Source organism: Burkholderia sp. D-99, assembly GCF_011605345.1.
In the GTDB taxonomy this organism is placed as follows: Bacteria; Pseudomonadota; Gammaproteobacteria; order Burkholderiales; family Burkholderiaceae; genus Burkholderia.
On record NZ_JAAOXM010000015.1, the window covers coordinates 112,578 to 169,112 of the forward strand.

Genomic DNA, 56,535 nt, shown 5'->3' on the forward strand with positions numbered 1-56,535 from the left:
CGCCAGCCAGCGCGACAGGATCGCCTTCTGCTGGTTGCCGCCCGACAGGAAGCGGATCTTCTGGCGCCGGTTCGGCGTCTTGATCTTCAGCCGCTGGATGAAGCGGTCGGCCGTTTCGCTTTCGGCCTTGCGGTTGATGAACAGCCCCGCGCGCAGCGAATGGCGGCGGCAGCTGATGTTGATGTTCTCCGCGACCGACGCGATCGCGATGATCCCTTCTTCCTTGCGATCCTCCGGGCACAGCACGATGCCGTGGCGGATCGCGTCGCCGGTGCGCTTCACGTCGATGCGCGCGCCGTCGAGCGTCAGTACGCCCGCGCGCCGGCGGTCGGCGCCGTACACGAGCCGCATCAGCTCGCTGCGGCCCGCGCCGACCAGCCCGAAGAAGCCGACGATCTCGCCCGCGCGCACCGAGAAGCTCGCCGGCTCGCGCAGGGCATGGCCGTCGACGCCTTCGGCGGAGAACCGCACGTCGCCGAGCGCACGCGGCGCGTAATGGTAGATGTCCGAAATCTCGCGCCCGACCATCTCGGCGACGAGCCGTTCGCGCGGCACGTCGGCGAGCGATTCGTGCGATGCGATCTTGCGCCCGTCGCGGAAGATCGTGCACGCATTGCAGAGCCGGTAGATCTCGTCCATCCGGTGCGAGATGTAGATCAGCGCGCGGCCTTGCGCGCGCAGGTCGTCGACGAGCTTGAACAGCACCTCGGTCTCGCGATGCGACAGCGAGCTCGTCGGTTCGTCGAGCGCGATCACGCGCGCATTGCGCATCAGCGCCTTGCAGATCTCGACCATCTGCCGCTGCGCGATCGACAGCCGCCCGAGCTTCGCGTCGGGATCGAGGTCGACGCCCATCGCGGCGAGCCGCTCGCGCACGTGGCGCTTCGCCTCGCGTTTCCTCACCCAGCCGAACGCGTTCGGCAGGCGGCCGAGCAGCAGGTTTTCCGCGACCGTCAAGTCGGGCACGTACTGCAGCTCCTGGTGAATCACCGCGATGCCGGCCGCGATCGACGCCGCAGCACTCGCGAACTGCACGGGCCGGCCGTCGACCAGCACGCTGCCCGCATCGGGCTGGTATTCGCCGCCGAGAATCTTCAGCAGCGTCGACTTGCCCGCGCCGTTCTCGCCCATCAGGCCATGCACCTCGCCCGCATGCACGTCGAACGAGATGCCGTCGAGTGCGCGCACGCCGGGAAAGACCTTGCCGATATTGTCAAAACGCAGTGCCGCTGACACGTCGCCTCTCCACTTCCGGAATCGATCGACCGCCGGCCGCCGCATCGCCGCGGCAGCCGGCGGGCCGCTTACTTCGACGCGAGGCCCATCTCGTCGCGCACCTTCGACACGTTGTCGCGCGTCGCGAGCATGCCCGTCGTCAGCGTCAGCGCCGGCGGTGCCTTGCCCTGCGTGATCCACGCGTACATCAGGTCCGAGGTTTCCTCGCCGTGGCGCTTCGGGCTGATGATCACGGTGCCGTAGAAGCCTGTCGGCTGCGGCTTCTTGAACTCGTTGAGCGCCGAATCGGAGCCGCCGATGCCGATGCCGATCATGTTGTCCGCCTTGAAGCCACGCCCTTCGGCCGCGCGCACCGCGCCGAGCACGGCTTCGTCGTTCAGGCCGTAGGCGACCCAGTGCTTGAACTGCGGGTTCTTCGTGAGCGCGATGTTCGCCGCGTTGAATGCGTTTTCCGTGTCGGTCTTCGCCTGCGGCGCCGCGATCACGTTCGCCTTCGGGAAGCCGGCGGCCACCAGCGCGTCGGTCGCGCCGCTCGTGCGGTCATGCGCGGTCGGCAGCTGCTCGTAGGTGATGTCGATCGCGCCGACATCCTTCATGTCCCAGCCGCGCTTCTTGATCTCGGCCGCGATGCCGTCGCCGACCTGCTTGCCGATGTTGTACGCGGAGATCCCCATGTGCGGCACCGACTCGATCGGCTTGCCGGCGCCGTCGACGAGGCGATCGTCGACCGTCATCATCTTCAGGTTGTGCGACTTCGCCTTCGCGACGATGCCCGGCCCGAGTTTCACGTCGGGCGTGCAGATGATGAAGCCCTGCGCCTTCTGCGCGGACAGGTTGTCGATCGCGCTCATCACCTTTTCACCGGACGGGGCGCCGATCTTCACGAGCGTGAAGCCTTTTTCTTTCGCCGCCATCTCGGCGAACTTCCACTCGTCCTGGAACCACGGCTCTTCCGGCTGCTTCACCAGGAAGCCGATCTTGACCGGGTCGGCCGCGTGCACGACCGGGCTCCCGATCACCACCGCGGCCGCGGCCGCCAGCGTTACGAACGTTCTGCGTTTCATCTCCAGTGTCTCCTTGTCTTCATCGAACAGGATGCAGCCGCTTGTTGGTTTCGACGCAGCGTGCGCGCGGCCGTCGCACGTGCGGTCTTTCGAATCGTTGCGTCAGTCGTGGTACAGCGCCGCACGCCCGCCGTCGACGGTGATGCACGCGGCATTGATGAACGGCGCCTCGTCGGACGCCAGGAACACGGCCGTCATCGCGACCTCCTCCGGCCGGCCGATCCGCTTCATCGGCTGCAACGCGAGCGTCTCGGCGCGCGCGGCAGCCGGATCGGGCTGCGCGTCCCACCAGTCGCGCGTGAGCTGCGTCTCGATGTAGCCCGGCGCGATCGCGTTCACGCGCACGTTGCGCGCCGCATATTCGATGCCGAGGGCGCGCGTGAGACCGAGCACGCCGTGCTTCGCGACCGGGTACGGAAAGCAGCCCGGGATGATCCTGAATGCATGCGTCGACGCGATGTTCACGATGCTGCCGCGACCGCGCTCGACCATCCCTTCCAGCGCCGCGCGGCACCCGTGCCACACGCCGTCGAGGTCGACCGCGAAGCAGCGGCGCCAGTCGTCGTCGGTCATCGTCAGCGGATCGGCGAACACGTTGATGCCTGCGTTGTTCACGAGCACGTCGAGCGGGCCGAATGCCGCCTCGGTCCGCGCCAGTGCATCGCGCACCGCATCCTGGCGCGCAACATCCGCCTGCAGCGGCAATACGCGCGCGCCGGTGATCTCGTGCGCAATCCCGGCGGCCGTGCGCTGCGCCTGCGGGAAGTCGAGATCGACGAGCGCGACGGCCGCGCCCTCGCGAACAAATGCGCGGGCGATCGCGGCGCCGATGCCCCGGCCCGCGCCCGTCACCATCGCGACCTTGTCCGCGAGGCGGCCCATCATGCGGCTCCGCCGCGCGCCGCGCGCAAGCCGGCCTGGAACGCGCGGGCGTTCGCCGCGGTCGCATCGGCCGGCTGGCCGGGCCGGTACAGCGCCGAGCCGAGCCCGAAGCCGTTCGCGCCGGCGGTGAGGAACGGCTGCATGTTGTCGGGCGAAATGCCGCCGACCGGAATCAGCGGCACCGCACGGTCGATCACCGCGCGCCACGCCTTTACGACGACCACGCCCAGTTGCTCGGCCGGGAACATCTTCAGCACGTCCGCGCCGTTCGCGAGCGCCGCGAACGCTTCGGTCGGCGTCGCGACGCCCGGTGCGCTCGCGAGGCCGCGCTCGCGTGCGCGCCGGATCACGGCCGCGTCGCTGTGCGGCATCACGATCAGTGAGCCGCCCGCGTCCTGCACGCGATCGACATACTCGGCGCGCAGCACGGTGCCCGCGCCGACGATCGCGTCGTCCGGCAGCGCGCGCCGCAGCGCCGCGATGCTGCCGAACGGATCCGGCGAATTGAGCGGCACCTCGACGATCCGGAAGCCGGCTTCGTAAAGCGCATGGCCGTGGTCGGCCGCTTCGGCGGGTGTGATCCCGCGCATGATCGCGATCAGCGGGCACGCGTCGAACGCGCGCATCAGCGCGGCGTGGGGCACGTATGGCGCGGGCAATGTCAGGTCGGACGGCATCGAAGATTCCTCTGCAAACAGTTCATTGGTCGGCGCAGGCGGGCTCGCCATCCGCGCGCACGAGCCCGGCGCGCGATGCGATCCGCCACAGGCCGCGCTCGGTCGCATGCGCGACGATTCGTGCGTTCGGGTGGCCGAATTCCTGGAGCGCGTCGGCGTAGCGCGCACACAGGCCGTCGTCGCCGATCAGCAGCAGCGGCTGGTCCGCGAGCGCGATGCCGCGCTCCGCGAGCATCGCGTCGAGCGCGTTGAGCTCGTGTCCGATCAGCAGGCCGGACAGGTAGTCGCCCTGCGCATCGGGCGCGAGCCGGTCGGTCAGGCCGAGCGTGCGCGTGCTGAAGATCGTCGCGAGCAGCCCCGTGTGCTGCGCGCCGCGCGCGACCGATACGCCGCGCACGAACGCCGCGCGATCGGGCGACGCGCCGGCGCGCATCGTGCGGCCGAGGATCGTGTGGTCGCGCAGCACCGCGAACAGCTCGCCGGTCATGAAGGTCTGGAAGCGCTCGATCAGCCCGTCCCTCACCCACGCCCATTTCGCATGCGTGCCCGGCAAGCCGATCAGTACCCCTGAACGATCGGTGCCAAGCATGGGATCGCTCGCGAGTGCACCGACTATCTGCGTTTCTTCACCGCGCATCACGTCGGGCAATTCGCCCGTGGCGATGACGCCCGGCACGATCGAGATCGTCGCACCACGCGAGGTCGTCACCGTGATGAGGCCCGCGACGAGCGCGTCGGCGCCGGCCGGCACCGCGACGTACGGCGCCTCGCGCCAGCCCTGCGCGCTGCCGACCATCCCGGCGGCGAGCACCGGCAGGCCGGGCGTGCGGTCGAGCCAGTCGCCGCAGGCTTCCTCGAACACCGCGTCGAACGCACGCGCGCCGCCGCCCGGCACATGCATGACGCCCGCCGGGCGACTGCGCGTGTCGATGAGCGCGCCGTGCGCGTCGTACAGATAGGCGCGCAGCGACGTCGTGCCCCAGTCGAGCGCGATCAGCGACGGGGTGGAGGAGCTGGCATCCGGAACGGGCCGGGTCGAAATCGTCATCGTTTGATCCTGCGGGTACCCTGCGGCGGGCTCCAGCCCAGTTCCGCGGAAATGGCTCGCGCTTCGCGCTGCACGAGCGGAATCAGTTCGTCCATCCGGTCGTGCGGCATGTACGGAATCGTGCTCGCCACCGACACCGCCGCGACGACCGCGCCCGATGCGTCACGGATCGGCGCGGCCACGCAGCGGATCGACGCCTCGTTCTCCTCGAGGTCGAACGTATAGCCGCCGGCCGCGTAATGGGCCATGCGCTGCAGGAACGCGCTCGTCTCGGGCCGGTTGTCGGGCTTGAAATTGACGCCGGCCAGCGCGCGCCGGGCGGCCTCGAACAGCGAGCGCCACAGGTCGGGATCGAGGTCGAGCATCATCGCCTTGCCGATGCCGGTCGACGCGAGCGGCATCCGGTGGCCGACACGCGAGCGCATCTCGAGGCCGCGCGTACCGGGAATCTTGTCGATGTACAGCACGTCGTCGCCGTCGCGCACGCCGAGGTGGATCGTGTCGAGCGTCGCTTCCGCGAGCGCTTCGAGGTGCGGGCGCGCCACCGCGGTGAGCGGCATCTGCTCGAGCGCGATCGTGCCGAGTTCGATCAGTTTCGGGCCGAGCAGGTAGCCGCCCTGCACCTGGCGCAGGTAGCGCGCCTGCACGAGGCTGCTGACGAGGCGGTGCGTCGTGCTGCGCGTCGTGCCGAGCGCGGCGCCGATCGCGCGCATGTCGCGCGCGCCGTTCGCGATCGCCTCGAGGATCGCGAGACCGCGCAGCAGCGTCTGCGTACCGGCCTGCTGGGCCGCGAGATCGAGCGGCGTGCTGGTCGCGCCGATGCTGTCGGTCAGCGACGCATCGTCCGGCGTCGCGCGCCGGACGTCGAGGGCTAGGGATTCGGGCATCTTGGTCATGGGGCGGGCTTCTTCAACGGAACCGGTGAAGCCGTTCGCACGACACCGGAACTGGGTCTGGCATCGCGGCGAGGCGGCGGTCGATGCACCGAATAAAGCGCCCGGCGAACTTCATGGAAGGTGTCTCCGTGTGCGTCGGGCGCCGCGCGATGCGTGGGTCCGAAGCTGTCGATGTGCTTCGGATTGTAGGAGCGCACGCACTCGTCTCCAATATTTGAATGCGTTGCCCAGATAATGAGAATTCAGGCAAAATCGGCCGCCAGCACAACGAAACGGGCGCGCCATGCGCAAGGGGGCGGAACCCGCCGCTCAGCAGGTTCCGCCCCCGTTTGTTCATGCGCGCCGCGCTTACTGCTGACTGGTGCTTCGCGCCTGCATGTAGCGCTGGACGTCGCCGAACGACACGCGCCCGTTGCCGGTCGAGTCGATCTGCCGGAAGTTGTTCGCGACGTAGCCGAGACCGGCCGCGCGTGCCTGCGCTTCGGTGATCGAACCCGTGTTCTGCGTATCGGCCGCGCCGAACTGCCGCGCGAGCTTGCGCACCACCTGCGCGTGCAGCGCGGCGCCTGTGGTCTGCGTGCCGGCGGTCGGCTTGCGTGCGGCCGGCGGCACGTATGGATCGCCGAGCTGCGCCTGGCGCGCGCGCGCCGGTGCGACGGCGGCGTCGCTCGCTTGCGCGTATGCGGATACGGATGCTGCGGCGCCGACGCATGCGAGCGCCGCGGCAACGACGATGAAACGATTCTTCATATCGGGCTCCAGTCTGGAATGAGGTCGTCGACGGCCGGCGAGGCGGCGCCCAGGGCGCGCGTCGCCGGCCTCGCTCATGTCGTCAATGCGCGACCGCGTTGTAGAAGGTCACGAGGTCGGCTTTCTCCTGCGGACGCGACGTATCGTCGAGATAGACCATGTGCCCGCCCTGGTAGTCCTTGATCGTCAGGTTCGGTTGCGTCCCGAGCCGCGCGAGATCGAGCTCCGTCTGGTAGAACGGCGTCGCGATGTCGTGATACCCGTTCAGCGACAGCACCTTCAGCTGCGGATTGAGCGTCAGCGCCGCGGACAGATCGGGGATCGTGTCCGGCATCGCGAGGCCGTCGTGCGTCCAGTCCCACGTGTTGATCGCATTGCTGCTCAGCGAATACGCCGACTGCGCGGTGTACTTCAGCTCGTTCGGCAGGTACTTGCCGATCGTGTCGGTGAACGGCTGCGTGATGTACGTGCTCGACGGGTCGCCGCCGGATGCAAGCGGGCTCGACACCGGCACGTTCACGCGCGCGTCGTAGCGGCCGATCAGCGTGCCCGGGATCAGCGACAGCTGGTAGCTGTTGTCGAAGAAGGTCGGGATCACGTTGAAGTTCGCATTCCACAGCGACTGCTTCACGCCGGTCGAATTCACCATCGTCGTGACGAGGGTCGGCGGCGGCGGCGTGTGGCTCGCGAGGTACGCGTTCACGGCAGGCGCATAGCTGCCGGCCGTCAGCAGGCGCATCTGGTCCGCATACTGTGGCAGGCTCGACGGGTTCGGGTTGTCGAGCTGGTAGTACGCGCCGACGGTACCATAGGACGGCACGAAACCCGCGCAACTCACCGGGCTGGACCCGTTGTTCGAGTTGCCGATGTAGTCGCTCGCCATGTCGCAGTTCGTGTTGTAGTTCAGGATCGACGACTGCAGCACGATGCCGTCGAGCTTCACGCCGGCTGTTTCGAGCAGGTTCGCGAGCACGTCGGTGCGCGGTGTGCCGTACGATTCGCCGAACAGGTATTTCGGCGAAGCACTGCGCTGGTTCACGGCCAGGTAGCGCGTCACGAAATCGCGGAACGCGCCGCCGTCCTGATCGACGCCCCAGAACGTCTGGTTCGTGTTCGGTGCGATCGCTTCGGAGAAGCCTGTGCCGATCGCATCGACGAACACGAGGTCGGTCGTGTCGAGCAGGCTTTCCTGATTGTCGACGAACGGGAACGTCGACGTGTTCGCGTTCGGGTCGCCCGTCTGGATCCGGCGCGGGCCGAACGAGCCGAGATGCAGCCACACCGACGCCGAGCCGGGGCCGCCGTTGTACAGGAACGTGACGGGCCGCTTCGCTGCGGGCTGGTTGTCGGCCGTATAGGCGACATAGAAGAACGATGCTTCGGGCGCGCCGGTCTGCGGATTGCGCGCGACCAGGTGGCCGGCCGTGGCCGTGTAGCGGATCGTCTTGCCGTTCAGCGTGATCTGGTGGTGCGTGACGGCGGCCTTTTCAACCGCGGCGGATGCGTCGAGCGAGGCGTTCGCGCTCGACGAATAACTGTTCGGATCGTTGTACGCCCTGTCCACCTGACTGGCGGGATCGGCTGAGCTGTCGGCGCTGCTGGCAGTGGACGATGTCACGTCGTCGTTGCAGGCCGTCAGAATCAGCGAAGAAAACACCACTCCCAACAACAGCTTCGCTTTGCTCGCTGGCATCGTTGCTTTCCTTCTCTCGGATGTTTTTTGTATCGAGCAGCCGGATAAGCCGCCCCCCGCCTCGATCGCGGCCGATAAGCCGAGGCGCTGGCCAATATACGCGAGCCCGTCAGCTTTGAAAAATTTTGAAATATTTGGCCGACGGCCGGTGCGGCGCACACCTTTCAGGAATGCTTCGATTCGTGAAACGTTGCATTTCACGTGCCTTTCATGATCTTTCGCGTTTACACGGGAATACTAAAAATCCCGGGATTTTCGTGCCATATCAGCTAACAAAATCGCGTGATCGCTAGCATTGCTCAGCAAAGCGAAATAGACGAATTCGTCTAATGGATGTGACCCGAAATGCGCGCGACACGAATGCGCTGCAGCGCACAAACGACTCGCGGGCGGCACACCAGTGGCGATACGGTCAATGCGACGGCGCGCTCGCGCCGGTCACTCCGATTGCGGCAGCGCGGCCGCACCCATCCGGCGGGCAATGACCGCCGCGCGCTGCGCCTGGTAGGCCGAGCCGCGGTGCGCGTCGAACCAGCGCGGCTTCGGCAGCATCACCGCGAGCCGCGCCGACTGCCACGCGCCGAGCCGGCTCGCGGGAATCCTGTAGTAATAGCGTGCGGCCGCCTCGGCACCGTACACGCCGCGTCCCCACTCGACGGAATTCAGGTAGATCTCGAAGATCCGCTCCTTGTCGAGCACGGTTTCGAGCATCCACGTGATGATGAGCTCCTGCCCCTTGCGGATGTAGCTCTTCTCGCGCGACAGGAACAGGTTGCGCGCGAGTTGCTGCGTGATCGTCGAGCCGCCCGCGACGATCTTGCCGCGCGCCTTGTTCTTCTCCCACGCCTGCAGGATCGCGTCGACGTCGTAGCCGTTGTTGGTTGCGAAGGTCGAGTCTTCCGACGCGATCAGTGCGCGCTTCAGGTTGCGCGAGATCTGGTCGTACGGCACCCACTGGTGCTGGATCTGCGCGGGCGGCTTGTCGCGCGACAGCCACCACGCATCCGTGCGCATGAACGCGGTCGAGCCCGGGTTCACGAACGACCACAGCGCGATCTGCGCGAGATAGAACAGTTGCGTCGCGAGCCACGCACCCGCGAACACCGATCCCGCATAGACGATCCAGCGCGTCGGGCTCACCGTCCGCGTGTGCTGCGTGCCGCTCACCGCCGCCACGTGCCGCGCTCCGTTCAGCTCGCCGCGAGCGCCTGGCGCAGCGCGGCCAGCACCGGTGCGCCATCCGGCCGCACGCCGCGCCAGATGAAGAATGATTCGGCCGCCTGCTCGACGAGCATCCCGAGACCGTCGGCGGTGCGCGCGCCGAGCGACGCCGCATGCTGCATGAACACCGTCGGCTGCGCGCCGTACATCATGTCGTACGCGAGCGTGCCCGCGCCGAATGCGGCCGCGTCGCACTCCGGCAACGCCGCATCGAGGCTGCCGGCTGTCGCGTTGATCACTACGTCGTACGGCTCCGCGCGCACGACCTCCGGGCCGCCGCCCGCGAGCGTGCAGCCCGCATCGTGTGCGGCCTGCATGAACTGGCCGACGAGTGCCTCGGCCTTGCTCGCGGTGCGATTCACGATCGTGATCGACAGCGGCGCGCGGTCGAGCAGCGGCAGCACGACACCGCGCGCCGCCCCACCCGCGCCGAGCAGCAGGATGCGCGCGCCCGCGAGCGACACGCCGAGATTCGCTTCGATGTCGCGCACGAGGCCGACACCGTCGGTGTTGTCGCCGTGGATCCGGCCGTCGGCGTCGATGCGCAGCGTATTCACCGCGCCCGCCGCCGCCGCGCGCGGCGACAGCGTGTCGGCGAGCGCATGCGCTTCGAGCTTGAACGGCACCGTCACGTTCGCGCCGCGACCGCCTTCGGCGACGAATGCCCGCACGGCCGCGTCGAAACCGTCGACCGGCGCGAGCCGGTGCGTGTATTCGACCGGCTCGCCGGTCTGCGCGGCGAACTGCGCATGGATGAACGGCGACTTGCTGTGCGCCACCGGGTTGCCGAACACGACATAGCGGTCGGCGCCGCTCGTCGACGCAGCCGTGGTCATGATGTGCGCCCCTCTTCTTCGACGTTGCCGCTCGCGGCTTCGCCGCCTTCACCGGCCGCTGCGCCGTCCGCTTCCGCCAGCGCTTCCGCCTCGGTTTCGGCCGTCGCGTCTTCGGCGTCGATCAGCGTGTCGTCGCCGCCTTCGGCGTCATCCTCTTCCTCGGCCGCGTCGCCGCTCGTCACGGTCGGCGCGTCGAGCACGTTCAGCAGCCGCACCGACGCTTCGATCGTCAGCTCGTCGAGCGCCATCACGTCGAGCAGCACGCGCGTGCCGCGCGCATGCACGCCGAGGCCCGGCACGTGCAGCAGCAGCGGAATTTCCTCGAGGCGCACGAGATCGCCCTTCACGACGCTCGCGACGACGTGCTTCTTCTGCTCCTGCGCGAGCCAGCGCAGGCACCAGAAGTACTCCATCCGGCGCTGGTAGTCGGCATAGGCCGTGTAGGTGTCGTCGAAGCCCTGCACGACCGCGTACAGATCGGCGTCCTTCGGCTTGAACGGTGCGGCGAGCTTCGCGGTGACGCCATGCTGCACGCACGCGAGCAACTGCCACTGGTTCACGAGGTCGACGTAGCGGCGCAGCGGCGATGTGCTCCACGCGTACTGCGCGACGCCGAGGCCTTCGTGCGGCGCGGCCGAAGTCTGCATCCGCGTGCGCTTCGGGCCCGGCGCGCCGAAGCCGCGCTGCGAACGGTAGATGCCCGGCACCGTGTGGTCGTGCAGGAACGCGCCCCAGGTCGAGTTCGCGAGGATCGCGAGCTCCGACACGATCAGGTCGAGCGGCGACCCGCGGCGGCGCGGCGTGATCGACACGTGCTCGCCGTCGACGTAGAAGTTGTAGTCGGTGTTGCGCTGCACCTCGCGCTTCAGGCCGTAGCCCGCGCGCGCGACCTGGCGCTTCTCGAACAGCGCCTGCGCGAGCGGCCACAGCACGCCGATGTCGTCCTTGTGCGGATAGTCGCCGGTGCCGGCCGCGAGCGTCTCTTCGTTGACGAGCTCGTCGAGGTGGTTGTGTCGCAGGTTGCTCTTCACGAACACGAGCTCGGCGCGCGTCTCGTTCGCGACGATCTCCTGCGTTTCGCGGTTGACGATGATGTACAGCGACAGCGCCGGGCGGTAATCGCCCTCTTTCAGCGTGAACACGTCGACGACGTCGTCGGGCAGCATCGTGATCTTGTCGCCCGGCATGTAGACGGTCGACAGGCGCGTACGCGCGATCGCGTCGACCGCGTCGCCGCGCACGATGCCGAGCGCCGGTGCCGCGATGTGCACGCCGATGCGCACACGGCCGTCGGACAGGTGCTCGACCGAGAACGCGTCGTCGATTTCGGTCGTCGTGATGTCGTCGATCGAGAACGCCTCGACGTCCGCGCGCGGCAGGTCGTCCGGCAGCGCGCCGACCGTGACGGCCGGAAAGCCCGTGCCGTGCGGGAAGAACTCCGCGAGAAAGCGCGCCTCGTGCAGCGCACGCGGCGACGCGATGCCGCCGCAGTCAAGCATCAGCCGCGCCGGCGACACGCCGCGCGCACCGGCCGCCGCTTCCATCGCCTTGTATTCGATCGCGTTCTTGTCCGGCCTCGTCAGCAGCCCGAGCACCTTGCCCGCGAACGCTTCCGGCAGCTTGCCCGCCTTCAGCTCCTCTTCATACTGCGCCTGGACGAGCGCCTGCTGGCGCTTGCGCTCGAGCGACGCGAGCGCCATCTTGAGCTGCTCTTCCGGCGCGCGCTGGTACTGGCCGCGCCCCTTGCGGCGGAAGTAGACGGGCGATCCGTGCAGCCGCAACACCAGCGCCGCACGCTCCACCGGGCCGTACGTCGCGCCGAAGTATTCCGCGGCCAGCGCGGTATACGCGAACTCGTCGGCCGGCGCGCATTCCCACAGGAAATCCAGGTCGATCTGCTGCGCGGCCGTGTCGGCTTCCTGCATCAGCTCGCCCGCGGCCGGCTTGTCGAATTCGATCAGTACGTCTTTCGCGCGCACCTTGGCACGCCGCCCGCCGGGCAACTCGACCTGAAATGCGTCGCCCTGGCGCGACAGCACGCTGCCCGCCTTGAAACTGCCCGATTCCTCGAAGAAAACGTTCACTCAGTACTCTCGTTCAGACTGCCGGGCGCCGCATCGGCGGCGCCGCATGATGATGGGAATTCGATCGGCACAGGGCCGGTTTAAGACGTCTTTCCGTCGCAAAAGGCGAGAACGTCGTCGACATAGTCGGCAAATTCGCTGATCCCGTGATCGCTGCCTTCGATCACGCGCGTCTTCGCGCCCGGGTAATGCGCGAGCATCTCGCGGTAATCGAGCACTTCGTCACCGGTCGCCGCGAACAGATAGTAGCGTTCGGCACGCGTGATCGCCGGCACGCGCAGCGCATCGAGCTCATGCAGGTGACGGCGTTCGACGACGATCGTGCCGCCGCCGTGGTACAGCGGCTGTTCGCCCAGATGCTGCTCGAGATCGCGCTGCGGCACGATGGCCGGATTCAGCAGCACGGCCTTCCAGCCGTGCTTCTCGGCCAGCCAGGTGGCGTAATAGCCGCCGAGCGAGCTGCCGATGACGGTCACGTCGCGCGCGCCGGCCACCTCGGCTTCGGCAACCGCGATCGCTTCGAGCGGCGACACCGATAGCGACGGGCACCGCCACTCGTCGGTACGGCCGAGCTCGGCCATGCGCGCCGCGAGCTGGCGCGACTTCTGCGATTCCGGCGACGACCGGAAGCCGTGCAGATACAGGATCACGTGCGGCTCCCGAGCGCGTCGAGCAGCTTCTGGTGCACGCCGCCGAAGCCGCCGTTGCTCATCACGAGCACGTGGTCGCCCGGGCGGGCCGCCGCAACGACGGACTTCACCAGCAGGTGCAGATCGTCGAACGCGTGCGCGGTGTCGCCGAGCGGCGCCAGCGCCTCGGCCAGATTCCAGCCGAGCGCGTCGCGCCCGGTCGGCGCGCCGTAGCCGAACACGAGATCGGCTTCGGCCAGGCTCGCCGGCAATTGCGACTTCATCACGCCGAGCTTCATCGTGTTCGAGCGCGGCTCGAGCACGGCGAGGATACGGGCATTCTGGCGGCCGATGCGCGCACGAAGGCCGGCGATCGTGGTTTCGATCGCGGTCGGATGGTGCGCGAAGTCGTCGTAGACGGTCACGCCGTCCACGCTGCCGCGCACTTCCATGCGGCGCTTGACGTTGCGGAACGACGCGAGGGAGGCGGCGGCCTGCGCGGGCGGCACGCCGACGTGGCGCGCGGCCGCGATCGCCGCGAGCGCATTCATCCGGTTGTGATCGCCCTGCACCTGCCATGCAACTTCGCCGACGCGTTCCGCGTGCGAGTACACCGCGAAGCGCTCGTCGACCGGCACGCCGTCCTCGGCCGGCAGCGCCTGCCAGCCGCCGTCGACGCCGAACCGCTCGACCTCGCTCCAGCAACCGCGCGACAGCACGCGCTCGAGCGCGTCCGAGCGGCCGTTCGTGACGACCCTGCCGACACCGGGCACGGTACGCACGAGATGGTGGAATTGCGTTTCGATCGCGGCGAGATCCGGGAAGATGTCGGCGTGATCGAATTCGAGGTTATTCAGCACCGCGGTACGCGGCCGGTAGTGGACGAACTTCGAGCGCTTGTCGAAGAACGCGGTGTCGTACTCGTCGGCCTCGATCACGAAGAAGCTCGAATCGGTGAGCCGCGCCGACACGCCGAAGTTCAGCGGCACGCCGCCGATCAGGAAGCCCGGGTTCAGCCCCGACTCTTCCAGCAGCCACGCGAGCATCGACGACGTGGTCGTCTTGCCGTGCGTGCCCGCGACCGCGAGCACCCATTTGCCCGCCAGCACGTGCTCGCCGAGCCATTGCGGGCCCGACACGTACGGCAGGCCGCGATCGAGGATCGCCTCCATCAGCGGATTGCCGCGCGTGACGACGTTGCCGATCACGAACAGGTCCGGCTTCAGGTCGATCTGCTCGGCGCCGTAGCCCTCGGTCAGCGTGATGCCCTGCGCCTCGAGCTGCGTGCTCATCGGCGGATAGACGCCCGCGTCGCAACCCGTCACCGTGTGGCCCGCCTCGCGCGCGAGTACGGCGAGACCGCCCATGAAGGTGCCGCAGATGCCAAGAATGTGGATGTGCATAGATGAATGCTTTCGCGCCGCCGGGCGCCGTCGATTCGGAAAGGATGCGTGTGCGGCGCGGCGGACGGGCCGTGCGGCCGGCGCCCGGCCAACGGCTTTTGCCGCGACACAAAGGACACTATTGTAACTGACGGCCTGCCGTGCCCGGCGGCCCGAACGATGTGCGCGAACGCCGCCGGCACGCGGCGCGGCAGGCCACCGCACCCGCGCTCGGGCGCTGCGGCGATCGAGTATGATTGCCGGATCATGTCTCGCAAACCTCTTGTCGACCCGCGGCGCGTCCGCGAGGAAATTGCCCAGTCCGCCGCCCGCCTGATCGCGGAGGACGGCCTGGACTATGCCGGCGCGAAACGCAAGGCCGCGCGCCAGTTGTTGGGCGACTCGCGCGTTGCCGGCGAATGGCTGCCCGATAACGACCAGATCGAGGAAGAACTGCGCGAGTACCTCGCGCTGTTCCAGAGCGACACGCAGCCGGACGAACTGCGCCGCCTGCGTGAAATCGCGCTCGACTGGATGCACCGGCTCGCCGAGTTCCATCCTTATGTGACGGGTGCCGTGCTGAACGGCACCGCGAACGCACATTCGGATATCCATTTGCAGGCATTCACCGACAACCCGAAGGACGTCGCGATCTACCTGCTGAACCAGAACGTCCAGTACGACGTATCAGAGACACGGCACTTCGCGGGCCGCGCCGACGTCGAGACGCTCAGTTTCCTGTGGCGCCCGCGGCGCGACGTGGACGCGATCGGCATCCACCTCGCGCTCTATGCGAGCGACGACCTGCGCGGCGCGGTCAAGGCCGACGCGCGCGGCCGGGTCGCCCGTGCGGATGCCGCCGCGCTACGCGCGCTCGTCGAAGCAGGCAAGGCCCCTTCCGAACCGGAATGATTCAACGATGATGATGAAACGCATGTTGCCGCTCGCGGTCGTCGCGGCCGCCGCCGTTGCCGGCGGGCTCGCCGCCGGCCATTGGTTCCGCGGCACCGCCGATGACGGCGTCGCCGTCGCCGCGCCCGCCGCCCAGGGCAGCCCGGTCGAACAATTGTGGGCGGCATCGCTGACGGGCGTCGACGGCAAGCCGGCCACGTTATCCGCCTTCAAGGGCCAGAAGGTCGTCGTCAATTTCTGGGCGTCATGGTGCGGCCCGTGCGTCGAGGAGATGCCGGAGCTCGTTGCGCTGTCGCACCAATACAAACAGAAGGGCATCCGTTTCGTCGGGATCGGCGTCGATTCCGAACAGAACGTGAAGAACTTCCTGCAGAAGGTGAAGGTCGACTATCCGGTCTTCGTCAGCGGATATGCGGGCGCCGATCTGGCCCGCAATTTCGGGAATACCGCCGGCGCGTTGCCGTTTACGGTCGTCATCGACGAAACCGGCAAGATTCGCGAGACAAAATTGGGACAAATCCAACCGGCCGAGCTGAAAAAGACCCTCGACGCGCTGTAACCTGCCGGAACGGCGGCCCGCACGTTGGCGGCGATTTGCCTGTCGATCGCCGCAATTTCGCGTGAATTCGCCGATACTTTGCATGCACGCCGGTAATTCTTGCAGATCGGGCGCACTCGGCCGTTCGGCAAAACTAGACAAATTTCTCTAAATAGCGCTAAAGTTCGCGCAATTCCGCAGAAATAGAAGCGACCATGACACGATTGCTGGTGCTGCACGGCCCCAACCTGAACCTTCTCGGCACCCGGGAACCGGAGGTGTACGGCCACGTCACGCTGGCGCAGATCGATCAGGCGCTTGCCGCGCGCGCCCGGGAAGCCGGCGCCGAACTGTCGTCGTTCCAGAGCAACCATGAAGGCGCGCTGGTCGACCGCATCCAGGCCGCGCGGGAGGAACAGACCGATTTCATCCTGATCAATCCGGCCGCGTACACGCACACGAGCGTCGCGATCCGGGACGCGATCGCCGGCGTTGGCATCCCGTTCGTCGAGGTTCACTTGTCGAACGTGCATCGCCGCGAAGCGTTCAGGCACCACTCCTACTTTTCCGACCAGGCCGAAGGCGTGATCTGCGGGCTCGGCTGGAAAGGTTATCTGTACGCGCTCGAGTACGCGCTCGACAAGCTGCAAGGCACGTCGCGCGGCTGATTTCGCGATCTAGATTCAGCGCCGGCTCCTAACCGGCGCTTTCACGTATTGAAAGGGGAATTCCCGATGGATCTTCGTAAGCTGAAAACTCTGATCGACCTCGTTTCCGAATCCGGCATCTCCGAGCTGGAAGTGACGGAAGGCGAAGGCAAGGTGCGCATCGTCAAGAACGCACCGCCGGTCTACGTACAGCCGACGGCTGGGTATGCCCCGCAATTCAGCGCGCCCGCTCCGTCGGCCGCGCTGCCGACCGAAGGTGCTGCCGCGCCGGCCGCAGGCGGCGCAGCCGCACCGGCTGTCCCGCAGGGCCACGTCGTGACGTCGCCGATGGTCGGCACGTTCTACCGCGCACCGTCGCCGGGCTCGGATCCGTTCGTCCAGGTGGGCGACACGGTCAAGGAAGGCCAGACGATCTGCATCATCGAAGCGATGAAGCTGCTCAACGAGATCGAGTCGGACAAGGCCGGCGTGATCAAGGAAATCCTCGTCGAGAACGGCCAGGCCGTCGAATACGGCCAGCCGCTTTTCGTGATCGGCTAAGTCCGCCGCGCGGCCTGCGGGCCGCGCGCCGCCGATGCCCGCCAGGCGCCGTTCGCGCGCCCCTCGAAGAGACGAATACTCGCTATGTTTGAAAAAATCCTCATTGCCAACCGCGGTGAAATCGCGCTGCGCATCCAGCGTGCGTGCCGCGAGCTCGGCGTCAAGACGGTGGTCGTCTACTCGGAAGCCGACAAGGAAGCCAAGTACGTGCGCCTCGCGGACGAAGCCGTCTGTATCGGCCCGGCCCCGTCGAACCTGAGCTACCTGAACATGCCGGCGCTGATCAGCGCCGCGGAAGTCACCGACGCCGAGGCGATCCACCCCGGCTACGGCTTCCTGTCGGAGAACGCCGATTTCGCGGAACGCGTCGAGCAGTCGGGCTTCACGTTCATCGGCCCGCGCCCGGAAACGATCCGCATGATGGGTGACAAGGTCACCGCCAAGCAGACGATGATCAAGACCGGCGTGCCGTGCGTGCCGGGCTCGGAAGGCGCGTTGCCGGACGATCCGAAGGAGATCGTCAAGATTGCGCGCACGATCGGCTATCCGGTCATCATCAAGGCAGCCGGCGGCGGTGGCGGGCGCGGAATGCGCGTCGTGCACACCGAGGCCGCGCTCGTCAACGCGGTCAACATGACCCGCGAGGAAGCCGGCCGTGCGTTCGGCAACCCGCAGGTGTACATGGAGAAGTTCCTCGAGAACCCGCGCCACATCGAAATCCAGGTGCTGTCCGACGCGTACAAGAACGCGATCTGGCTCGGCGAGCGCGATTGCTCGATGCAGCGCCGCCACCAGAAGGTGATCGAGGAAGCACCGGCGCCCGGTATTCCGCGTCGCCTGATCGACCGCATCGGCGACCGCTGCGCGGACGCCTGCAAGAAGATGGGCTATCTCGGCGCGGGCACGTTCGAATTCCTGTACGAAAACGGCGAGTTCTACTTCATCGAGATGAACACGCGCGTGCAGGTGGAGCACCCGGTATCGGAGCTGATCACGGGCGTCGACATCGTGCAGGAACAGATCCGCATCGCGGCCGGCGAGAAGCTCGCGCTGCGCCAGCGCGACATCCAGTTCCGCGGACATGCGATCGAATGCCGGATCAACGCCGAAGATCCGTTCAAGTTCACGCCGTCGCCGGGCCGGATCACGTCGTGGCATACGCCGGGCGGCCCTGGCGTGCGCGTCGATTCGCATGCCTACAATGGCTATTTCGTGCCGCCGAACTATGATTCGATGATCGGCAAGCTGATCACCTACGGCGCAACGCGCGAGCAGGCGATCAGCCGGATGCGCATCGCGCTGTCCGAAATGGTGGTCGAAGGCATCCAGACCAACATCCCGCTGCACCGCGAGCTGATGATCGATTCGAAGTTCGTCGAAGGCGGCACCAGCATCCATTACCTCGAAAACCGGCTCGCCCAGAAGCAGCAGGTCGCACCGGAAGAAGCGTAAGCATGAGCTATCGCGAACTCGTCGTCGAACTGGCCCGTGAGCATGCGGAGGCGCTGTCCGACGCGCTGCTCGAACTCGGTGCGCTGTCGGTGTCCGTGGAAGACGCCGACGCCGACACGCCCGACGAACAGCCGCTCTTCGGCGAGCCGGGCCTCGTGCCCGATCGCACTGCGTGGCAGCACTCGCGCGTGGTCGCGCTGCTCGCGGCCGATCACGAGCCGGCCGTGCTGCTCGCGGCGGCCGCGAACGAGATCGGCGTCGCCGAGACGCCGGCCTTCACCGTCCGCGAAGTCGAGGAACAGGACTGGGTGCGGCTCACGCAATCGCAGTTCGAGCCGATCCCGATCGGCGAGCGGATCTGGGTCGTGCCGTCGTGGCACGATGCGCCCGATCCCGATGCGCTCGTCCTCGAACTCGATCCGGGCCTCGCGTTCGGCACCGGCAGCCACCCGACCACGCGCCTGTGCATGGAATGGCTCGAGCAATCGGTGAAGCCCGGCCAATCGGTGCTCGACTACGGCTGCGGCTCGGGCATTCTCGCGATCCTCGCGAAGAAATGCGGGGCGAACCCCGTCATCGGCATCGACATCGATCCGCAGGCAGTTGAATCGGCGCGCCAGAACAGCGAACGCAACCGTGCGGAAGTCACGTACGGGCTGCCCGATGCGTGCCCGGACGGCGAATTCGACATCGTCGTCGCGAACATCCTGTCGAATCCGCTGAAGCTGATGGCGTCGATGCTCGCATCGAAGGTCAAGCCGGGCGGGCGCATCGCGCTGTCGGGCGTGCTCGCGCGCCAGGCGGACGAAGTCGCGGCCGTCTACGCACGCTATGTCGACATCTCGGTCTGGCGCGAACACGAAGGTTGGGTATGCCTCGCCGGAACCCGGCGCGAAAGCCATTAGAATAGCGCTGTCCTTCACTCTGGCCAGCAGGCCGCCCGGCTCGACATGCTTCTTGCGACGCGCTGCCCTCATTGCGAAACCGTCTTCCGGCTGCAGCAGGAACAGCTCTCGCTGCATCAAGGGCTCGTGCGCTGCGGGCACTGCCACGAAGTCTTCAACGCATCCGAGTCGCTCGTCCCCGAGCACGCGCAGCAGCCCGAGCCGGTCCTGACCGAACCGGCTGCCGCGCCGGACGACGGCAACGCGCACCATCAGGCCCCGCTTGCCCGGCTGTTCACTGCCGAAGCGCCGGCCGGGTCACCTTCCGACACCGATTACAAGCCTGAAGGTTGGGACATGTGGGCGCCGTGGCTCGATGCCGGCGTCGACCCGTCGCTGCAACACAGCGTGCAGACCGTGCGCACCGAGCCGCTGATACCGCTCGCACTTCCGTCCACCGAAGCCGGCGTCGTTCACCTGTCGGGTACGCCCGCACCGTTCGCGCCCTCCCCGGCCGAGCTGGACACCTCCGCCGCCGTCGCGCAACCAGCCGAATCGCTGCAGACGCAGACGCCGCAGGATACCGAACCGTCGGCCGCGCCCGTCGAGCACGACCCGCGTGAGCCCCGCTTCGTCGCCCACCTTCCGTCGGACGCAGATACCGCTCGCGATGCCGCCGAACCCATCGGCACCGCGCACTTCGCCGTGCCGGACGATGAACGTGCGCCGCGCGAACCGCGTTTTGCGTTCGCACCGGCGCCGGCCATCGCAGCAGCAACCGCAGCCGGGCACGACACCGACACCGACACGGGCACCACACCGCACGACGAGACGCCAGGCGCGGCCACCAGCACGCCGGCCGCACCGTTCCCCGCTGCGCTGACCGACGACGATCGCCCGCACTTCGCCGTCACGCGCGAGACACGCGCGCCGCAGCGGCGCGGAATGCTTGGCGGTTTTTTCGGCGGCCTCGTCGCTGCCGTGCTGGCCGTGCTCCTCGTCGCGCAACTCGCGTGGTGGCAACGCGAAACGCTGATGATCTACTGGCCCGTCACGCAGGGCTGGTTCCGGCAGGCCTGCGCGCCGCTCGGCTGCAAGGTCGCGCCGCCGCGCGCGATCGACGGCCTGCGGCTCGACGCGACCGACCTGCGCCAGCTCGACGGCCCGCGCGAGCTCGAGTTGAAGGTGCCGCTGACGAACCGCTACCGTGTCGCGCTCGCTTACCCGTCGCTCGAGCTGACGCTGCTCGACGACACCAATCACGTGACCGTGCGCCGCGTGCTCGCGCCGCGTGACTATGTGCGCCCAGGCACGCCGATCGACGCCGGGTTGCCGCCCGGCACGACGCAGACGATGGTCGTCCGCGTCGAAACGAACGGCACGCCTGCCTCGAATTTCCGCGTCCAGATCTTCTATCCGTGACGCGCCGCGGCGCGCGCATGCGCGCCCGTCTCAACCCGCGCGCCCGAGCGGCGCGCTATTTCGGAGCACGAACATGAGCAAAGTTACGCTGGGTGGCAACCCGATCGATCTCGCTGGCACGTTCCCGGCCGTCGGCGCGCAAGGCGCCGATTTCAAGCTGGTCGGCAAGGATCTCGCCGACCTGTCGCTCGCCAGCTTCGCCGGCAAGCGCAAGGTGCTGAACATCGTACCGAGCCTCGACACGCCGACCTGCGCGACGTCGACCCGCAAGTTCAACGAAGCCGCATCGTCGCTCGACAACACGGTGGTCGTTGTCGTGTCCGCCGACCTGCCGTTCGCCGCTACGCGCTTCTGCACGACCGAAGGCCTCGAGAATGTCGTGACGGCTTCGACGTTCCGCACCGGCCGCGCGTTCGCGAACGCGTACGGTGTCGACGTGACGAGCGGCCCGCTGAACGGCCTGACCGCACGTGCGGTTGTCGTGCTCGACGCGCAGGACAAGGTGATCCACGCGGAACTCGTCGGCGAAATCAAGGACGAGCCGAACTACGATGCAGCGCTCGCCTCACTGAAGTAAGCTTTCTTTCGCACTCCCCTGCCGCGCCGCGCCTTTCGCGCGGCGTTGTCGCGCAGGGTCCCTCATTTCTACAGGAACGCACACCTTGGCTACGTTGATTTGCGGCTCGATCGCCTACGACTCCATCATGACTTTCGAAGGGCGGTTCCGCGAGCACATCCTGCCCGACCAGGTGCACCTCATCAACCTGAGCTTCCTCGTGCCGACGATGCGCCGCGAATTCGGCGGCTGCGCGGGCAACATCGCGTACGCGCTGCACCTGCTCGGCGGCGATGCACGCATGATGGGAACGATGGGCGCGCTCGACGCGCAGCCGTATCTCGACCGGCTCGACCAGCTCGGCCTGCGTCGCGACCACGTTCTCGTGCTGCCCGACACGTATACGGCGCAGGCGATGATCACGACCGATCTCGACAACAACCAGATCGCGGCGTTCCACCCGGGCGCGATGATGCAATCGCACCTGAACCATGCGGGCGACGCGCCGGACATCAAGCTCGCGATCGTCGGCCCTGACGGCTTCGACGGGATGGTGCAGCACGTGGAAGAGCTCGCCAGGGCCGGTGTGCCGTTCGTGTTCGATCCGGGCCAGGGCCTGCCGCTGTTCGACGGTGCGACGCTGCGCCGCAGCATTGAACTTGCGACCTATGTGGCGGTCAACGACTACGAGGCCAAGCTGGTGAGCGACAAGACGGGATGGTCCGAAGATGAAATCGCCAGCCGGGTCGACGCCCTCGTCATTACACGTGGCGAGCACGGCGCGACCATCCGCCACAAGCAGGGCACGGAGCAGATTCCTGTCGTACCGGCCGAGCGCATCGCCGATCCGACCGGCTGCGGCGACGCCTTCCGGGGCGGCCTGCTGTATGGCATCGAGCATGGCCTCGACTGGGCAACCACGGGCCGCCTCGCGAGCCTGATGGGCTCGCTCAAGATCGCCCATCAGGGGCCCCAGACTTACGTACTGACGCGCGCCGAGATCGACGCGCGCTTCGAGACTGCATTCGGTTACAGTCTCAAATGAATATTGTGGGAGAGCAAAGATGTTGACGAAAAAGACCCTCACGCTAGCAGCCATGCTGACGGCCTCGCTGACGCTCACCGGTTGCTTCACCGCACCTGGCTCGGCGGATGTCTATAGTGTCGGCCAGGCGCAGCGCGAACAGACGGTCCGCATGGGCACGGTCGAAAGCGTCCGTGCAGTGCGCATCCAGTCCGACGGTGCCGGCAGTGCGATCGGCACGCTCGGCGGCGGCGCACTCGGTGCGGTGGCAGGCAGCGCGATCGGCGGCGGCAAGGGGTCGATCCTGACCGCGATCGCCGGCGGTCTCGTCGGCGCGGTCGCGGGCAATGCGGTCGGCGAAAACCTCAGCACGGCGAACGGTGTCGAAATCACCGTGCGCCTCGACAACGGCGATCTGCGCTCGATCACGCAGGCAGCAAGCGGCGAAGCGTTCCGCGCCGGCGAGCGCGTGCGACTGCTGTCGAGCGGCGGCGTCACGCGCGTCACGCACTAACAGGTACCTCAGCTCGCGGCGCAAGCCGCGGTCGAACGCATGTGCGAAGCTGCACATGCGTTTTTTTTCGTCCGTACTCGCCGCATCCGGGCATCCGGGCATCCGGGCATCCGGCACACCGACAACGACGGACGAAAAAAATCCCGCCACCTGAGCCAGATGGCGGGACTGATTGAGTAGCGCTACTCAACCCACGGACACCACGTGAGTGTCCGGGTGGTGCAGGTCAGCCTCGATTACGGACGGCTGCCGGTCGGGAACGGCCATGCCGCTGCCGGGTTGAGCGCGGTCTTCACGCCCGATGCCGGCGCAACCGATGCGGTCGACGCGGTCGTTGCCGGTGCAGCCTTCTTCACGACGGCCTTCTTCGGAGCAGCAGCCTTCTTCGGAGCCGCAGCCTTCTTGGCCGGAGCGGCAGCCTTCGTCGCAGCAGGCGCGGCGGCCTTCTTCGCAGGGGCAGCCTTCTTCGCAGCAGGCGCAGCCTTCTTCGCGGCAGCCTTCTTGGCAGGCGCAGCCTTCTTAGCAGCAGCCTTCTTCGCCGGCGCAGCCTTCTTGGCAGCAGCCTTCTTCGCCGGTGCGGCCTTCTTGGCAGCAGCCTTCTTCGCCGGTGCGGCCTTCTTCGCAGCAACCTTCTTCACTGCGACTTTCTTGACTGCAACCTTCTTCGCTGCGGCCTTCTTCGCCGGTGCTGCCTTCTTCGCAGCAACCTTCTTCACTGCGACCTTCTTGGCTGCAACCTTCTTCGCTGCGGCCTTCTTCGCCGGCGCTGCCTTCTTCGCGGCAACCTTCTTCACCGCGACCTTCTTGGCAGCAACCTTCTTCACTGCAGCGGCCTTCTTCGCCGGAGCAGCAGCCTTCTTCGCAACGGTCTTCTTGGCAGCAACCTTCTTAGCAGCCGGTTTCTTCTTGGCGGTAGCCATGTTGTTCTCCTTCAGGTTCAGATGAGAGTCAGTTCAAACTACACCCTTCGTCAAAACCCGCTTCCCGCGGACGCTGTTCAGGACGTGCGCTTCGAAGCGGGCTATTCATCGGCGTACGCGGATACCACGCGCTTACGCTAATGAATACGGTATGGCGCGCGTGACCACCCGGCCTCGCGCGCCAAATCAAGTCGGTAGCCGGCGCACCTCGCGCCGCTACCCCTAATCGCTTGATCAAGCGGACCGCCACACGGCCGTCCGCTTTATCCGGAGGGAAGTTTGCCCATCCCACTGAAGGGTTCGCAAAGTGCCTGTCGTATCGTTGGGCCGTTAAGGCACCGGGCATGCTTTGCATCAGGCGTTCTTGCTCCTAAACCTTGGACCGGGGCCGAGAGGCCGCCGGCTGCTCACATCATGTGACGGGTTCGCTGCTGCGGGTTATTCCCAGGACAGCGCGCCCCCCGTCTGATACTCGATCACACGCGTCTCGAAGAAGTTGCGTTCCTTCTTCAGGTCGATCATCTCGCTCATCCACGGGAACGGGTTTTCCTCGTTCGGGTACAGCGGATCGAGGCCGATCTGCTGGCAACGGCGGTTGCTGATGAAGCGCAGATAGCTCTTGAACATCGACGCGTTCAAACCCAGCACGCCGCGCGGCATCGTGTCTTCGGCGTAGCGGTATTCGAGTTCGACAGCCTGCTTGAACAGCTCACGGATCTCGGCACGGAATTCCGCGGTCCAGAGATGCGGATTCTCGAGCTTGATCTGGTTGATCAGGTCGATGCCGAAGTTGCAGTGCATCGACTCGTCGCGCAGGATGTACTGATATTGCTCTGCAGCACCCGTCATCTTGTTCTGGCGGCCGAGCGCGAGGATCTGCGTGAACCCGACATAGAAGAACAGGCCTTCCATGATGCAGGCGAACACGATCAGCGACTTCAGCAGCTTCTGATCCGCTTCGAGCGTGCCGGTCTTGAAGGCCGGATCCGTCAGCGTATGGATGAACGGGATCAGGAATTCGTCCTTCGCGCGGATCGACGAGACCTCGTGGTACGCGTTGAAGATCTCGCCTTCGTCGAGACCGAGCGATTCGACAATGTATTGGTACGCGTGCGTGTGGATCGCTTCCTCGAACGCCTGGCGCAGCAGGAACTGCCGGCACTCGGGCGCCGTGATGTGGCGGTACGTGCCGAGCACGATGTTGTTCGCCGCGAGCGAATCGGCCGTCACGAAGAAGCCGAGGTTGCGCTTCACGATGCGGCGCTCGTCCTCGGTCAGACCGTTCGGGTCCTTCCACAGTGCGATGTCGCGGGACATGTTGATTTCCTGCGGCATCCAGTGGTTCGCGCAACCGGCCAGATACTTTTCCCACGCCCACTTGTACTTGAACGGCACCAGCTGATTCACGTCAGTCTGGCCGTTGATGATGCGCTTGTCGGCGACATTGACCCGCGCTTCCGAACCGCCGGCGGGAACAGCCGATGCTTGCGGCGGCACCGCAAGATCGCCTTCGAAAATGTCACGGACCTGATGGGCGGCAGGCGTTGCAGCCTGCATTCCGACAGCCATCCCGGCGGAGGTGCGCATCGCGTTTTGCTGCGCTCCGCTCGCGGGGGTTACGGCAGTCTTCTCGTCATCCCAGTTGAGCATAAATTCTCACCATCAATTTAGAACGGTTTGTACCATCTTTTCCTGAGCGATAAAAGGGTTCGCTCACGAAAAATCCTTTTTTCGATTCGCGTTGCGACCTCGATACAACACTTTGAGCAACGCATCGTCGTTCATGCAGCGCGCGATGCGAGTCGCGCGTGTATCGCGAGGTGCGCTCGACGCATCGAACGCTGATCGAAACACGACGTCGTCGGGGATGTTTCGATCGCTTGTCACTGCCTGCAACGCAGGTGCTGCGTTACAGATTCCTTATCATTTTTTTTAGTTGAGAGCGGCCCACACTTCAACCTCGATCGGTCGTCGTGTGCGCCGCCCTTGCCTGCTTCTCAGGTCAGGCGCACTGCGTTACTGGCACGCTTCGCACTCGTCGAAGCCAGGATCGCCCGGACGCATCGTGCACACCGGACCATCTGCCTCGACCGGCGCGAGTGCCGGCGCTGCGTCGACTGCGCCCGACGACGATGCTGCGCCGCCTGCCGCACCGAAGCCGCCTGCTGCGCCTTGCGCGCCGCCGCTGCTCGAACCGCCGCCCGTCGGCACTGCGTTCAGTGCACCGTGTGCGACCGTCGATTTCTCGACGTGCGTCGCCGCCATCGTGCGGAGGTAGTAGGTCGTCTTCAGGCCGCGCAGCCATGCGAGCTTGTAGACCTCGTCGAGCTTCTTGCCCGACGCGCCGCCCATGTAGATGTTCAGCGACTGCGCCTGGTCGATCCACTTCTGGCGACGCGATGCCGCTTCGACCAGCCACGTCGGGTCCACTTCGAACGCGGTCGCGTAGATCGCGCGCAGGTCGGCCGGGATGCGGTCGATGCGCGACAGCATGCCGTCGAAGTACTTCAGGTCGGCGACCATCACTTCGTCCCACAGGCCGCGTTCCTTCAGATCGCGCACCAGGTACTCGTTCACCACCGTGAATTCGCCCGACAGGTTCGACTTCACGTACAGGTTCTGGAACGTCGGCTCGATACAGGCCGACACGCCGATGATGTTCGAGATCGTCGCCGTCGGTGCGATCGCGACGCAGTTCGAGTTGCGCATGCCGTGCGTGGCGATCCGCGAACGCAGCGTCGTCCAGTCGAGCGACTCCGACGTGTCGACCTCGACGTAGCCGCCGCGCGCTTCGGCCAGCAGCTTCAGCGTGTCCTGCGGGAGGATGCCGCGATCCCACAGCGAGCCGCGGTAGCTCGAGTAGCGGCCGCGCTCCTCGGCCAGCTCGGTCGACGCGTGGTACGCGTAGTAGCAGACCGCTTCCATCGAACGATCGGCGAACTCGACCGCTTCGGTCGACGCGTACGGCGTGCGCAGCAGGTGCAGGCAGTCCTGGAAGCCCATGATGCCCATGCCGACCGGGCGGTGCTTCAGGTTCGAGTTACGCGCCTTCGGCACCGCGTAGTAGTTGATGTCGATCACGTTGTCGAGCATGCGCATCGCGACGCTGATCGTGCGCTTCAGCTTGTCGTGATCGAGCGCGTAGCTGCCGTCGGCCTGCTTCACCAGGTGGGCGACGAGGTTTACCGAGCCGAGGTTGCACACCGCGATTTCGGTGTCGCTCGTGTTCAGCGTGATTTCCGTGCACAGGTTCGACGAGTGGACGACGCCGACGTGCTGCTGCGGCGAACGCACGTTGCACGGATCCTTGAACGTGATCCACGGGTGGCCCGTCTCGAACAGCATGCCGAGCATCTTGCGCCAGAGCTGCGCCGCCGGGATCTTCTTGAACAGCTTGATCTCGCCGCGCGCGACCTTCTCTTCGTAAGCCGTGTAAGCCTTCTCGAAATCGGCGCCGAACTTGTCGTGCAGGTCCGGGCAGGTCGACGGCGAGAACAGCGTCCAGTCGGCGCCTTCCATCACGCGCTTCATGAACAGGTCGGGAATCCAGTTCGCCGTGTTCATGTCGTGCGTGCGGCGGCGGTCGTCGCCGGTGTTCTTGCGCAGCTCCAGGAACTCCTCGATGTCGAGGTGCCACGATTCGAGGTACGCGCAGACCGCGCCCTTGCGCTTGCCGCCCTGGTTCACCGCGACGGCCGTGTCGTTCACGACCTTCAGGAACGGGACCACGCCTTGCGACTTGCCGTTCGTGCCCTTGATATGCGAGCCGAGTGCGCGCACACGCGTCCAGTCGTTGCCGAGACCGCCGGCGAACTTCGACAGCAGCGCGTTTTCCTTCAGCGCTTCATAGATGCCGTCGAGATCGTCCGCGACCGTCGTCAGGTAGCACGACGACAGCTGCGAGCGGTGCGTGCCCGAGTTGAACAGCGTCGGCGTCGAGCTCATGAAGTCGAAGCTGGACAGCACGTTGTAGAACTCGATCGCGCGCGTTTCGCGATCGATCTCGTTCAGCGACAGGCCCATCGCGACGCGCATGAAGAATGCCTGCGGCATTTCGATGCGGCTGCCTTCGACGTGCAGGAAGTAGCGGTCGTACAGCGTCTGCAGGCCGAGGTAGCCGAACTGCAGGTCGCGGTTCGCGTCGAGCGCTTCGCCGAGACGCTTCAGGTCGAACTGCAGCAGCTTGTCGTCGAGCAGGCCGGCGTCGACGCCACGCTTCAGGAACTGCGGGAAGTATTCCGCGTAGCGGGCCGACATCTCGGACTGCACCACTTCCTCGCCGAGGATCTCGCGACGGATCGTGTGCAGCAGGATGCGGGCCGTGACCTGGCTGTATGCCGGATCCTTCTCGATCATCGTGCGCGCTGCGAGGATCGCCGAGTCGTAGACCTGGCTCATCGGCACGCCGTCGTACAGGTTCTTCACCGTTTCGGCGACGATCGGGTCAGGGTTAACCGCAGCGCCGAGGCCGTCGCACGACGACACGATCAGCGCGCGCAGTGCGTTCAGGTCGAGCGGGCGCGTGACGCCGTTGTCGACGACGTTGATGCCGGTGCTCGACTCGCCGCCCGCTGCCGCTGCTTCCTCGCCCGCATGCTGGCGCTCGAGGTGACGCTTCTCGCGATACAGCACGTACGCACGCGCGACGTTGTGCTCGCCGCCGCGCATCAGCGCAAGTTCGACCTGGTCCTGGATGTCTTCGATATGGAACGTACCGCCGTTCGGGCGGCTGCGCACGAGCGCGCGCACGACGTTGTGCGTCAGTTGCTCGACCTGCTCGCGCACGCGCGCCGATGCCGCGCCCTGCCCGCCGTTGACGGCCAGGAAAGCCTTGGTCACCGCGATCGCGATCTTCGAAGGTTCGAACGACACTACGCTGCCGTTGCGGCGGATCACCTTGTAGTCGGCGAACGTGGCCTGCGGCGCGAGCGCCTTCGCGCCCTGTTCGGTCCCGCCGAGCGGACGGCTCGAGGCGCTCTCGTACTGGGACGTCGCGTTGTCGGTGGTTTGCATGTGCAAAGCTCCTGGTGTTGGATGGTGCGGAGAGAACCGCGGATTAAAACGAACGCTGCGCAACGCGGTGCGCGAGCGGTAAGAGGCGAGCGATGCGCCGGGGAGGCCGGTTCGGTCGATGCGCGACAACCGATCCGGTCGTGTGCTTCGTCATGTGTACCCTGCCCCGCCGAAGTTCGCTGCGCTGATCGCGCCGTCCGGACCGCCCGGCCTGACGCGCCGCCCTGAGAACCCTGTCCGCCGGCGTTGCCCGCCGGCCGGTGCCGCTCGGGTTTCCCCTGCGACACACACTATATCTAGTGCAGAACTACTCAACTGGCACCAAGTATAGTGGACATTCGGACGAGGTCAAAACGGATAATTTGCGCTGAAGGTATTGACATCACCCCCGCCTCCCGGAGGGGCAGACGTGACAAGGCATTGGTCGGAAAAAAAAATTTCGCCGGTTCAAAAACCCTGCGCTCAGTGCTGACGGAAAGGAAAGTATTCGGCGGAAAAGCCGGCATCGCCTGCGAAGCGTTGCCAATCGAAGTGCGGCCCCGGGTCCGTCTTGCGGCCCGGCGCGACGTCCGAGTGCCCCGCGAATGCGTCGACCGGATAGTGCTCGGCGAGCACGCGGGAGAGCGCGGCCAGGACCGCGTATTGCGCATCGTCGAACGGCACGTCGTCCGCGCCTTCGAGCTCGATGCCAATCGAGAAGTCGTTGCAGCGCACCCGGCCGAAGAACTCGGACGAGCCCGCGTGCCACGCGCGCTCGTCGCACGACACGAACTGCACCAGTTCGCCGCCGCGGCGGATCAGGAAGTGCGCGGACACGCGCACGCCGCGCAGGTGGCTCTGGTAATAGGGGTGCGCATCGCAGTCGAGGCGATTCAGGAACAGCGACTCGATCGCATCGCCGCCGAACTCGCCAGGCGGCAGGCTGATGTTGTGGACGATCACGAGCGTCGGCACCGCGCCCGCGGGCCGCGCCTCGAAGTTCGGCGACGGCGCATGGCGCGCTTCGCGCACCCAGCCGTTCGCGTCGACCGACAACAACAGTGCGTCGCTCATCGCGCGTCGTGACCGCTTGCACGCGCGGCGTGGCGCTGCGCGTGCTCGGCACTGCAGAAGTAGTCGCCACCCGCGGCGACCGCGTCGCCCTTCGGCGCATGCACGCCGCATTCGGCGCAGCGCACCATCGGCTCGGGCAGCGACCGCGCGTCGCCGTTCGGGCGCGCAGCGCCGGCACCGGACGCGCCGTCGTAACCCGCGCCGCGGCCGGTGCGGGCCTGCGCTTGCTCCTGGGCCTGGCGCAGCTTGCGCGCAAGCCACGAACCCGCGAAGAAGAGAAGAATCAGGAGAAGAATCTGTCGCATCGGAAACCTGCGGTCAAACCACGGAACGGTGCAGCAGCACCTCGAAAACGAACCGGCTGCCGACATACGCGAGCAGCAGCGCGGCGAACGACACGAGCACCCAGCGCGCAGCACCACGGCCACGCCAGCCCGACGTCTTGCGGGCGACCAGCAGGCCGCCGAACATCAGCCACGACAGGATCGCGAATACGGTCTTGTGGTCGAGCCGCAGCGCGCGCGCGTCGACCTGCTCGCTGAACAGGATGCCCGACGCGAGCGTCAGCGTGAGCAGCACGAAGCCGGCGCCGATCAGGCGGAACAGCAGCTTCTCGAGCGTGAGCAGCGGCGGCAGCGTTTCGAGCCAGCTCGCGATCCAGCCCGTCGAGCCGTCGCGCCCGCCGCTTCTCAGCGACTGCAGTCGCCGCTCGACCATCAGCATCAGGATCGCGTGCAGCGCGGCGATCGCGAACAGCCCGTACGCGATGTTCGCGATCAGGAAATGCAGCTTGAACAGCGGCGCTGCGGCATAAGGAAGCACCCGCACGCCGCCGAACACGAGCGGCAGCAGCGATGCGCCGCACGCGAGCGGGAGCACGAGCAGCCGCAGGCTGTCGAGCGGGAAGAAGAAGCTCTCGATCCAGTAGATGCCGGCGCCGAGCCAGAACATCGCGGACAGCGCGAACGCGAAGCCGAACACCATCGCGTCGTTCGGGAAGATGGTCGTATGGAGCAGCACGCCGTGCGCGACGAGCGCGGCAAACAGCAGCGCGCGGCCGGCCCCGCTCATCCCGGACGCGGCAGACGCGGGAACCGGCACGGCCGGCACGCTCGCGACGAGCGGCGTCGCGCCCTGCCGGTGCGTGCGCCAGCCTGCGACGGCGAGGCCGCCGTACAGGAATGCGGTGAGGGCATACAGTACAATATCCATGTTCGAAGTTTACACTAGGCCCCCTTCCCGCGACGGCTCCCTTTGTTCGGTTCCGCCGCGCCTTCGGGCCCCACTGTCCATCGCTCCCCATGCTCGACAATCTCACTCAACGGATGGCGCGCGTCGTCAAGACGCTGCGCGGCGAGGCCCGGCTTACCGAGGCGAACACCCAGGAGATGCTCCGCGAGGTGCGTCTCGCGCTGCTGGAGGCCGACGTCTCGCTGCCCGTCGTCCGCGAATTCATCGCCAAGGTCAAGGAAAAGGCGCTCGGCGAAGAAGTGATCAGCAGCCTGTCGCCGGGCCAGGCGCTCGTCGGCGTGGTCCAGAAGGAACTGACCGCCGTGATCGGCGGCGACTACGAAGGCAAGGCCGCCGAGCTGAACCTCGCGGTCACGCCGCCCGCGGTGATCCTGATGGCCGGCCTGCAGGGCGCGGGCAAGACCACGACCGTCGGCAAGCTCGCTAAGCTGCTGCGCGAGAAGTACAAGAAGAAAGTGCTGACCGTGTCGTGCGACGTCTATCGCCCGGCCGCAATCATGCAGCTGAAAACGGTGAGCGAACAGGTCGGCGCCGACTTCTTCCCGTCCACGCCGGACCAGAAGCCCGTCGACATCGCGATCGCGGCCGTCGACTGGGCGAAGCGCCACTATCATGACGTGCTGATCGTCGATACGGCCGGCCGCCTCGGCATCGACGAGGCGATGATGCAGGAAATCGCCGCGCTGCACGATACGCTGAAACCGGCCGAAACGCTGTTCGTTGTCGACGCGATGCTCGGTCAGGACGCGGTCAACACCGCGAAGGCGTTCAACGACACGCTGCCGCTCACCGGCGTCGTGCTGACCAAGCTCGACGGCGATTCGCGCGGCGGCGCCGCGCTGTCGGTGCGTCACGTCACGGGCAAGCCCATCAAGTTTGTCGGCGTGGCCGAGAAACTCGACGGTCTCGAGGTGTTCCACCCCGACCGGATGGCGAACCGGATCCTCGGCATGGGCGACATCCTCGCGCTCGTCGAGGAGGCGCAGCGCGGCGTCGACGTGCAGGCCGCGCAGAAGCTCGCCGACAAGGTCAAGAAAGGCGGCGACTTCGACCTGAACGATTTCCGCGCGCAGATCTCGCAGATGAAGAACATGGGCGGCCTGTCGTCGCTGATGGATAAACTCCCCGCGCAGTTCCAGCAGGCGGCCGCAGGCGCCGACATGGGCCAGGCCGAGAAGTCGATCCGCCGGATGGAAGGCATCATCAGCTCGATGACGCCCGCGGAGCGCGCGAAACCCGAGATCATCAAGGCGACGCGCAAGCGCCGCATTGCAGCCGGCGCGGGCGTGCCGGTGCAGGAAGTCAACCGGATGCTGAACCAGTACGACCAGATGCGTACGATGATGAAGAAGCTGAAGGGCGGCAACATGCAGAAGATGATGCGCGGCCTGAAGGGCATGATGCCCGGCATGCGCTGATTCCGCCCGTCGGCCGGCGCGCGGGTTTTTGCTGTAGCGCGCGCCCGCCGTTCTGCTTCATTCTTATTTGTATACCGACTGCCCGCCAGAACACATGAACCGCGAAGAAGCCCTCCACATTTTCAACCACTCCGAAGAGATCGTCTCGGCCGATGCCGTCAATGCGTCGATCTCCAAGATGGCCGACGCGATCCGCGCCGAGATCGGCGACGCGTTCCCGCTCGTTCTCTCGGTGATGGGCGGCGCCGCGGTGTTTACCGGGATGCTGCTGCCGCATCTCGATTTCCCGCTCGAATTCGACTACATCCACCTGACTCGCTACCGCAACACGACGCAGGGCAGCCCGGAAATGCACTGGCGCGTCGCGCCGCGCGAATCGGTGAAGGACCGGATCGTTCTCGTGCTCGACGACATCCTCGACGAAGGCGAGACGATGGCCGCGATCCGCGACCGCATCCTCGACATGGGCGCGCAACGTTTCATGTCAGCCGTGCTGTGCGAGAAGACGCTCGCGAAGGCGAAGCCGCTGCACCCCGACTTCTGCGGCTTTGCGGTGCCGGATCGCTACGTGTTCGGCTGCGGGATGGACGCCAAGGGCTACTGGCGCAACCTGCCGACGATCCGCGCACTGACCACGAACGTCTGAACGCCCCGCTGCGCACTATATAAATGGAAAGCGGCGCTCCGGTCTCCCGGAGCGCCGCTTTTTTGTGGGCGCGCGCCGCTCCGCCCTACAGCTGGTGCACGAACGCGCGGATGCCGCCCAGCATCATCTCGACCGAAATCGCGACGAGCACGAGGCCCATCAGCCGCTCGAACGCCGCGACGGTCCGTTCGCCGATCCATTGCTGGATCCGCTCGGCCAGCACCAGCGTCACCGCGCAGACGATCATCGTGACCGTCAGCGCGCCGACCCACTCGAGCATCTTGCCGGGCCCCTGCGACGTCAGCAGCATCACCGTCGCAAGCGCGGACGGCCCGGCGAGCGCCGGAATTGCGAGCGGCACGATGAACGGCTCGCCGCCCGCGCGCGGATCGCTGCCGAGTGCGCCGTCCGGATGCGGGAAGATCATCCGCAGCGCGATCAGGAACAGCACGATCCCGCCGCCGAGCCGCAGCGACAGGTCGGTGAGGCTCATCATCCGCAGGAAGCGGTCGCCGACCAGCATGAAGAACAGCAGGATCACGAACGCAATCCCTACTTCACGCAGGATCAGCTTCACGCGCCGCTCACGCGGCACATCCCGCATGGCCGAAATGAACAGCGGGATGTTGCCGAGCGGATCGGTGATCAGCACCAGGAGCACGGTGGCCGACAGGAAGGTGTATTCCACCGCGTTCCCCGGTCGGTGCGCTTAGCGCGCGAGCGCGGCGCGGATCTTCTCCGCGACCGTCGCCGCAGCCGCGTCGGCCGGCAGCAGCGTCGCCTCGGCGTCGCGGCGGCCCTGATACTCGATCTTGCCTTCCTTCAGGCCGCGCTCGCCGATCACGAGACGATGCGGCACGCCGATCAGCTCCCAGTCGGCGAACATCACGCCCGGGCGCTCGCCACGGTCGTCGAGGATCACGTCGATGCCGGCCGCGGCGAGTTCCGCGTACAGCTTGTCGGCGGTCTCGCGCACCATGTCGCTGCGGTCATAGCCCATCGGGCACAGCACGACTTCGAACGGCGCGATCGACTCGGGCCAGATGATGCCGCGCTCGTCGAAGTTCTGTTCGATCGCCGCGCCGAGAATGCGCGTGACGCCGACGCCGTAACAGCCCATCAGCATCGGCTGCGGCTTGCCCGACTCGTCGAGGAACGTCGCGCCCATCGCTTCCGAGTACTTGGTGCCGAGCTGGAACACGTGGCCGACTTCGATGCCGCGGCAGATGTCGATCACACCCTTGCCGTCCGGCGACGCGTCGCCCTTCTTCACGTTGCGCACGTCGGCGACGTCCGGTTCCGGCAGGTCGCGGCCCCAGTTCACGCCAGCGATGTGATAGTCGACCTCGTTCGCGCCGACGACGAAATCGCTCATGTTCGCGACCGTGCGGTCCGCGATGACCTTCACCGGCTTCTTCGTGCCGACCGGGCCGAGGTAGCCCGGCGGCGTGCCGAACCACTCGACGATTTCCTGCTCGGTCGCAAAGCGGTGGTTCTTCAGGCCCGGCAGCTTCGACACCTTGATCTCGTTCAGGTCGTGGTCGCCGCGCAGCATCACCAGCCAGATGGTCGGCTCGGCGCCTTCGTTGTCGGTCGCGAGCACGATCGACTTGATCGTGCGCTCGAGCGGGATCGCCAGCAATTCGGCGACCGCTTCGCACTTCGCCTTGCCCGGCGTCGCGACCTTCGCCATCGCCTCGGCCGGCGCCGCGCGTTCGGCGATCAGCGGCAGCGCTTCGGCCGCCTCGATGTTCGCCGCGAACTCGGACGTCGGGCAGTACGCGATCGCGTCCTCACCGGTGTCGGCAATCACGTGGAATTCGTGCGAGAAGTTGCCGCCGATCGAGCCGCTGTCGGCCGCGACCGCCCGGAACTCGAGGCCGAGGCGCGTGAAAATGCGCACGTACGCGTCGTACATCTTGCGATACGACTCGTTCAGGCCGGCCGCATCCTTGTCGAACGAGTACGCGTCCTTCATGATGAATTCGCGGCCGCGCATCACGCCGAAGCGCGGACGGATCTCGTCGCGGAACTTCGTCTGGATCTGGTAGAAGTTCACCGGCATCTGCCGGTAGCTCTTGATCTGGTTGCGCGCGATGTCGGTGATGACTTCCTCGTGCGTCGGCCCGATCACGAAGTCGTTGTCCTTGCGATCCTTGAAGCGCAGCAGCTCGGGGCCGTACTGTTCCCAGCGGCCCGATTCCTGCCACAGTTCGGCTGGTTGCACGGCCGGCATCAGCAGCTCGATGGCGCCCGCCCGGTTCATTTCCTCGCGCACGATCGCCTCGACCTTGCGAATCGAACGCAGGCCGACCGGCAGGTAGTTATAGATGCCGCCGGCGACGCGACGGATCATGCCGGCGCGCACCATCAGCTTGTGGCTGACGATCTCTGCGTCGGCGGGTGCTTCTTTCAGGGTGCCGATAAAGAAACGGGAAGCTTTCATGCGGACGGTTCCAAAAACGGCGCCCCCAGGCGAGGCGCCCGAAAAAGTTTCAAGGTGAAAAAGCTGCGCGCGGCGAACAACAATGGACGACGATGGCGCAGACGACGTAGCAGACTAATCAGGGACAATTCAGCCGGTATACCCCGCGCGGATTCGCTCCGTCACGGTGCGCAGCGCCCGTTATCTGTTTATAATCAAAGCAATTTTAAAGGATTCGAAGGTGGTTGTATGCTGGATCGTGAAGGCTTTCGCCCGAACGTCGGCATCATCCTCTTGAACGCGCGCAACGAGGTGTTTTGGGGCAAGCGGCTCCGCGAGCATTCCTGGCAGTTTCCTCAAGGTGGGATCAAGTACGGCGAGACCCCCATGCAGGCAATGTACCGGGAGCTGCACGAGGAAACGGGCCTGCATCCGGAACACGTCAAGATAATCGGCCGCACTCGCGACTGGTTGCGTTACGAGGTGCCTGACAAGTTCATCAAACGCGAAGTACGCGGTCATTACCGCGGCCAGAAGCAGATCTGGTTCCTGCTGCGGATGGTTGGACGCGATTGCGACATTTGCTTGCGCGCGACCGACCACCCGGAGTTCGATGCGTGGCGCTGGAACGAGTACTGGGTGCCGCTCGATGCGGTGATCGAGTTCAAGCGGGATGTCTATCAGTTGGCGCTGACGGAACTGTCGCGCTTCCTGCGCCGCCCGGCGCAGCGAGCCGAGAAGCCGCGTGAGCCGCGTCTGTCGCGCTATCCGCGCGTCATTGGCGTACAGGCCCAGCAGACGCTGACGATTGTCGACACATCGGTAGTCTGTTCGGAGATCGAAGTGGAAGCGAGCATGCTCGACGAAATGCCGCCCCACGTGATCGTCGGCAAATGACGAATCGAACTGCATGACCGGGCGCGACCTAGGTGTCGCGCCCTTTTTTTACGAGGAATGCATATTGAAAGCGATTGCTCTCGCGCTCGCATCGATTGCCGCGGCGGCCACGCTGGCAGGTTGCGCGAATTCGAAGACGCCGACCAACAAGGATGACAGCGAGTTCGTGTATCTGCTGGACCGCCAGGGCACCTGGAAGGAAAATGCGGTCGACTCGTTGCCGCCGCTGCCGCAGACGGGCGACCTGCTACCGTTCAACGTATCGCAGAACACGCCGCTCAAGTTCTTCGTCGATGCGAAGTCGCTCGCGGTCGGCACCGACGGCGTCGTGCGCTACGCAGTCGTCGTCACGAGCCCGGCCGGCGCGCGCAACGTGAACTATGAAGGCATCCGCTGCGACACCTACGAATGGCGCCAGTATGCCGGCCTGAATTCGGATCACGACGGCTGGGATCGCACGGTCGAGAACGATTGGCAGCGCATCGAGAATGGCGAGCTGAATGCCTACCACTCGGCGCTCTATCAGGACTACTTCTGCGCGAACAAGATGCCGCAGGGCTCGACCAAGCAGATCCTGGAGAACATCCGGTTTCACCGCACCGCGATGAGCCAGTTGCGCTGACGGCGCGCGGCACTTGCCGCCGCCCCGGTCCGCCGCATAAAAAAGCCCGCATCACGCGGGCTTTTTCATTTGATGGCCGGGCCGGCAACGCGAATGGTCACACCAGCACCAGGTTGTCGCGATGGATCAGCTCGGGCTCCAGCATATAGCCGAGCACCGATTCGATCTCGCCGCTCGGCTTGCGGTGAATCAGTTTCGTCTCCGCACTGCTGTAGTTCGTGAGCCCACGCGCTATTTCGCGCCCGTCGGGGCCAACACACGCGATGACTTCGCCACGCGCGAACGCGCCCTGCACGTCGATCACGCCGATCGGCAGCAGGCTCTTGCCGCCGGCCGTCAGTTTCTCGACCGCGCCCGCATCGATCACGACATGGCCGCGCACCTGCAGATGGTCGGCCATCCACTGCTTGCGCGCCGCCATCCGCGCGGTACGGGCGATCAGTTGCGTGCCGATCGCCTCGCCGGCCGCCAGACGCACGAGCACGTCGGACTCCCGGCCGCTCGCGATCACCGTATTCGCGCCGCTGTGCGCCGCGCGCTTCGCCGCGAGGATCTTCGTCAGCATCCCGCCGCGGCCGAGGCTCGAGCCCGCACCGCCCGCCATCGCCTCGAGTTCCGGCGCGCCCGCATTGGCTTCCGCAACGAGCGTCGCGTTCGGGTCCTTGCGCGGATCGGCCGTGAACAGGCCCGACTGGTCGGTCAGGATGATCAGCGCATCGCCTTCGATCAGGTTTGCAACGAGCGCGCCGAGCGTGTCGTTGTCGCCGAACTTGATTTCGTCGGTAACGACCGTGTCGTTCTCGTTGATGATCGGCACGACGCCAAGCCGCAACAGCGTCAGAAGCGTCGATCGCGCATTCAGGTAGCGCTCACGGTCCGCCAGGTCGGCATGCGTCAGCAGGATCTGCGCAGTGCGGATATCGTGCTCGGTGAAGCGGCTCTCGTAGACCTGCGCGAGCCCCATCTGGCCGACAGCGGCAGCGGCCTGCAGCTCGTCGATTTCGCGCGGCCGCTTGCTCCAGCCGAGCCGCTGCATCCCTTCGGCAATCGCGCCCGAGCTGACGAGCACGACTTCCTTGCCCTGGGCGCGCAGCGCGGCGATCTGGGCCGCCCAGCGGCCGATTGCAGCATGATCGAGCCCCTTGCCGTCGTTGGTCACGAGGCTGGAGCCCACCTTCACCACCAATCGCTTCGAATCCGCGATGATCGAACGCATCCTGCCTTGTCTCCTGTATCTGATACGCGATTGAACGCCGACGCCGGGCGGCACGCCCGGCGCGTTCAGGAACCGCTCAGGCGTCGTCGCCCGGCGCCGCCCCGCCGTTCGCAGGCGGCGCGTCGCGGAATCGCACGTCCGCCGCGAGATCTTCCGCCTCCGCCGCACGATGCGCATCCGAATGTTCGGAGAGGTAGTCGTAGATCGCGTAGCACAGCGCTTCACAGCCCTGGCCCGTCAGTGCCGAAATCTCGAACACCGGGCCGTCCCACTCGAAGCGCTCGATGAAATCCGCGACGCGCGCCTTGCGCTCGTCCTCCGGCACCATGTCGAGTTTGTTGAGCACGAGCCAGCGCGGCTTCTCGTAGAGTGCCTCGTCGTACTTGCGCAGCTCGCCGACGATCGCCGTCGCTTCCGCAACCGGATCGACGCTTTCGTCGAACGGCGCGAGATCGACGAGATGCAGCAGCACACCGGTGCGCTGCAGGTGGCGCAGGAACTGATGGCCGAGGCCCGCGCCTTCGGCGGCGCCCTCGATCAGCCCGGGGATGTCGGCGATCACGAAGCTCTTGCTCGGGCCGACGCGCACCACGCCGAGATTCGGCGCAAGCGTCGTGAACGGGTAGTCGGCGATCTTCGGCCTCGCATTCGACACCGACGAAATGAACGTCGACTTGCCCGCGTTCGGCATGCCGAGCAGGCCGACATCCGCAAGCACCTTCAACTCGAGCCTCAGCATGCGACGCTCACCGGGCTTGCCGTCCGTCTTCTGGCGCGGCGCACGGTTCGTGCTCGACTTGAAATGCAGGTTGCCGAGCCCGCCGGAGCCGCCCTGCGCAAGCATCACCTGCTGGTCGTGCTCGGTCAGGTCGGCGATCAACTCGCCGGTATCCATGTCGCTGATGATCGTACCGACCGGCATGCGCAGCGTGACGTCGTCGCCGCCCTTGCCGTAGCAATCCGAGCCGCGCCCGTTTTCGCCGTTGCGCGCCAGATGCTTTTTCGCGTAACGGTAGTCGATCAGCGTGTTGATGTTGCGGTCGGCGATCGCGTACACGCTACCGCCCCGGCCGCCATCGCCGCCGTCCGGCCCGCCGAACGGGACGAATTTCTCGCGGCGCATCGACGCACTGCCATCGCCTCCGTCACCGGCGATAACTTCGATTCGTGCTTCGTCAATGAACTTCATTCGTCACTCCGCCCAGTATTTCCGCTATTGTGCCGCGCGCCGGCGCGCTTGAACAATCTGCCGTTCGGCCGATCGTACGCCGGTCGCGCAACGGTCGCCGGGGCGCACATGCGCCCGGCGACCAAATAAAAAAGGCCCCGCGTAGACTGCGGGGCCTTTCGGCTACGAAGCCCTTGGGTGCCTGAACTTAGGCAGCCGCCGGGACAACGATGACCAGATGCTTCTTGTCCGCGCCCTTCGTCGCGAACTTGACGTGACCGTCGACCAGCGCGAACAGGGTGTGATCCTTGCCCATGCCGACGTTCTCGCCTGCGTGCATGCGCGTACCGCGCTGCCGCACGATGATGCCGCCGGCATTGATTGCCTGACCGCCGTACACTTTCACGCCGAGACGTTTCGACTCGGAGTCGCGGCCGTTCCGGGAAGAGCCGCCTGCCTTTTTGTGTGCCATCTGATTGCTCCTTTACCGAGGCGCTTACGCGTTGATCGCGTCGATGCGCAGCTCAGTGTAGTTCTGGCGGTGGCCGCCGTGCTTTTGGTAGTGCTTCCGGCGACGCATCTTGAAGATGGTGACCTTGGCATGACGACCGTGCGACACAACGGTGGCCTTGACGGAAGCCCCACTGACCAGCGGCGTACCGAACTTAATCGATTCGCCTTCGCCCACTGCGAGAACCTGGTCGAGCGTGATTTCAGCGTCAATGTCAGCCGGTATCTGTTCTACTTTGAGTTTTTCGCCAACGGCAACCTTGTACTGCTTGCCGCCGGTTTTTATGACCGCGTACATTGAGAACCTCACTCTGGATCCAAATTTTCCGCACACCACGCGCGGAAAACACGTGATTATACATGGGGTTAGCACCGAAGTCAAAACCGATCGACGATTGCCGCGCGCGGGCCTCTGCCGAACGGCCAAATTCGCGGCCGCGGCACGTGTGACAGACCGGGATATCTCGGATTCGACTTATAATCCGGCGCATCACCCAATTCCATCATCATGTCGTCGTCCACCGCCTCCCCCACCCTCAGCGCCGCCCACCTGCTCGCTCCGATCACGAGTGACATGGAGCAGGTGAATCGCGTTATCCGGCAAAGCCTCGCGTCCGACGTGCTGTTGATCAACCAGATCGCCGAGTACATCATCGGCGCGGGCGGCAAGCGGCTGCGTCCGGCGTTGCTGCTGCTCGTCGCCGGCGCACTCGGCGAGACGTCGCACCAGCGGCACGTGCTGGCCGCCGTCGTCGAGTTCATCCACACGGCCACGCTGCTGCATGACGACGTCGTCGACGAATCCGAGCTGCGCCGCGGCCGCCAGACCGCCAATGCGCTGTTCGGCAACGCGGCGAGCGTGCTGGTAGGCGATTACCTCTATTCGCGCTCGTTCGAGATGATGGTCGGCGTCGGCAAGATGCGCGTGATGGAGATCCTGTCCGAAGCGACGACGATCATTTCCGAAGGCGAGGTGCTGCAGCTCCTCAACATGCACGACGCGGACGTCGACGAAACGCGCTACATGCAGGTGATCCGCTACAAGACGGCGAAGCTGTTCGAGGCGTCGGCACGCCTGGGCGCAGTGCTCGCGGGCGCCGATGCGCCGACCGAGGCCGCGGCCGCCGAATACGGCCGCCGGATCGGCACCGCATTCCAGATCATGGACGACTGGCTCGACTACGCGGGCACCGTGGAGGCAATGGGCAAGAATGCCGGCGACGACCTCCGCGAAGGCAAGCCAACGCTGCCGCTCATCTATCTGATCGAACGCGGCACGCCCGAACAGGCAGCGCTGGCACGCGAGGCGATCGAACAGGGCGGCACCGATCGCTTCGACACGATTTTCGAAGCGATCACACGCTCGGGCGCACTGGATCACACGCTCGAATGCGCACGCCAGGAAGCGCAAGCGGCAGCGGCGGCAATCGCCGCGTTCCCCGATTCAATCTACAAGGAGAGCCTGCTCGCGTTGTGCTCTTACTCGACGTCGCGGCAGTCCTGATTGCATGTCGTGCGTCGCCGCCACGGCTGCGACGCACGTTCGACACGGGAAAATCACCTGTCTCGAAAAATTTTTTCTCCAAGGGCTTCCCTTCTTGAAGAAACGTCGTTATAGTTACGTTCTTGCTTGACGACGCAGCGGTCTTGAAGAAGACTGCGAAATTGGAAGAGTACAAATCGGGGTGTAGCTTAGCCTGGTAGAGCGCTACGTTCGGGACGTAGAGGCCGGAGGTTCGAATCCTCTCACCCCGACCAGATTTTGAAAAAACCGTGCACCATGTGCACGGTTTTTTTTCGTCCGGCCGCCGCGGGCCCCTCGTGTCGCGCACGACACATCACGGTCGCCGGCCTCTGCTATATTCCCTCCATCCCTGTCCTTCACTGCCCCTTCCAACGCGTGGACCAAATTCCCCTATGGGCGCAAATCGGCGCCGTCTTCCTGCTTCTCCTCTGTTCCAGCTTCTTTTCCATTTCCGAGACCGCGATGATGGCGCTCAACCGCCATCGGCTGAAGCATCTCGCCGGCCAGGGCGCACTCGGCGCGAAAACGACGCAGGGGCTGCTGACGCGCACTGACCTGCTGCTCAGCGTGATCCTGATCGGCAACAACCTGTTCAACACGATCATCCCGGTCCTGACGACTTCGCTCGCGCTGCATACGTTCGGCCGCAACAATCTCGCGCTGTCGATCGCGACCGGCCTTGTCGCGTTCCTGATCATCGTGTTCGCCGAAATCGCGCCGAAGATCGTCGGCGCGACCTTCCCCGAACGCATCGCGCTGCCCGCGAGCCTCGTGATCGCGCCGCTGATGCGCGTGTTCAAGCCGGTCGTCTGGTTCGTCAACGCGCTCGCGAACGGCGTGCTGTGGGTGCTGCGTATCAACACGAAGAAGGGTCGCGACCAGCGAATGTCGGCTGACGAGCTGCGGGCCATCGTGCTCGAGTCCAGCAGTTTCATGCCGACCAAGCACCGCAGCATCCTGCTCAACCTGTTCGACCTCGAGAACATCACGGTCGACGACGTGATGGTGCCGCGCCGCCAGATCGAGTCGCTCAACTTCTACGCACCGCTCGACGACGTCCTGCACCAGCTCGAAACCTGCTATCACAACCGGCTTGTCGTCTACGAGGGCGACATCGACAAGGTGCTCGGCGTGCTGCACGTACGCAAAACGCTGACCGCGCTGCACAACCAGGAATTCGACCGCGAGACGCTGCGCACGCTGCTCGCCGAGCCGTACTACGTGCCGTCGGGCACGCCGGTGGTTCAGCAGCTCCAGTTTTTCCAGGAAACACGGCAGCGGACCGCGCTCGTCGTCAACGAATACGGCGAGCTCGAAGGGCTCGTCACGCCCGAAGACATCATCGAGGAGCTGATCGGCGAGTTCACGACATCGATGCCGCGCAGCGAACGCGCGGGCGGCTGGGACGAGAACGGCGAATGCATCGTCTCGGCGAGCATGCCGCTGCGCGAGCTGAATCGCTGGCTGCACCTGAAGCTGCCGACCGACGGGCCGAAGACGCTGAACGGACTGGTTCTCGAAATCCTCGAGGAAATTCCGGAAGACGACGTGTGCCTGAAAATCGGTGACGTGATGCTCGAGGTGATGCGCAGCGACGATCAGGCCGTGCGCACCGTCAAGCTCTTCAAGCCGCGCGGCTCGCGAGTCGCACGCGCCACCGCGCGCTAGCCGAACGGCCGACTGCCGGCGCCGCCCGCGACGCGCGACCATCTGCTGGTCACGGTCAACAGGCGGCCAGCGTGCCGGCTCACATGCAATTCATTCCTCCCGGGGCGCCGTTGCGCACGCAGCAGCCGCCCGCTCACTCCGATGCGTCGCCCGCCACCGCACCGCGCGCGCTCGACGCGGCCCAGCTCGACGATGCGCCCGCTGTGCGGCTGCTGACGGACACCCTTCACGCAGCACGCGTGCGCGACGCGTCCGACATCCACGTCGAACCGTTCGAAGCCGGCTGGCGCATCCGCCTGCGCATCGACGGCGTGCTGCACGAACATGCGCGGCCGCCCCTTCATCTGCGCGACGCGCTCGTCACACGGATCAAGGTGCTCGCGCGCATGGACATCGCCGAGCGGCGGCTCCCGCAGGATGGCAGGCTGCGCATCGCGATCGACGGCGGCACGCGCGGTGACTACCGGGTCAGTTCGCTGCCGACGTTATTCGGCGAAAAGCTCGTGCTGCGGCGCCTCGAAACCCTGCCGACCGACCTCACGCTCGCCCGCCTCGGCTTCGACGCGCAACAGGCGGCCGCGATGGAGGCCGCGATACGCGCACCGCATGGCCTCGTGCTCGTCACGGGCCCGACCGGCAGCGGCAAGACGCTGTCGCTCTACTGCGCACTGCAGATGCTCGATCGCGACGCGCACAATGTCTGCACGGTGGAGGATCCCGCCGAGATCCAGCTCGACGGCATCAGCCAGGTCGGTGTCGCCGAAAAAGCGGGGCTCACGTTCGCGACTGCACTGCGCGCGCTGCTGCGGCAGGATCCGGACATCATCATGGTCGGCGAGATTCGCGATGCAGAGACGGCCGACGTCGCGATCAAGGCAGCGCAGACCGGCCATCTCGTGCTGTCGACGCTACACACGAACGATGCACCGGCCGCCGTCGCGCGGCTGCTCGACATCGGCGTCGCACCGTACAACCTCGCGGCCGCGCTGCACCTCGTCACCGCGCAGCGCCTCGTCCGGCGGCTGTGCACCGCCTGCCGCATGCACTCGGATGCACCGGTGCCCGTATTGCACGAAGCGGGCTGCGACCCGGCTGCGCTCGCTGCAGGATGGCGGCCGTTCGTCGCGCGCGGATGTTCGGCCTGTCACGGCATCGGCTATCGCGGCCGTGTCGGCCTGCATCAGACGATGCCGGTATCGCCCGGGCTGGCGGAACGCATCGTCACCCGGGCGAGTGTCGGCGAACTCGCGCGGTGCGCGGCGGCCGAAGGCGTGCGCAGTCTGCGCGACGCGGCGTTCGCGCGCGTCCAGGACGGTACGACGAGCATCGCGGAAGCCATCGCTGCGACACCAGCAGCATGAGCATACGCACACCGCCGCGCGAAACCCGCTTCGCGTGGCGCGGCCGCCGTCGCGACGGCATGCCGCGCCGCGGGATCGTCATCGCGTTCGACGCAGCGAGTGCACGCACCGCGCTCGCACGCGACGGCATCGCCGTGCTGTCGCTCGACGTCCGCGGTCCCGCTCGGCCGCCAACGGCCGGCGCGCGGGACATCACGCGCTTCACGCGCCAGCTCGCGAGCCTGCTGCAGGCCGGGTTGCCGCTCGCGCCGTCGCTCGAGATGCTCGCGCGTACGCGGCCACGCGACGGCCCGCCGCGCATCGCCGCGGGTCTCGCCCGCGAGATCGTCGGCGGCCGTCGCTTCGCCGATGCACTCGCACGCTATCCAGCGCAGTTCGGCACGCTGTATCGCCAGCTGATCGAGGTCGGCGAAGCGTCCGGCTCGCTCGGCGTCGTGCTGACACGGGTCGCGGAGCACCGCGAGCGCGCCGACGCGCAGTGGCGCAAGCTGCGGGCCGCGCTCGCCTATCCGGCGGCCGTCATCCTGTTCGGGCTCGCGATCTCGGCCGCGCTGATGGTGTGGGTGGTACCGACGTTCCGCCAGATCTTCGACGGCTTTGGCGCCGCACTGCCGGCCCCGACCCGGGCGCTGCTCGCGCTGTCCTCGGCGCTGTCGGCATGGGGCGGTGTGCTGGTTGCCGGTGCGGCGGCAATCGGGCTGGCCGCACATCACGCGCTGCGGCGGTCGGCACCGCTGCGCCACGCGGTCGCGCGGCGCCTGCTGCACGTCCCGCTCGCGGGGAGCGCGATGAGCCGGTTCGCGGCCGCACGCTGGTGCCGCTCGCTTGCGACGCTGCTCGGCGCCGGCGTGCCGCTCGCCGACGCCTTCGCCACGCTCGAGCGCACGGCCGGCCATCCTGTGTTCGAACGCGCCACCGCGCACATCGCAGCCCACGTGCTGCGCGGCGCGCGCCTCGCCGACGCGATGCAGTCGGCCGGCTGCTTTCCGGACGACGTCGTACAGCCGATCGCCGTCGCCGAGGAGACCGGGGCACTCGACACCATGCTCGCCGACATCGCCGCGCTGTGCGAGCGCCAGCTGGACGCGCGTCTCGAAGCACTCGCCGCGCTCGGCGAACCGCTGATCGTGATCGTACTGGGCGCACTCGTCGGCGGCCTCGTGATCGCGATGTACCTGCCCATCCTTCAGCTCGGCAACGTGGTGTAGCATCGCAACCGATTCTGTCGCCTTTTAGTCCGAACCTAGAGCCTCATGACGCCAGCGCCCCTGTACGCCATTACCGATTCGCCCGAGAGCACGCTGCTCGCACTGGCGATGCTGCCGCCCGCGATGCAGTATGCGTTCGCAGTCGTCATCGGCCTGTGCGTCGGCAGCTTCCTGAACGTGGTCGTGCATCGGCTACCCGTGATGATGCAGCGCGCGTGGCAGGCCGAGATCGATGAAGCGACCGGCAACGCGAGCGCCGCCCCCGACGACGGCTACCCGCCGCGCTACGATCTGTGGCGCCCGCGCAGCGCCTGCCCGCATTGCGGCCACGTGCTGCGCGCATGGGAAAACATCCCGCTCGTCAGCTACCTGATACTGCGCGGGCGCTGCCGGCGCTGCGGCCACGCGATCGGCATCCGTTATCCGCTCGTCGAGCTCGCATGCGCGCTGCTCGCCGCCGGCTCGCTCGCGACATTCGGCCCGACCGTCACCGCACTTGCCGCGTTCGCGCTGTGCGCCGCGCTGCTCGCGATGAGCGCGATCGATATCCGGACCGGCTACCTGCCCGACTCGATGACGCTGCCGCTCCTCTGGGCCGGGCTGGTGCTGAACCTCGGCGGCACGTTCACGTCGCTGCGCTCAGCCGTGATCGGGGCGATGGCCGGCTACCTGTTCCTGTGGTCGATCTACTGGCTGTTCAAATGGCTGCGCGGCATCGAGGGCATCGGTTTCGGCGACCTGAAGCTACTCGCCGCGCTCGGCGCATGGATGGGCTGGGCCGCCCTGCCGCAGGTCGTGCTGTTCGCCGCGGTGACGGGAGCGATCGTCGGGCTCATCGCGACCTGGCGCGGCCGCATGCGCTTCGAGGAGCCGATTCCGTTCGGCCCGTTCCTCGCGGCAGGCGGCGTCGCGACGCTGTTTTTCGGCACCCCTTTCTATGCGGCGCTCGGAGGCTGACATGTTCGCAATTGGACTCACCGGCGGCATCGGCAGCGGCAAGACGACCGTCGCCGACCTGTTCGCCGCCCGAGGCGCGTCGCTGGTCGATACCGACCTGATCGCCCATCGCATCACCGCGCCGGACGGCCTCGCGATGCCCGCGATCGGACAGGCATTCGGCCGCGGTTTCGTTGCCGCCGACGGCTCGCTCGACCGCGCGCAGATGCGTGCACTGATCTTCAGCGACGACGCCGCGCGCCGGCGCCTCGAAGCGATCACGCACCCGCTGATCCGGGCGGAGACCGATCGCGAGGCACGCGAAGCGCAGGGCCCATACGTGATGTTCGTGGTGCCGCTGCTCGTCGAATCCGGCAATTGGAAGGCGCGCAGCGATCGCGTGCTCGTCGTCGACTGCCCGGTCGAAACGCAGATCGCACGCGTGATGCGGCGCAACGGCTTCACGCGCGAGCAGGTCGAAGCGATCATCGCGCGGCAGGCGACGCGCGAGGCCCGCCTAGCGGCGGCCGACGATGTCATCGTCAACGACGCGACGACGGCCGATGCGCTCGCCGCGCAGGTCGATGCACTGCACCAACGCTATCTCGGGTTTGCGGCCGCCGCGCGCTGAGCCGCGCGCGTAATCGTGATGGTGTACGAAATTGGCGCGTTGCTAGGGTAGAGAGTGGGCATTAGAATGTCCTGCATTGTTTCAATCCCTACCCAAGAGGCGAGCGCGCTTGATTCTTTACGAGTATCCGTTCAACGAGCGAATTCGCACGCTGTTGCGCCTCGAAGATCTCTTCGAGCGCTTCGCGTTCTTTTTGGCTCAGGAGGACCCGCGTGAACACCACGTCGCGCTGACGACGCTGTTCGAAATCGCCGAGGTAACGGGCCGCGCGGACCTGAAATCGGATCTGATGAAGGAGCTCGAACGTCAGCGCCAGACGCTCGCCCCCTTTCGCGGCAATCCGGGCATCGAGCAGAACGCGCTCGAAGCCGTGCTCGGCGAAATCGAGCAGACACTCGCGAATCTCGCGCAAATGCAGGGCAAGACGGGACAGCACCTCGTCGACAACGAGTGGCTCGCCAGCATCCGCAGCCGTGCGGTGATTCCCGGCGGCACGTGCAAGTTCGACCTGCCGTCGTACTACGCGTGGCAGCAGTGGCCCGCCGAGCAGCGGCGCCAGGACATCACGAAATGGATCTTGCCGATGCTGCCGCTGCGCGACGCCGTGACGATCGTGCTGCGGCTCGCGCGCGAATCGGGTCAGGCATCGAAGGTCATGGCGATGCAGGGCAGCTACCAGCAGATGCTGTCCGGTCGCACCTACCAGTTGATGCAGGTGCGCGTGCCGCCGGAGCTGCGCGTGATTCCCGAAGCGAGCGCCAACAAATACATGCTGTGGGTACGGTTCACCATGCAGGACGGCGATGTGCGGCCGCGCGCGGTGGACATCGACGTGCCATTCCATCTGACACTGTGCAATCTGTAACGGCCGCGTGCCGGATCGCTTTCGTATGACTACCGTTGTGAAATGCCCGTCGTGCAGCGCTGAAGTGCGCTGGACGCCCGAAAATCAGTTCCGTCCGTTCTGCTCGGCCCGCTGCAAGCAGCTCGACCTCGGCGCCTGGGCCGCCGAAAAGTACCGGATCGGTGGATCCTCCGACGAGGGCCCCTCGTCGGAAGAAGACGGCACGGACGGCCGCCGCGACAGCTGAGCGGCGCACCGCCTGCTAGTGATATGGCCCGCCTTTCCGGCAGGCCATCGTGGCGTCAGTTCGACGCGGCTTCCTTCTCGAGCAGTTCGAGCACCGGCAGCGCTGCCGGCAGCAACGGCGCGACCTCGACCGGCAGTTGCTGCCACACGAATGCCTGCCCTTCCTTGCTGTGCGGCTCGCCGGTCCAGCCCGTCACCTTGCAGAAATAAAGCCGCACATAGGCATGCGGATAATCGTGCTCGAGCGTGTGCCAGCGATGGCTGGCCGTGACTTCGATGCCGAGTTCCTCGTGCAGTTCGCGCGCAAGCGCGTCCTCGACGCTTTCGCCGGCCTCCAGCTTGCCGCCTGGAAATTCCCAGTAGCCTTCATACGGCTTGCCTTGCAGCCGCTGCGCGAGCAGATAGCGGCAGCGGCCGACCGTACCGTCCGGCTGCACCATCACGCCAACCGCGACTTCCGTCACCTTGCGGCCATCGGGCGCGCGTACCGCGCCTTGTGCAACTTCCGCGCTCATGCCTGCTCCTTGCGTCCCGACCAGTCACGCGCAAACTGCCACGCGACGCGCCCCGACCGCGAGCCGCGCTCGAGCGCCCACACGAGCGCGTCGCCGCGTGCGGACTCGATCTCCGCATCCGGGCAGCCGAAATGACGCAGCCAGTGCCCGACGATGTCGAGGTAGTCGTCCTGCTTGAACGGATAGAAGCTGACCCACAGACCAAAGCGCTCCGACAGCGAGATCTTCTCCTCGACGACTTCGCCGGGGTGAATCTCGCCATCCGGGAGATGCTTGTACGTCTCGTTGTCGCTCATGTACTCGGGCAGCAGATGGCGGCGGTTCGACGTCGCGTAGATCAGCACGTTGTCCGACTGCGCGGCGATCGAGCCGTCGAGCGCGACCTTCAGCGCCTTGTAGCCCGACTCGCCTTCCTCGAACGACAGGTCGTCGCAGAACACGATGAAGCGCTCGGGGCGCTGCGAGATCAGGTCGACGATGTCGCCGAGATCGTGCAGGTCGTCCTTGTCGACTTCGATCAGACGCAGCCCGTCCTTCGCATGCGCGTTCAGGCACGCCTTGATCAGCGACGACTTGCCGGTACCGCGCGCGCCGGTCAGCAGCACGTTGTTGGCCGGCTTCTGCTGTACGAACTGCCGCGTGTTCTGTTCGATCAGCCCTTTCTGGCGATCGATGTTGTGCAGGTCGTCGAGCGTGATCGACGACACAGCCGGCACCGGCTGCAGATAGCCGCGCCCCTGGCGCTTGCGCCAGCGGAACGCATGTGCGGCATTCCAGTCGATCGCTGCCGGCGCGGGCGGCAGCATCCCTTCGAGACGGCCGAGCAGCGCTTCCGCGCGCGTCAGAAACTGTTCAAGTTTATCCATGTCGTTCGGCCACTCCCGATCAGGAGCGGTAATCCGCGTTGATGCTCACGTAGTCGTGCGACAGGTCGCACGTCCAGATAGTGGCCTGCGCGTCGCCTCGGCCAAGCAGCACGCGAATCGTGATTTCGCTCTGCTTCATCACGCGCTGGCCGTCCTCTTCCTGGTAAGCCGGGTTGCGGCCGCCCGCCTTCGCGACGAGCACATCGTCGAGATAGAGGTCGATCTTGCCGACGTCGAGATCCGCGACGCCCGCGTAGCCGATCGCCGCGAGAATCCGGCCGAGGTTGGGGTCGGATGCGTAGAAGGCCGTCTTCACGAGCGGTGAATGGCCAATTGCGTAGGCGATCTGGCGGCATTCCGCGACGTTCTTGCCGCCCTCGACCTGCACCGTCATGAATTTCGTCGCGCCTTCGCCGTCGCGCACGATCAGTTGCGACAGCACTTGCGCGACCTCAGTCACCGCATCGCGCAGCGCCACATAGGCCGGCGAATCGGTCGACGTGATCGCCGGCAGCGTGCTCTTGCCCGATGCGATCAGGATGAACGAGTCGTTCGTCGACGTATCGCCGTCGATCGTGATGCAGTTGAACGAGCGATCAGCGACTTCCTTCACGAGCGTGTCGAGCACCGGCTGCGCGACGTTCGCGTCGAACGCGAGGAAACCGAGCATCGTCGCCATGTTCGGCTTGATCATGCCCGCGCCCTTGCTGATGCCCGTCAGCGTGACCGTGTGACCGTCGATCGTCACCTGGCGCGACGTGGCCTTCGGCAGCGTGTCGGTCGTCATGATCGCCTGCGCGGCGTCGAACCAGTTCGCGGCCTTGCGGTTCGCGAGCGCGGCCGGCAGGCCGGCCTTCAGGCGATCGATCGGCAGCGGCTCGAGGATCACGCCGGTCGAGAACGGCAGCACCTGCGCCGGCTCGATACCCGCGAGGCGCGCAAGTTCCGTGCAGGTTTCGCGCGCGTTCACGAGGCCCGGCTCGCCGGTGCCGGCGTTCGCATTGCCCGTATTCACGACGAGCGCGCGAATGCCCGCGCCGCCCGCGCGCACCTTCGCCAGATGCTCGCGGCAAACGGTGACCGGCGCCGCGCAGAAACGGTTTTCAGTGAACACGCCCGCGACCGTCGCGCTTTCGTCGACGGAGATGACCAGCACGTCCTTGCGATTCGGCTTGCGGATGTTCGCTTCCGCCCAGCCGAGCGTGACGCCGGCGACGGGATGCAGTTGGGCGGGATCGATCGACGGAAAATTGACAGCCATGGGGCACACCTGCCGGATGGAAAATGCCGGCATGCGCCGGCATCGATTGGAAGAACCGGCGACCGCTTGCACGGGCCGCCGCAACTCACATCGCTCACTCGAAGCTGCGAACGGAGCGGCACGCCTAACGCGCGCCGCCGCCGATCATGACAGCTTCCCGTGACATTGCTTGTACTTCTTGCCGCTGCCGCACGGGCACGGGTCGTTGCGGCCGACCTTCGGCATTTCGCCGCCGGGGCCGCTGTGCGTCATCGCGCTGCCGACCATGTCGGCCGTCGCCGTGGCCGCCGCGGCAGCCGCGACGTTCGCCACCGGCGCACCTGCTTCCGCGTAATCGGCGTGCTGGTACTCGACGTTCTCGAGATGACCGCCGCGCTCCTCGATCTGCTCGGCGGCTTGCTCGAGCTGCTCCGGCGACTGGATCTGCACGTTCATCACGACGCGCGTGACTTCCTGCTTGATCGCCTCGAGCATCGCGGCAAACAGTTCGAACGCTTCGCGCTTGTATTCCTGCTTCGGATTCTTCTGCGCATAACCGCGCAGGTGGATGCCCTGGCGCAGGTGGTCGAGCGCTGCGAGGTGTTCGCGCCACAGGCGGTCGACCGTTTGCAGCATCACCGAGCGTTCGAACGCGCTGAACGATTCGCGGCCGACCATCGCGACCTTGCTCTCGTACTGCTCGTCGGCGGCCGTCGTCACGGCGTCGAGAATTTCCTCGGCCGTGATCGACGACGACTCGTTCACCATTTCCTGAATCGCGAGGTCGAGCTGCCAGTCGTTGCGCAGCGCTTCCTCGAGCTCGGGCACGTCCCACTGCTCTTCGATGCTGCCTTCCGGCACGAACTGGCGGACGACTTCGGTGACCACGCCGTGACGCATCGCGGAGATCGTCTCGGTGATGTCGTGCGCTTCGAGCAACTCGTTGCGCTGCTGGTAGATGACCTTGCGCTGGTCGTTCGACACGTCGTCGTATTCGAGCAGCTGCTTGCGGATGTCGAAGTTGCGCGCTTCGACCTTGCGCTGCGCGGACTCGATCGAGCGCGTGACGATCCCGGCCTCGATCGCCTCGCCTTCCGGCATCTTCAGGCGATCCATGATCGAACGCACGCGGTCGCCTGCGAAGATGCGCAGCAGCGGATCGTCGAGCGACAGGTAGAAGCGCGACGAACCCGGATCGCCCTGGCGGCCCGCACGGCCGCGCAGCTGGTTGTCGATCCGGCGCGATTCGTGGCGCTCGGTGCCGATGATGTGCAGGCCGCCCGCGGCCTTCACCTGCTCGTGCAGCGTTTCCCACTCGTCGTGCAGCTGCTTGATACGGCGTGCCTTTTCGTCGGCCGGAATCGCTTCGTCGGCCTCGATGAACGCGGCCTGCTTCTCGGCATTGCCGCCGAGCACGATGTCGGTACCGCGGCCGGCCATGTTGGTCGCGATCGTGACGCGCTTCGGACGGCCGGCTTCCGCGACGATCGCGGCTTCACGCTCGTGCTGCTTCGCGTTCAGCACCTCGTGCGGCAGCCCGGCCTGCTTCAGCAGGTGCGACAACAGTTCGGAGTTCTCGATCGACGTCGTGCCGACCAGCACCGGCTGACCGCGCTCGTAGCAGTCGCGGATATCGCGGATCACCGCGTCGTAGCGCTCCTTGGCCGTCTTGTAGATCTGGTCCTGCTTGTCGATCCGCTTCGGCGGGCGGTTGGTCGGGATCACGACCGTCTCGAGGCCGTAGATCTCGTTGAATTCGTACGCTTCGGTGTCCGCGGTACCGGTCATGCCGGCCAGCTTCGCGTACATCCGGAAGTAGTTCTGGAACGTGATCGATGCGAGCGTCTGGTTCTCGCTCTGGATCTTCACATGTTCCTTCGCCTCGACCGCCTGGTGCAGGCCGTCGGACCAGCGGCGGCCTGCCATCAGGCGGCCCGTGAATTCGTCGACGATGACCACTTCACCGTTCTGCACGACGTAGTGCTGATCCTTGTGGAACAGCGTGTGGCCGCGCAGCGCCGCGTACACGTGGTGCATCAGCGTGATGTTCTGCGGCGCGTACAGGCTCTCGCCCTCGCCGATCAGGCCCCATTCGGCGAGCAGGCGCTCGGCCTTTTCGTGGCCCGATTCCGTCAGGAACACCTGGCGGGCCTTCTCGTCGAGCGTGTAGTCGCCCGGCTTCTCGACACCCGTACCGTCGGCCTTCTCTTCGCCGATCTGGCGCTCGAGCAGCGGCGGCAGCGCGTTCATCCGCACGTACAGTTCGGTGTGATCCTCGGCCTGGCCCGAAATGATCAGCGGCGTGCGCGCTTCGTCGATCAGGATCGAGTCCACTTCGTCGACGACCGCGAAGTTCAGTGCCCGCTGCACGCGCGCGTCGGTCTCATAGACCATGTTGTCGCGCAGGTAGTCGAAGCCGAACTCGTTGTTCGTGCCGTACGTGATGTCCGCCGCGTAAGCCTGCTGCTTCTGGTCGTGCTCCATGCCGGACAGGTTGATGCCGACCGACAGACCGAGGAAGTTGTAGAGGCGCGCCATCCATTCGGCGTCGCGCTGCGCGAGGTAATCGTTGACGGTCACCACGTGCACGCCGCGGCCGGCCAGCGCGTTCAGGTACACGGGCAGCGTCGCGACGAGCGTCTTGCCCTCGCCGGTGCGCATTTCCGCGATCTTGCCGTAGTGGAGCACCATGCCGCCGATCATCTGCACGTCGAAGTGCCGCATCTTCAGCACGCGACGGCTGGCCTCGCGACAGACCGCGAACGCCTCGGGCAGCAGCTTGTCGAGCGACTCGCCGGCCGCGACCCGCTGGCGGAATTCGTCCGTCTTGCCGCGCAACTGGTCGTCCGTCAGCTTCTCGATCTGCGTTTCGAGCGCATTGATCGTCGTGACGGTCTTTTGGTATTGCTTGACGAGCCGCTGGTTGCGGCTGCCAAAAATTTTCTGGAGAAAACCGGTTGTCATCGGATCGGATCCTGCGTCGCAGCACCGGCGCCCGGCGCGTGTTGCGCGCCCCGACGCCCGAGCCTCGGCGGCTTAGCGAATTAGTGGACTCAAACGGTGAATTTTAGCACGCGCGAACGCGTGCGCCCGTGTCTCGGCCGGACGGGCACTGCACGCCGACGGCCGGGCCGACGGGGCGAAAGCCGCCCGTGCACGGGCCCGCGCGGGTACAATCGGCGTCAACGTCCGCGCGCGTGCGCGCCCGAAGAATGTCTCGATGAACCGATTTTCCAAGCGTTTCGGCCCGCTCGCCGCATATCGCCCGCAACCCGTGTCCGAAGTGCTCGGCCGCACCGACGCGTTCGCGGCGCTGCGTGCCGGCGTCGAGCAAATCGCGTCGCTGCAGCGCGATCTTGCCGCGCTCCTGCCCGACTACCTGGCGAACCACGTCGAACCCGGCTTCGTGAAGGACGGCACCCTGACCCTCTTTGCAGCACACAATGCGCTGGCCGCGCGGCTGCGACAAGTCGAGCCGCGGCTGCTCGGCGATCTGCAAAAGCGCGGCTGGCCGGTCTCGACGCTACGCGTGCGCGTGCGCCCGAAGGATGCACCGGAGCCGCCACACGTGAAGCAGGCGCGGATGACGTCGGTCGGCGCGGCCGCGTTGCGCGATCTGGCCAACCATCTCGAACCGTCGCCGCTGCAGGTCGCGCTCGCGCGGATGGCGGCCCGGCATGGGGCGAAGCCGCGCTGACGGCATGCGCCGCCGGCATCGCCCCGGCCAATAAAAAAGCAGCCCGAAGGCTGCTTTTTTATTGCTTGCGCCGGACGCAGGTCAGGCGAAGGCCGTCTGCGCGTCGAACGCGAAGCCCTTCGGCGCGGCTTGCGGATCGTCGAACGTGACGATCTCGTACGCATCTTCGTTCGCGAGCAGTTCGCGCAGCAGCGCGTTGTTCAGCCCGTGGCCCGATTTGTACGCCGTGTACGACGCCAGCAGCGGATGGCCGATCACGTACAGGTCGCCGATCGCGTCGAGCATCTTGTGCTTCACGAACTCGTCGTCATAGCGAAGCCCGTCGTTGTTCAGAATGCGGTACTCGTCGAGCACGATCGCATTTTCCATGCTGCCGCCGCGGGCGAGGCCCATCTCGCGCAACATCTCGGCCTCATGCGCGAAGCCGAACGTGCGCGCGCGCGCGATCTCGCGCACATACGACGTATTCGCGAAATCGACCTCGAGCTCCTGGCCGGTCTTGTCGACGGCCGGGTGACGGAAGTCGATCGAGAATTTCAACTTGAAGCCGAAGTACGGATCGAGACGCGCGAACTTGTCGCCATCGCGGATTTCGACCGTCTTCTTCACCTTGACGAAGCGCTTCGGCGCGTTCTGCTCCTCGATCCCGGCGGACTGGATCAGGAACACGAAGGTCGCCGCGCTGCCGTCCATGATCGGGATTTCCTCGGCCGTCACGTCGACATAGAGGTTGTCGATACCGAGGCCCGCACACGCCGACATCAGGTGCTCGACGGTCGACACGCGCACGCCATCCTTCTGCAGCACCGACGCGAGCCGCGTATCGCCGATCGACGTTGCCGCGGCGGGAATGTCGACGGGCGTGGGAAGGTCGACGCGGGAGAACACGATGCCCGTGCCCGGTGCGGCGGGACGGAGCGTCAGCTCGATCTTGCGGCCCGAGTGGACACCGATACCCACGGTCTTCACGATGGATTTGATGGTGCGCTGCTTCAGCATGATGTTCTTCGTCGTGATTGAAGATATCAATCAGGAGTTATATTCGATAGAGGGGATTATAGCGTAATTCCCTATTCAACGCAGTTTGAAACTGCGTATCAATCTGTTTCGACAGTTTACCCGCGCCGATACGGGACGGGCCGATGCCCGGAACGGAGGCGTTTCCGGTCATCAGCCCGTGTTACAACTGCCCTGAGGCCGGTGAGCAGCGTTGCCCGCAGGCAACGGCACACCGCACGATCAGGACGTCAACGTCGCGAGAACACTCGCCGCATCGCTCACTTCGAATTTGCCCGGCGCCTCGACGGCCAGCGTCTTGACCACACCGCCGTCAATCACCATCGCGTAGCGCAGGGAACGAATCCCCATGCCACGCGCGGACAAATCCTGCGTCAGCCCCAGCGCATGAGTGAAAGCCGCGCTGCCGTCCGCCATCATGCGCACCTTGCCCGCGGTGTGCAGATCACGTCCCCATGCGCCCATCACGAATGCGTCGTTGACGGACACGCACCAGATCTCGTCGATACCCGCCGCGCGCAGTTGCTCGGCGTGTTCGACGTAGCCCGGCACATGCTGTGCCGAGCAGGTCGGCGTGAAAGCGCCCGGCAATCCGAAGATCACCACCCGCTTTCCCGCAACCTGGTCGCGCACGCTGCAGGCGTTCGGCCCCAGCGTGCACCCTTCGCGCGCGTCGTCGATGTACTCGAACAATTGCGCGTCGGGCAGCGCGTCGCCCACTTGAATCATGGCTG

General features: G+C 66.1%; 55 protein-coding genes and 1 tRNA gene (1 of these 56 cut by a window edge). 24 read left to right on the forward strand and 32 right to left on the reverse strand.

All coding sequences use genetic code 11. The annotated features are described in order from the left end of the window. The 13 genes from araG to mpl form a co-directional block, all read right to left on the reverse strand. On the reverse strand, positions 1-1,236 hold the 5' portion of the coding sequence (araG, locus tag HAV18_RS34610; protein WP_166964879.1) for an L-arabinose ABC transporter ATP-binding protein AraG. Its footprint begins 276 nt before the window's first position; 1,236 of the gene's 1,512 nt are visible here — the first part of the coding sequence; its start codon is at positions 1,234-1,236; its stop codon lies off the left edge, out of view. Between the two features lie 68 nt (positions 1,237-1,304). Further along, positions 1,305-2,300, reverse strand: coding sequence for an arabinose ABC transporter substrate-binding protein (locus HAV18_RS34615; protein WP_166964881.1), 996 nt, complete (start codon positions 2,298-2,300; stop codon positions 1,305-1,307). 102 nt (positions 2,301-2,402) lie between these two features. Beyond that, complete coding sequence (locus HAV18_RS34620; protein ID WP_166965003.1) at positions 2,403-3,182, reverse strand: SDR family oxidoreductase; 780 nt, start codon at positions 3,180-3,182, stop codon at positions 2,403-2,405. Continuing rightward, positions 3,182-3,859 (reverse strand): 2-dehydro-3-deoxy-6-phosphogalactonate aldolase, encoded by a 678-nt coding sequence (locus tag HAV18_RS34625; protein WP_166964883.1) that lies wholly within the window; start codon positions 3,857-3,859, stop codon positions 3,182-3,184. The genes HAV18_RS34620 and HAV18_RS34625 overlap by 1 nt, the downstream gene beginning before the upstream one ends. 22 nt (positions 3,860-3,881) lie before the next feature. Further along, on the reverse strand, positions 3,882-4,907 hold the full coding sequence (locus tag HAV18_RS34630) for a 2-dehydro-3-deoxygalactonokinase (protein ID WP_166964885.1): 1,026 nt from the start codon (positions 4,905-4,907) through the stop codon (positions 3,882-3,884). After that, positions 4,904-5,803, reverse strand: a complete 900-nt coding sequence (locus tag HAV18_RS34635) for an IclR family transcriptional regulator (protein ID WP_166964887.1) — start codon at positions 5,801-5,803, stop codon at positions 4,904-4,906. The genes HAV18_RS34630 and HAV18_RS34635 overlap by 4 nt, the downstream gene beginning before the upstream one ends. Before the next feature lie 348 nt (positions 5,804-6,151). Next, entirely contained in the window at positions 6,152-6,553 is a 402-nt protein-coding gene (locus HAV18_RS34640; RefSeq protein ID WP_166964889.1) for an EF-hand domain-containing protein, read from the reverse strand. An 82-nt stretch (positions 6,554-6,635) separates the two neighbouring features. Further along, a complete protein-coding gene (locus tag HAV18_RS34645; protein WP_166964891.1) occupies positions 6,636-8,246 on the reverse strand; it encodes a S10 family peptidase in 1,611 nt (536 codons plus the stop codon). Positions 8,247-8,684: 438 nt separating this feature from the next. Beyond that, positions 8,685-9,422 carry a monofunctional biosynthetic peptidoglycan transglycosylase gene (gene mtgA / locus HAV18_RS34650; RefSeq protein WP_166964893.1) on the reverse strand — a complete coding sequence of 246 codons (738 nt, stop codon included), beginning with the start codon at positions 9,420-9,422 and terminating at the stop codon, positions 8,685-8,687. 14 nt (positions 9,423-9,436) lie between these two features. Beyond that, a complete protein-coding gene (aroE, locus tag HAV18_RS34655; protein WP_166964895.1) occupies positions 9,437-10,303 on the reverse strand; it encodes a shikimate dehydrogenase in 867 nt (288 codons plus the stop codon). Then, on the reverse strand, positions 10,300-12,387 hold the full coding sequence (locus HAV18_RS34660; protein WP_166964897.1) for an RNB domain-containing ribonuclease: 2,088 nt from the start codon (positions 12,385-12,387) through the stop codon (positions 10,300-10,302). Before HAV18_RS34660 ends, aroE begins: the two co-directional genes overlap by 4 nt. Positions 12,388-12,467: 80 nt before the next feature. Then, the gene (locus HAV18_RS34665; protein WP_011350884.1) at positions 12,468-13,037 is read right to left on the reverse strand and encodes a YqiA/YcfP family alpha/beta fold hydrolase; all 570 of its coding nucleotides are present in this window, start codon (positions 13,035-13,037) and stop codon (positions 12,468-12,470) included. Beyond that, positions 13,034-14,623 carry a UDP-N-acetylmuramate:L-alanyl-gamma-D-glutamyl-meso-diaminopimelate ligase gene (mpl, locus tag HAV18_RS34670; RefSeq protein ID WP_407062450.1) on the reverse strand — a complete coding sequence of 530 codons (1,590 nt, stop codon included), beginning with the start codon at positions 14,621-14,623 and terminating at the stop codon, positions 13,034-13,036. Before mpl ends, HAV18_RS34665 begins: the two co-directional genes overlap by 4 nt. Before the next feature lie 42 nt (positions 14,624-14,665). Between mpl and HAV18_RS34675 the strand changes: the two genes are divergently transcribed. The 10 genes from HAV18_RS34675 to HAV18_RS34720 all read left to right on the forward strand — a co-directional run bounded on the left by HAV18_RS34675 (position 14,666) and on the right by HAV18_RS34720 (position 22,908). Continuing rightward, on the forward strand, positions 14,666-15,310 hold the full coding sequence (locus HAV18_RS34675) for a UDP-N-acetylmuramate--alanine ligase (RefSeq protein ID WP_166964901.1): 645 nt from the start codon (positions 14,666-14,668) through the stop codon (positions 15,308-15,310). 7 nt (positions 15,311-15,317) lie between these two features. Beyond that, positions 15,318-15,869 carry a TlpA disulfide reductase family protein gene (locus HAV18_RS34680; RefSeq protein ID WP_166964903.1) on the forward strand — a complete coding sequence of 184 codons (552 nt, stop codon included), beginning with the start codon at positions 15,318-15,320 and terminating at the stop codon, positions 15,867-15,869. Positions 15,870-16,063: 194 nt separating this feature from the next. Next, a complete protein-coding gene (aroQ, locus tag HAV18_RS34685; protein ID WP_111015348.1) occupies positions 16,064-16,516 on the forward strand; it encodes a type II 3-dehydroquinate dehydratase in 453 nt (150 codons plus the stop codon). 66 nt (positions 16,517-16,582) lie between these two features. Next, entirely contained in the window at positions 16,583-17,056 is a 474-nt protein-coding gene (gene accB, locus HAV18_RS34690; protein WP_166964905.1) for an acetyl-CoA carboxylase biotin carboxyl carrier protein, read from the forward strand. An 84-nt stretch (positions 17,057-17,140) separates the two neighbouring features. Then, entirely contained in the window at positions 17,141-18,508 is a 1,368-nt protein-coding gene (accC, locus tag HAV18_RS34695) for an acetyl-CoA carboxylase biotin carboxylase subunit (RefSeq protein ID WP_072436365.1), read from the forward strand. 2 nt (positions 18,509-18,510) lie between these two features. After that, positions 18,511-19,413, forward strand: a complete 903-nt coding sequence (prmA, locus tag HAV18_RS34700; RefSeq protein WP_166964907.1) for a 50S ribosomal protein L11 methyltransferase — start codon at positions 18,511-18,513, stop codon at positions 19,411-19,413. Between the two features lie 45 nt (positions 19,414-19,458). Then, positions 19,459-20,814 carry a zinc-ribbon and DUF3426 domain-containing protein gene (locus tag HAV18_RS34705; RefSeq protein ID WP_166964909.1) on the forward strand — a complete coding sequence of 452 codons (1,356 nt, stop codon included), beginning with the start codon at positions 19,459-19,461 and terminating at the stop codon, positions 20,812-20,814. A 73-nt stretch (positions 20,815-20,887) separates the two neighbouring features. Beyond that, positions 20,888-21,391, forward strand: coding sequence for a thiol peroxidase (tpx, locus tag HAV18_RS34710; protein ID WP_166964911.1), 504 nt, complete (start codon positions 20,888-20,890; stop codon positions 21,389-21,391). Positions 21,392-21,476: 85 nt separating this feature from the next. Further along, a complete protein-coding gene (locus tag HAV18_RS34715) occupies positions 21,477-22,415 on the forward strand; it encodes a carbohydrate kinase family protein (protein ID WP_166964914.1) in 939 nt (312 codons plus the stop codon). A 19-nt stretch (positions 22,416-22,434) separates the two neighbouring features. After that, on the forward strand, positions 22,435-22,908 hold the full coding sequence (locus HAV18_RS34720) for a glycine zipper 2TM domain-containing protein (RefSeq protein ID WP_166964917.1): 474 nt from the start codon (positions 22,435-22,437) through the stop codon (positions 22,906-22,908). A gap of 236 nt (positions 22,909-23,144) precedes the next feature. Here HAV18_RS34720 and HAV18_RS34725 read toward each other — a convergent pair whose 3' ends face one another. The 7 genes from HAV18_RS34725 to HAV18_RS34765 form a co-directional block, all read right to left on the reverse strand. Next, positions 23,145-23,828 (reverse strand): histone H1-like DNA-binding protein, encoded by a 684-nt coding sequence (locus tag HAV18_RS34725; RefSeq protein WP_166964919.1) that lies wholly within the window; start codon positions 23,826-23,828, stop codon positions 23,145-23,147. 28 nt (positions 23,829-23,856) lie between these two features. After that, on the reverse strand, positions 23,857-24,183 hold the full coding sequence (locus HAV18_RS34730) for a hypothetical protein (protein ID WP_080971037.1): 327 nt from the start codon (positions 24,181-24,183) through the stop codon (positions 23,857-23,859). An 83-nt stretch (positions 24,184-24,266) separates the two neighbouring features. After that, entirely contained in the window at positions 24,267-25,478 is a 1,212-nt protein-coding gene (locus HAV18_RS34735; RefSeq protein ID WP_166964921.1) for a ribonucleotide-diphosphate reductase subunit beta, read from the reverse strand. Positions 25,479-25,844: 366 nt separating this feature from the next. Continuing rightward, positions 25,845-28,841 (reverse strand): ribonucleoside-diphosphate reductase subunit alpha, encoded by a 2,997-nt coding sequence (locus tag HAV18_RS34745; protein ID WP_166964925.1) that lies wholly within the window; start codon positions 28,839-28,841, stop codon positions 25,845-25,847. A gap of 462 nt (positions 28,842-29,303) precedes the next feature. After that, positions 29,304-29,894, reverse strand: coding sequence for a 1,6-anhydro-N-acetylmuramyl-L-alanine amidase AmpD (ampD, locus tag HAV18_RS34755; protein WP_166964929.1), 591 nt, complete (start codon positions 29,892-29,894; stop codon positions 29,304-29,306). Next, entirely contained in the window at positions 29,891-30,199 is a 309-nt protein-coding gene (locus HAV18_RS34760; protein ID WP_166964931.1) for a PP0621 family protein, read from the reverse strand. Before HAV18_RS34760 ends, ampD begins: the two co-directional genes overlap by 4 nt. Positions 30,200-30,212: 13 nt before the next feature. After that, positions 30,213-31,106 carry an inner membrane protein YpjD gene (locus HAV18_RS34765; protein WP_011350867.1) on the reverse strand — a complete coding sequence of 298 codons (894 nt, stop codon included), beginning with the start codon at positions 31,104-31,106 and terminating at the stop codon, positions 30,213-30,215. A gap of 89 nt (positions 31,107-31,195) precedes the next feature. Between HAV18_RS34765 and ffh the strand changes: the two genes are divergently transcribed. Together ffh and HAV18_RS34775 are read left to right on the forward strand one after the other, a co-directional pair. Next, a complete protein-coding gene (gene ffh / locus HAV18_RS34770) occupies positions 31,196-32,563 on the forward strand; it encodes a signal recognition particle protein (RefSeq protein WP_166964933.1) in 1,368 nt (455 codons plus the stop codon). A gap of 94 nt (positions 32,564-32,657) precedes the next feature. Beyond that, on the forward strand, positions 32,658-33,209 hold the full coding sequence (locus HAV18_RS34775; RefSeq protein ID WP_069247073.1) for a hypoxanthine-guanine phosphoribosyltransferase: 552 nt from the start codon (positions 32,658-32,660) through the stop codon (positions 33,207-33,209). 85 nt (positions 33,210-33,294) lie between these two features. Here the strand turns inward: HAV18_RS34775 and HAV18_RS34780 are convergent, their stop codons facing one another. Both HAV18_RS34780 and HAV18_RS34785 read right to left on the reverse strand, forming a co-directional pair. Further along, positions 33,295-33,897, reverse strand: coding sequence for a MarC family protein (locus HAV18_RS34780; RefSeq protein ID WP_059697879.1), 603 nt, complete (start codon positions 33,895-33,897; stop codon positions 33,295-33,297). Between the two features lie 21 nt (positions 33,898-33,918). Next, on the reverse strand, positions 33,919-35,655 hold the full coding sequence (locus HAV18_RS34785; protein WP_166964934.1) for a proline--tRNA ligase: 1,737 nt from the start codon (positions 35,653-35,655) through the stop codon (positions 33,919-33,921). Between the two features lie 228 nt (positions 35,656-35,883). Here HAV18_RS34785 and HAV18_RS34795 point away from each other — a divergent pair, with 228 nt between their 5' ends. Both HAV18_RS34795 and HAV18_RS34800 read left to right on the forward strand, forming a co-directional pair. After that, positions 35,884-36,531 (forward strand): RNA pyrophosphohydrolase, encoded by a 648-nt coding sequence (locus HAV18_RS34795; protein ID WP_166964936.1) that lies wholly within the window; start codon positions 35,884-35,886, stop codon positions 36,529-36,531. Between the two features lie 13 nt (positions 36,532-36,544). Continuing rightward, positions 36,545-37,153 carry a CNP1-like family protein gene (locus HAV18_RS34800; RefSeq protein WP_166964938.1) on the forward strand — a complete coding sequence of 203 codons (609 nt, stop codon included), beginning with the start codon at positions 36,545-36,547 and terminating at the stop codon, positions 37,151-37,153. Positions 37,154-37,250: 97 nt separating this feature from the next. Here the strand turns inward: HAV18_RS34800 and proB are convergent, their stop codons facing one another. The 4 genes from proB to rplU all read right to left on the reverse strand — a co-directional run bounded on the left by proB (position 37,251) and on the right by rplU (position 40,345). Continuing rightward, positions 37,251-38,369, reverse strand: coding sequence for a glutamate 5-kinase (gene proB, locus HAV18_RS34805; RefSeq protein WP_166964940.1), 1,119 nt, complete (start codon positions 38,367-38,369; stop codon positions 37,251-37,253). Between the two features lie 76 nt (positions 38,370-38,445). Then, entirely contained in the window at positions 38,446-39,558 is a 1,113-nt protein-coding gene (gene obgE, locus HAV18_RS34810) for a GTPase ObgE (protein ID WP_166964942.1), read from the reverse strand. A 187-nt stretch (positions 39,559-39,745) separates the two neighbouring features. Further along, positions 39,746-40,009, reverse strand: coding sequence for a 50S ribosomal protein L27 (gene rpmA / locus HAV18_RS34815; protein WP_006476999.1), 264 nt, complete (start codon positions 40,007-40,009; stop codon positions 39,746-39,748). Between the two features lie 24 nt (positions 40,010-40,033). After that, on the reverse strand, positions 40,034-40,345 hold the full coding sequence (gene rplU / locus HAV18_RS34820; protein WP_006025184.1) for a 50S ribosomal protein L21: 312 nt from the start codon (positions 40,343-40,345) through the stop codon (positions 40,034-40,036). 210 nt (positions 40,346-40,555) lie between these two features. Here rplU and HAV18_RS34825 point away from each other — a divergent pair, with 210 nt between their 5' ends. The 9 genes from HAV18_RS34825 (at position 40,556) to HAV18_RS34865 (ending at position 48,467) form a co-directional block, all read left to right on the forward strand. Continuing rightward, positions 40,556-41,551, forward strand: a complete 996-nt coding sequence (locus HAV18_RS34825) for a polyprenyl synthetase family protein (protein WP_059236288.1) — start codon at positions 40,556-40,558, stop codon at positions 41,549-41,551. A gap of 177 nt (positions 41,552-41,728) precedes the next feature. Beyond that, a tRNA-Pro gene (locus HAV18_RS34830) sits at positions 41,729-41,805 on the forward strand. 142 nt (positions 41,806-41,947) lie between these two features. Then, positions 41,948-43,240, forward strand: coding sequence for an HlyC/CorC family transporter (locus HAV18_RS34835; RefSeq protein WP_166964944.1), 1,293 nt, complete (start codon positions 41,948-41,950; stop codon positions 43,238-43,240). A gap of 83 nt (positions 43,241-43,323) precedes the next feature. Then, positions 43,324-44,601 carry a GspE/PulE family protein gene (locus HAV18_RS34840; protein WP_166964946.1) on the forward strand — a complete coding sequence of 426 codons (1,278 nt, stop codon included), beginning with the start codon at positions 43,324-43,326 and terminating at the stop codon, positions 44,599-44,601. After that, positions 44,598-45,809, forward strand: a complete 1,212-nt coding sequence (locus HAV18_RS34845) for a type II secretion system F family protein (protein WP_166964948.1) — start codon at positions 44,598-44,600, stop codon at positions 45,807-45,809. Before HAV18_RS34840 ends, HAV18_RS34845 begins: the two co-directional genes overlap by 4 nt. Before the next feature lie 45 nt (positions 45,810-45,854). After that, the gene (locus HAV18_RS34850; protein ID WP_166964950.1) at positions 45,855-46,766 is read left to right on the forward strand and encodes an A24 family peptidase; all 912 of its coding nucleotides are present in this window, start codon (positions 45,855-45,857) and stop codon (positions 46,764-46,766) included. A 1-nt stretch (position 46,767) separates the two neighbouring features. After that, the gene (coaE, locus tag HAV18_RS34855) at positions 46,768-47,376 is read left to right on the forward strand and encodes a dephospho-CoA kinase (protein ID WP_166964952.1); all 609 of its coding nucleotides are present in this window, start codon (positions 46,768-46,770) and stop codon (positions 47,374-47,376) included. A gap of 109 nt (positions 47,377-47,485) precedes the next feature. After that, positions 47,486-48,241, forward strand: a complete 756-nt coding sequence (gene zapD, locus HAV18_RS34860) for a cell division protein ZapD (RefSeq protein WP_166964954.1) — start codon at positions 47,486-47,488, stop codon at positions 48,239-48,241. Positions 48,242-48,266: 25 nt separating this feature from the next. Beyond that, the gene (locus HAV18_RS34865) at positions 48,267-48,467 is read left to right on the forward strand and encodes a DNA gyrase inhibitor YacG (RefSeq protein WP_166964956.1); all 201 of its coding nucleotides are present in this window, start codon (positions 48,267-48,269) and stop codon (positions 48,465-48,467) included. A 55-nt stretch (positions 48,468-48,522) separates the two neighbouring features. On the opposite strand, the gene HAV18_RS34870 is transcribed toward HAV18_RS34865, so the two are convergent. The 4 genes from HAV18_RS34870 to secA all read right to left on the reverse strand — a co-directional run bounded on the left by HAV18_RS34870 (position 48,523) and on the right by secA (position 54,051). Beyond that, positions 48,523-48,981 carry an NUDIX domain-containing protein gene (locus tag HAV18_RS34870; protein ID WP_166964958.1) on the reverse strand — a complete coding sequence of 153 codons (459 nt, stop codon included), beginning with the start codon at positions 48,979-48,981 and terminating at the stop codon, positions 48,523-48,525. Continuing rightward, on the reverse strand, positions 48,978-49,847 hold the full coding sequence (locus HAV18_RS34875; protein ID WP_166964960.1) for an ATP-binding protein: 870 nt from the start codon (positions 49,845-49,847) through the stop codon (positions 48,978-48,980). Before HAV18_RS34875 ends, HAV18_RS34870 begins: the two co-directional genes overlap by 4 nt. A 19-nt stretch (positions 49,848-49,866) precedes the next feature. Beyond that, positions 49,867-51,108, reverse strand: coding sequence for a bifunctional glutamate N-acetyltransferase/amino-acid acetyltransferase ArgJ (gene argJ / locus HAV18_RS34880; protein ID WP_166964963.1), 1,242 nt, complete (start codon positions 51,106-51,108; stop codon positions 49,867-49,869). A gap of 144 nt (positions 51,109-51,252) precedes the next feature. After that, the gene (gene secA, locus HAV18_RS34885) at positions 51,253-54,051 is read right to left on the reverse strand and encodes a preprotein translocase subunit SecA (RefSeq protein ID WP_166964965.1); all 2,799 of its coding nucleotides are present in this window, start codon (positions 54,049-54,051) and stop codon (positions 51,253-51,255) included. A gap of 256 nt (positions 54,052-54,307) precedes the next feature. Here secA and HAV18_RS34890 point away from each other — a divergent pair, with 256 nt between their 5' ends. Continuing rightward, positions 54,308-54,784 (forward strand): DUF721 domain-containing protein, encoded by a 477-nt coding sequence (locus HAV18_RS34890; protein ID WP_166964967.1) that lies wholly within the window; start codon positions 54,308-54,310, stop codon positions 54,782-54,784. Between the two features lie 81 nt (positions 54,785-54,865). Here HAV18_RS34890 and lpxC read toward each other — a convergent pair whose 3' ends face one another. After that, entirely contained in the window at positions 54,866-55,783 is a 918-nt protein-coding gene (lpxC, locus tag HAV18_RS34895; RefSeq protein ID WP_027788449.1) for a UDP-3-O-acyl-N-acetylglucosamine deacetylase, read from the reverse strand. Between the two features lie 240 nt (positions 55,784-56,023). Then, entirely contained in the window at positions 56,024-56,530 is a 507-nt protein-coding gene (locus HAV18_RS34900; RefSeq protein WP_027788450.1) for a peroxiredoxin, read from the reverse strand. Positions 56,531-56,535 lie beyond the last annotated feature (5 nt).

Excerpts from the sequence above, each read along its gene's own strand:
- HAV18_RS34615 (WP_166964881.1), bottom strand. The coding sequence starts at position 2,300 with ATGAAACGCAGAACGTTCGTAACGCTGGCGGCCGCGGCCGCGGTGGTG.
- HAV18_RS34620 (WP_166965003.1), bottom strand. The coding sequence starts at position 3,182 with ATGGGCCGCCTCGCGGACAAGGTCGCGATGGTGACGGGCGCGGGCCGG.
- HAV18_RS34625 (WP_166964883.1), bottom strand. The coding sequence starts at position 3,859 with ATGCCGTCCGACCTGACATTGCCCGCGCCATACGTGCCCCACGCCGCG.
- HAV18_RS34630 (WP_166964885.1), bottom strand. The coding sequence starts at position 4,907 with ATGACGATTTCGACCCGGCCCGTTCCGGATGCCAGCTCCTCCACCCCG.
- HAV18_RS34635 (WP_166964887.1), bottom strand. The coding sequence starts at position 5,803 with ATGACCAAGATGCCCGAATCCCTAGCCCTCGACGTCCGGCGCGCGACG.
- HAV18_RS34640 (WP_166964889.1), bottom strand. The coding sequence starts at position 6,553 with ATGAAGAATCGTTTCATCGTCGTTGCCGCGGCGCTCGCATGCGTCGGC.
- HAV18_RS34645 (WP_166964891.1), bottom strand. The coding sequence starts at position 8,246 with ATGCCAGCGAGCAAAGCGAAGCTGTTGTTGGGAGTGGTGTTTTCTTCG.
- aroE (WP_166964895.1), bottom strand. The coding sequence starts at position 10,303 with ATGACCACGGCTGCGTCGACGAGCGGCGCCGACCGCTATGTCGTGTTC.
- HAV18_RS34675 (WP_166964901.1), top strand. The coding sequence starts at position 14,666 with ATGTCTCGCAAACCTCTTGTCGACCCGCGGCGCGTCCGCGAGGAAATT.
- HAV18_RS34680 (WP_166964903.1), top strand. The coding sequence starts at position 15,318 with ATGATGATGAAACGCATGTTGCCGCTCGCGGTCGTCGCGGCCGCCGCC.
- aroQ (WP_111015348.1), top strand. The coding sequence starts at position 16,064 with ATGACACGATTGCTGGTGCTGCACGGCCCCAACCTGAACCTTCTCGGC.
- accB (WP_166964905.1), top strand. The coding sequence starts at position 16,583 with ATGGATCTTCGTAAGCTGAAAACTCTGATCGACCTCGTTTCCGAATCC.
- accC (WP_072436365.1), top strand. The coding sequence starts at position 17,141 with ATGTTTGAAAAAATCCTCATTGCCAACCGCGGTGAAATCGCGCTGCGC.
- prmA (WP_166964907.1), top strand. The coding sequence starts at position 18,511 with ATGAGCTATCGCGAACTCGTCGTCGAACTGGCCCGTGAGCATGCGGAG.
- HAV18_RS34705 (WP_166964909.1), top strand. The coding sequence starts at position 19,459 with ATGCTTCTTGCGACGCGCTGCCCTCATTGCGAAACCGTCTTCCGGCTG.
- tpx (WP_166964911.1), top strand. The coding sequence starts at position 20,888 with ATGAGCAAAGTTACGCTGGGTGGCAACCCGATCGATCTCGCTGGCACG.
- HAV18_RS34720 (WP_166964917.1), top strand. The coding sequence starts at position 22,435 with ATGTTGACGAAAAAGACCCTCACGCTAGCAGCCATGCTGACGGCCTCG.
- HAV18_RS34725 (WP_166964919.1), bottom strand. The coding sequence starts at position 23,828 with ATGGCTACCGCCAAGAAGAAACCGGCTGCTAAGAAGGTTGCTGCCAAG.
- HAV18_RS34730 (WP_080971037.1), bottom strand. The coding sequence starts at position 24,183 with ATGCAAAGCATGCCCGGTGCCTTAACGGCCCAACGATACGACAGGCAC.
- HAV18_RS34735 (WP_166964921.1), bottom strand. The coding sequence starts at position 25,478 with ATGCTCAACTGGGATGACGAGAAGACTGCCGTAACCCCCGCGAGCGGA.
- HAV18_RS34745 (WP_166964925.1), bottom strand. The coding sequence starts at position 28,841 with ATGCAAACCACCGACAACGCGACGTCCCAGTACGAGAGCGCCTCGAGC.
- ampD (WP_166964929.1), bottom strand. The coding sequence starts at position 29,894 with ATGAGCGACGCACTGTTGTTGTCGGTCGACGCGAACGGCTGGGTGCGC.
- HAV18_RS34760 (WP_166964931.1), bottom strand. The coding sequence starts at position 30,199 with ATGCGACAGATTCTTCTCCTGATTCTTCTCTTCTTCGCGGGTTCGTGG.
- HAV18_RS34765 (WP_011350867.1), bottom strand. The coding sequence starts at position 31,106 with ATGGATATTGTACTGTATGCCCTCACCGCATTCCTGTACGGCGGCCTC.
- ffh (WP_166964933.1), top strand. The coding sequence starts at position 31,196 with ATGCTCGACAATCTCACTCAACGGATGGCGCGCGTCGTCAAGACGCTG.
- HAV18_RS34775 (WP_069247073.1), top strand. The coding sequence starts at position 32,658 with ATGAACCGCGAAGAAGCCCTCCACATTTTCAACCACTCCGAAGAGATC.
- HAV18_RS34785 (WP_166964934.1), bottom strand. The coding sequence starts at position 35,655 with ATGAAAGCTTCCCGTTTCTTTATCGGCACCCTGAAAGAAGCACCCGCC.
- HAV18_RS34795 (WP_166964936.1), top strand. The coding sequence starts at position 35,884 with ATGCTGGATCGTGAAGGCTTTCGCCCGAACGTCGGCATCATCCTCTTG.
- HAV18_RS34800 (WP_166964938.1), top strand. The coding sequence starts at position 36,545 with ATGACCGGGCGCGACCTAGGTGTCGCGCCCTTTTTTTACGAGGAATGC.
- proB (WP_166964940.1), bottom strand. The coding sequence starts at position 38,369 with ATGCGTTCGATCATCGCGGATTCGAAGCGATTGGTGGTGAAGGTGGGC.
- obgE (WP_166964942.1), bottom strand. The coding sequence starts at position 39,558 with ATGAAGTTCATTGACGAAGCACGAATCGAAGTTATCGCCGGTGACGGA.
- rpmA (WP_006476999.1), bottom strand. The coding sequence starts at position 40,009 with ATGGCACACAAAAAGGCAGGCGGCTCTTCCCGGAACGGCCGCGACTCC.
- rplU (WP_006025184.1), bottom strand. The coding sequence starts at position 40,345 with ATGTACGCGGTCATAAAAACCGGCGGCAAGCAGTACAAGGTTGCCGTT.
- HAV18_RS34825 (WP_059236288.1), top strand. The coding sequence starts at position 40,556 with ATGTCGTCGTCCACCGCCTCCCCCACCCTCAGCGCCGCCCACCTGCTC.
- HAV18_RS34840 (WP_166964946.1), top strand. The coding sequence starts at position 43,324 with ATGCAATTCATTCCTCCCGGGGCGCCGTTGCGCACGCAGCAGCCGCCC.
- HAV18_RS34845 (WP_166964948.1), top strand. The coding sequence starts at position 44,598 with ATGAGCATACGCACACCGCCGCGCGAAACCCGCTTCGCGTGGCGCGGC.
- HAV18_RS34850 (WP_166964950.1), top strand. The coding sequence starts at position 45,855 with ATGACGCCAGCGCCCCTGTACGCCATTACCGATTCGCCCGAGAGCACG.
- coaE (WP_166964952.1), top strand. The coding sequence starts at position 46,768 with ATGTTCGCAATTGGACTCACCGGCGGCATCGGCAGCGGCAAGACGACC.
- HAV18_RS34865 (WP_166964956.1), top strand. The coding sequence starts at position 48,267 with ATGACTACCGTTGTGAAATGCCCGTCGTGCAGCGCTGAAGTGCGCTGG.
- HAV18_RS34870 (WP_166964958.1), bottom strand. The coding sequence starts at position 48,981 with ATGAGCGCGGAAGTTGCACAAGGCGCGGTACGCGCGCCCGATGGCCGC.
- HAV18_RS34875 (WP_166964960.1), bottom strand. The coding sequence starts at position 49,847 with ATGGATAAACTTGAACAGTTTCTGACGCGCGCGGAAGCGCTGCTCGGC.
- argJ (WP_166964963.1), bottom strand. The coding sequence starts at position 51,108 with ATGGCTGTCAATTTTCCGTCGATCGATCCCGCCCAACTGCATCCCGTC.
- secA (WP_166964965.1), bottom strand. The coding sequence starts at position 54,051 with ATGACAACCGGTTTTCTCCAGAAAATTTTTGGCAGCCGCAACCAGCGG.
- HAV18_RS34890 (WP_166964967.1), top strand. The coding sequence starts at position 54,308 with ATGAACCGATTTTCCAAGCGTTTCGGCCCGCTCGCCGCATATCGCCCG.
- lpxC (WP_027788449.1), bottom strand. The coding sequence starts at position 55,783 with ATGCTGAAGCAGCGCACCATCAAATCCATCGTGAAGACCGTGGGTATC.
- HAV18_RS34900 (WP_027788450.1), bottom strand. The coding sequence starts at position 56,530 with ATGATTCAAGTGGGCGACGCGCTGCCCGACGCGCAATTGTTCGAGTAC.